Source organism: Guyparkeria sp. WRN-7 (genome assembly GCF_001641825.1).
GTDB lineage: Bacteria > Pseudomonadota > Gammaproteobacteria > Halothiobacillales > Halothiobacillaceae > Guyparkeria.
On sequence record NZ_LRFH01000003.1, the window covers coordinates 228,543 to 273,881 of the forward strand.

A 45,339-nucleotide genomic window follows, 5' to 3' on the forward strand; every position below is an offset into this window, starting at 1 on the left:
CGGCGGCCTCGACCCAGGTGCCGGTGGGGTTATTCGGATTGGCCAGAAACAACACCCGGGTGCGCTCGTCGACCGCCGCGGCCATCGCCTCGAGATCGGCCCCGAAGGGCATCTCGGGATCATCGGCGGGTCGGGCCGGCACCACCTTCGCCTCGGCACCGGCCGCCTGGGTGGCGAGCGCGTAGACGGCGAAGGCGTGCTGGGAGAACACCGCGTTGACGCCCGGCTCTAGGTAGGCGCGCGCGACCAGCTCGAGGACATCGTTCGAGCCGTTGCCCAGCGTGATCTGCTCGGGCTGCACGTCATAGTGCTCGCCGATGGCCCGCTTGAGGTGGAAACCGCTGCCGTCGGGGTAGACGTGCAGGTCGGCGATGCCTTCGTGCAACGCCTCGATCGCGCGCGGAGACGGACCCAGCGGGTTCTCGTTCGATGCGAGCTTGATCACCTCGCTGATGCCGTACTCGCGGGCGACCTCCTCGGCCGGCTTGCCCGGCACGTAGGGGCTGATCGCCTCGACGCACTCGCGGGCGCGCCCGGCGGCCGGCCCGTTCGGAGCCTCTGCCATCACTCGCCTCCCGGGTGGCCGATCACCGGCACCGGGTAGGAACCCAGCACTCGCAACTGGCCACAGTGCGGACGCAGTTGCTCGAGCGCCGCGGCGACCTTGGGGTCGTCGCGGTGGCCGGCGATGTCGATGAAGAACACGTAGTCCCAGACCCGGTCGCGCGCCGGGCGCGACTCGATCCGCATCACGTCGATGCCCGCCTCCGACAGCGGCACCAGCAGCCGTGACAGCGCGCCCGGCTCGTTGGTCACCGAGAGCAGCAACGCGGTCTTGTCATTGCCCGAAGCGGCGATCGGCTCGCGGCCGAGCACGGCGAAGCGGGTGGTGTTCTGGACGTTGTCCTGGATGTTCGACGCCCGCACCACCAGGCCGTGACGCTCGGCGGCGAAGGCCGGCCCCACGGCGAAGACCTCGGGGTCGCGCGCTGCCTGCTGCGCCGCGGCACTGTTGCTGGCGACGGCCATTCGTTCGACACCGGGGAAGTGCGCATCCAGCCATTCGCGGCACTGCGCGAGCGACTGGGCGTGCGACACGATCACGCGCGGCGTGTCTGCCGCCTCCGGGTGCGCCATCAGCTGCTGGTCGATCCGCAGCGCGACTTCACCGCAGAGCAGCAGGTCGCTGCCGGCGAGCGAATCGAGCGTCACCGAGACACTGCCCTCGGTCGAGTTCTCCAGCGGCACCACGCCGTAGTCGACGCTGCCGGCGGCAACCGCGCGGAACACCTCCGGGATGCCCGGCTCGAACCGCAGCTGTCCGCCGTGGCCGAAGGCCTCGACCGCGGCCAGCTCGGAGAACGTCCCTGACGGGCCGAGAGTAGCGATCGCCAGCGGCCGCTCGTGGGCGAGACAGGCCGACATGATCTCGCGGAACAGCCAGGCAACGGTGTCGTCGTCCAGCGGGCCGGGGTTGAGTTCGCGGATGCGCGACAGCACCTGCGCCTCGCGCTCCGGCCGGTAGAAGGACTGCCCGGGCCGATGGTCGGGGTCGCGCTCCTTAATCAACGCGACCTGCTCGGCCAGGCGCGCACGCTGGCTGAGCAGGTCGAGTATCTGCCGATCGATCGAGTCGATCAGCCCGCGGACCTCGTCCAGGCTCTCGGGCAGTGCCGCCTTCGCGGCGTTGGCATCAGTGCCGCCCATGGCCTCGAACGATGATCAGAGCAGACGCAGGCGCAAAACGCCGTCGATCGCCGCGAGCTCGTCGCGGGTCTCGGCCGGCACTTCGCGGTCGACGTCCAGCAGCGTGTAGGCGACCTGGTCGCGCGACTCGTTGACCAGGTGCTCGATGTTCACGCCGGCCTTGCCGAGGATGTGCGAGATCTGGCCGACCATGTCCGGACGGTTGAGGTTGGCGATCGCGATGCGCTGCGCACCGGAACGGGCCATCTGGACGTGCGGCATGTTCACCGAGTTCTTGATGTTGCCGTTCTCGATGTAGTCGCGCACCTGGTCGGCGACCATGATCGCGCAGTTGTCCTCGGCCTCGTCGGTGGACGCACCCAGGTGCGGCAGGGTCAGGCACTTCGGATGGTTCTTGGTCGCGTTGCTCGGGAAGTCGCAGACGTAGGACAGCGCCTTGCCGTTGTCGAGCGCATCGATCATGTCCTGCTCGTTGACGATGCCGTCACGGGCGAAGTTGAGGACCACGCAGTTGTCCTTCATGAACGCCAGACGCTCGGCGTTGATCAGGTCCTTGGTCTGCTCCATCAGCGGCACGTGCAGGGAAACGAAGTCGGCCTTGGCCAGCACTTCGTCGACGCTGCCCGCCTGGTGGACGTCCGGGGACAGCTCCCAGGCGCGCTCGACGCTGATGCCCGGGTCGAAGCCGATCACGCGCATGCCGAGCGCCTTGGCCGAGTTGGCCACGCGCACGCCGATCGCGCCCAGGCCGATGATGCCCAGGGTGCGGCCCGGCAGCTCGAAGCCCTTGAAGTTCTTCTTGCCGGCTTCCGTCGCCTTGTGGATCTCCTCGTCGGAGCCCTCGAGATTACGGGCGAAGTCCCAGGCCGGGCCGATGTTGCGGATCGACATCAGCATGCCGGCGATGACCAGCTCCTTGACCGCGTTGGCGTTTGCGCCCGGGGCGTTGAAGACCACCACACCCTTGTCGGTCATGCGGTCGACCGGGACGTTGTTCACGCCGGCGCCGGCACGGCCGATGGCCAGCAGCGACTCCGGCAGGTCCATGTCGTGCATCTTGGCCGAGCGGACCAGGATGGCATCGGCGTCGTTCAGCTCGGCGCCGATGTCGTACTGGTCGTTCGGCAGGCGCTCGAGGCCCTTGTTGGAGATGGCATTGAGAGTGTGAATCTTGTACATGACGGATTCCTTGAAAACGGGTGTCTTGCGGTCAGGCGAGCGGGGCTCAGCCGTGACGCTTGGCAAAGTCGTTCATGAAGTGGATCAGCGCGTCGACGCCGGCTTCCGGCATCGCGTTGTAGATGCTCGCGCGCATGCCGCCGACCGAACGGTGACCGTTGAGCGTGACCAGACCCTGGCGACCGGCCTCGTCGAGGAAGGTCTTGTCCAGCGAATCGTCGGCGAGCATGAACGGCACGTTCATCCACGAGCGGTAGGCCGGCTCGACCGGGTTGCGGTAGAAGTCGTTGCCGTCGATAGCGGCGTAGAGCTTCTCGGCCTTGCGCTGGTTGATCTTGCCCATCTCCTCGAGACCGCCCTTGGCGAGCAGGTGCTCGAACACCAGACCGGCCATGTACCAGGCGTAGGTCGGCGGCGTGTTGAACATGGAGTCGGCCTCGGCCTGGGTGGCCCAGTCGATCATCGCCGGGGTGTTCTCGCGCGCCTTGCCCAGCAGGTCCTCGCGGACGATGACGATGGTCAGGCCGGCCGGACCGATGTTCTTCTGCGCACCGGCGTATATGACGCCGAACTTGGAGACGTCGATCGGGCGCGACAGGATGGTCGAGGACATGTCCGCGACCAGCGGCACGTCACCGGTATCCGGGATGTAGGGGAACTCGACGCCGGCGATGGTCTCGTTCGGCGTGTAGTGCACGTAGTCGGCATCCGGGGAGAACTGGATCTCGCCCTCGGCCGGCAGCGTGGTGAAGTTGTCTGGCTTGGTGTCGGCGACGACGTTGACGTCGACGAAACGCTTGGCTTCCTTGATCGCCTTGACAGACCAGTGACCGGTGTTGAGGTAGTCGGCCTTGCCCGAACCGTTGCCCAGGTTCAGCGGGATCGCGCCGAACTGGGTCGAGGCGCCGCCCTGCAGGAACAGCACCTTGTAGTTGTCCGGGATGTTCATCAGCTTGCGCAGGTTGGCTTCGGCCTGCTCGGCGATGCCGACGAAATGCTTGCCGCGATGGCTCATTTCCATGACCGACATGCCGGTCCCCTGGTAATCGACCATCTCGTCCCGTGCGCGGGTGAGAACCTCGGTGGGCAACATCGCCGGACCGGCGCTGAAGTTGTAAACGCGAGCCATGACTACTCCTGAACAGAAACGGAAAACAAGCGACCGGGCGATGTCTCGCCCGGCCATTAATTCAGTCGAAAACAGCCCGCTATGGGCGGGCTGATTGGGGTGGCGTTTCCCTCGCCACGGCGGGGATCACTCCTCCGCGTCGTGTCCTTCGGACTCTTCCTCCTCATCACCGTCGTCGTCCATGGCCGTGACCGGCTCGATCTGGACCAGATGCTCGTCCTTGCCCAGACGGATGAGGGTCACGCCCTGGGTATTGCGTGACAGGGAGGAAATCTCGGACACCTCGGTGCGCACGAGTGTACCGCGGTTCGAGATCAGAATCACCTCGTCGGCCTCGCGCACGAGCACCGCGCCGACCAGCTGGCCGTTGCGCTCGCTGGTGTTGATCGCGATCACGCCCTGCCCGCCGCGTTTGTAGGCCGGGAACTCGTCGATGGGCGTGCGCTTGCCGAAACCGTTCTCGGTGGCGGTCAGTACCTCGCCCTCGTCGACCACGATCAGCGAGACGACGTACTGCTCGTCCTGCAGGCGGATGCCGCGCACGCCGGCGGCGGTCCGCCCCATGGAGCGCACGTCTTCCTCGACGAAGCGCGTCGCCTTGCCGGCATTGGAGAACAGCATGATCTCGCGGCTGCCGTCGGTCAGTGCCGCTCCCACCAGGCGATCGCCCTCGCGCAGGTCGATCGCGATGATGCCGGCCTGGCGCGGACGGGAGAAGTCGACCAGCGGGGTCTTCTTCACCTGGCCGTTCTGGGTGGCGAAGAAGATGTAGTGATCGTCGACGAACTCGCGCACCGGCAGCATGGTGTTGATGCACTCGCCGTCCTGCAGCGGCAGGACGTTCACCACCGGACGACCGCGCGCGCCGCGCGCACCCTGCGGCAGCTGGTAGACCTTGCGCCAGTAGACCCGGCCGTAGTTGGTGAACATCAGCACCCAGGCGTGGGTGCTCGCCACCAGCAGCTGTTCGATGACGTCCTCGTCCTTCATGCGGGTCGAGGACTTGCCGCGGCCGCCGCGGCGCTGGCTGCGGTAGTCGGCCAGCGACTGGGTCTTGATGTAGCCCTCGCGCGAGAGCGTGACCACCCGGTCCTCCTCGGCGATGAGGTCCTCCATGGAGAGGTCCTCGTAGTCGACGATGATCTCGGTGCGGCGCGGGTCGGCGTACTCGTCCTTGATGCGCAGCAACTCCTCGCGGATCACCTGCATCAGGCGCTCGTCGGAGCGCAGGATGTCGAGGAGGTCGATGATGCGCTCGAGCAGCTTGGCGTACTCCTCGACGATCTTGTCCTGCTCGAGGCCGGTCAGGCGGTTGAGGCGCATGTCGAGGATCGCCTGCGCCTGCTCGGGCGAGAGGCGGTAGCGACCGTCGTCCTGCAGACCGAACTCCTCGCCCAGGGACTCGGGACGCGAGGCGGCCGCATCGGCCTTCTCCAGCATGGTGCGGACCACGCCCGACTCCCAGGTGCCGTCGAGCAGCTTGGTCTTGGCCTCGGCCGGGGTGGGCGCGGACTTGATCACGGCGATCATCGGGTCGATGTTCGCCAGCGCCACCGCCAGACCCTCGAGGATGTGGGCCCGCTCGCGCGCCTTCCTCAGGTCGAAGATGGTGCGGCGGGTGACCACCTCGCGGCGGTGGCGCAGGAAGACGTTGAGGACCTCGCGCAGGCCCACGGTGCGCGGCTGGCCGTCGACCAGCGCCACCATGTTGATGCCGAAGACGCTCTGCAGCTGGGTCTGCTGGTAGAGGTTGTTCAGGAGCACGTCGGGCATTTCGCCGCGCTTGCACTCGATCACGACCCGCATGCCTTCCTTGTCGGACTCGTCGCGCAGCTCGGCGATGCCCTCGATCTTCTTGTCCCGCACCAGTTCGGCGATGCGCTCGATCAGGCGTGCCTTGTTGACCTGGTAGGGCAGCTCGGTGATGACGATCGAGGTACGGTCGGTCTTCTCGCTGTCCTCGAACTCGGCCCGGGCGCGCATGACGCAGCGGCCGCGGCCGGTGAGGTAGGCATCACGCAGACCCGCCGCGCCGTTGATGATGCCGGCAGTGGGGAAGTCCGGCGCCGGCACGTAGGCGAGCAAATCGTCGTCATTGATTTCCGGCTCGTCGATCAGGGCGACCGTGGCGTCGAGCACCTCGCCGAGGTTGTGCGGCGGGATGTTGGTCGCCATGCCGACGGCAATGCCCGAGGAGCCGTTGACCAGCAGGTTCGGGAACTGGGCCGGCAGCACCTGCGGCTCGGATTCCGAACCGTCGTAGTTGTCGATGAAGTCGACGGTTTCCTTGTCGATGTCGGCCAGGAGTTCGTGGGCGATCTTGGCCATGCGCACCTCGGTGTAACGCATGGCCGCCGGCGCGTCGCCGTCGACCGAACCGAAGTTGCCCTGGCCGTCGATGAGCATGTTGCGCATGGAGAAGTCCTGCGCCATGCGCACCAGCGCGTCATAGACCGCCGAGTCGCCGTGCGGGTGGTATTTACCGATGACGTCACCGACGACACGTGCCGACTTCTTGTAGGGGCGGTTCCAATCGTTGGACAGCTCGCGCATGGCGTAGAGCACGCGCCGGTGGACCGGCTTCAAGCCGTCGCGGGCATCCGGCAGCGCCCGCCCCACGATCACGCTCATGGCGTAATCGAGATAGGACTGCCGCATCTCGTCTTCGAGATTGACCGGGAAGATTTCTGAAGCGAACTGAGTCATTCGAGTGTCCTGGTACCCACGAGTGTCCTGATCGATCGGCGCCATCGCGTCAGGCGGGCGGCCGCGTCGCCGCGAAACCGCCCGCCGACAGGGGCGCCGATTAACCGGAGCATGTTATCACAGAGGCCCTGCCCGGGCGCGGGTCGGGCCGGCTCAGTCGAACAGCCGCGCGATGCCGCCTCGGTCGGGGCGGCGCACCACCCCGGCCTCGGTGACCAGCGCGTCGATCAGCGATGCCGGCGTGACGTCGAAGGCCGGGTTCTCGACCGGGGCATCCGCCGGGGCCACCGGCCGTCCGCCGAGACTGCGCACCTCGTCGGCCGGACGCTGCTCGATCTCGATCGAGCGCCCGTCGGCGCAGTCGCGATCGATGGTCGACCGGGGCGCGACCACCATGAACTTCACTCCATGGTGTCGCGCCAGCACCGCCAGCGAGTAGGTGCCGATCTTGTTCGCCGTGTCACCGTTGGCCGCGATGCGATCGGCGCCGACGATCACCCAGCCCACGCGACCGGTCGCGAGGATACTCGCCGCGGCGCCGTCGCAGATCAGGCGGTAGGGGATGCCCTCCCGGGAAAGCTCCCAGGCGGTCAGGCGCGCGCCCTGCAGCCAGGGGCGCGTCTCGTCGACATAGACACCCTCGAGACGGCCGGCAGACCAGGCATCGCGCACCACGCCTAGCGCCGTCCCCTGCCCCGCCGTCGCCAGTGCGCCGGTATTGCAATGCGTCAGCACCCAACGACCCGGCTCGATCAGTGCCGCACCGTGCTGCCCCATGGCGAGGTTCGACTCGACATCTTCCCGCTCGATCTCGGCGGCTTCGTCGGCCAGCCGCTGCAGGCGTGTCTCGCTGTCGAGACCCGCTGCGGCGGCGAGGCAGGCGGCCATTCGATCGAGTGCCCAGACAAGATTCACCGCCGTAGGACGGGCGGCCGCCAGCTCGTCGTAGACCGACCGGAGATCGTCGGGGGACAACGCCCCGCCGCGATCATGGGCGCGCCGCGCCCCGAGCAGATAGCCATAGGCGGCAGCCACACCGATGGCCGGTGCACCACGCACGGCCATGTCACGTATCACTTTCGCCACGCACGTTGCGCACGAGCAACACAGCCACTCCTCGACATGCGGCAGCTGCCGCTGATCGAGAACCCACAGCTCGTTTTTCTTGAATATCAGTGCTTTAACCAATCCCCAACCCCGGAATGAAACTAATTGAACCGACTTCGATCACAGCCCCCGCCCGGGCACTGGCGACCCAGTGAACCGGTTTTCAGCCCGGCCAACGGAGCGGAATACGGCTATTTTTGCACTTTGGCGGAATGGACGACTACTATTTCCGTCAGATTCAACCGTTGCCGGAATTGAATCAGGGCTTTCCCAGCAACAGCCAAAAAGTCATCTCTGACCTCAAAAGAAACAAGGAGATTTCACAGATGAAGAAAATGACCGTGATCGCTGCCTCCATCGCAGCCACGTTTGCCTTCTCTGGCCAGGCCTTCGCCGGGGGTCAGTCCCCCTACGTGTTCAACAGCAGCGGCGACCCGGTCAAGACCGGCCACGGCCCCTGCCTGTACAACGCCCACGGCGACCTGAACAGCGAGACCGCCATCGAGGAGTGCAACCCGGAGCTGGTGCAGAAGGAAGAAGCCAAGCCGGCGCCGAAGCCGCTGGTCGAGCCGCCCCCGGAGCCGCAGATGAAGACCGTCACCCTCGAGGCGGACACCTACTTCGACTTCGACAAGTCGTTCCTGCGTCCGGAAGGCAAGGAAACCCTCGACGCGCTGGTGCGCGACATGGGCGACCTGAACTCGGTAGCCGAGATCACCGCGGTCGGCCACACCGACAGCATCGGCACCGACGAGTACAACCAGGGCCTCTCCGAGCGCCGCGCCGCTTCGGTCCGCGAGTACCTGGTCGACCAGGGCGTTCCGGCAGACCGGATCGAGACCATGGGCATGGGCGAGTCCCAGCCGGTCGCGACCAACGAGACGCCGGAAGGCCGTCAGCAGAACCGTCGCGTCGAGGTGACCATCAAGGGCACCGATCAGTAATCACTGATCAAAACGACCGACAGAACGAAAAACACCGCCTTCGGGCGGTGTTTTTGTTTGTGCGCGACATAAATCGAAAAGCGTGAACCGGTATCAAGACGATTCCCGGCCTACACTCCACTCGATTCCGAAAAACGACATCCGCAACTCGCAACAGGAGTGAACAACATGGAAGCGAGCTTTTTCTCCATTTACGTACTGCCGTGGATCATCAAGATCATCTTCGCCGCCGCCATCGCCGTGGGCGGCTGGTATATCGCCAAGCTCGCCACCCCCTGGCTGACCCGACTGCTGCAGCGCACCGGCCTCGACAACATGCTGGTGGGCTTCACGGTCGCGATCGCCCGGGCGGCCTTCCTGCTGTTCGTCGCCATCGCCGCGCTGTCGAAACTCGGGCTGGACACGACCTCGCTGGTCGCCCTGGTTGCCGGCGCCGGCCTTGCCATCGGCCTGGCGCTCAAGGACTCGCTCAACAACTTCGCGGCCGGCGTGATGATCCTGACTTTCCGCCCCTTCCGCAGCGGCGACTTCATCATCACCGGCGGACTGATGGGCACGGTGAACGAGATCGGCATCTTCCACACCCGGATGAACACGCCTGACAATGTCGAGATGATCGTGCCCAACGGCAATCTCTACAGCGCAGCGATCACCAACTACAGCGTGCGCGATACCCGCCGCCTGGAACTTGCGATCGGCATCGACTACGCCGACGACATCGCCAAGGCCAAAGAGCTGGTCATGCAGGTGTTCGAGAAGGACGACCGCGTGCTCAAGGACCCGGCCCCGGTAATCCTGGTCAACCAGTTCGGCGCCTCCAGCGTCGATCTGCTGATCCGCCCCTGGGTCCGCTCGGCCGACATGCCGACGATCAAGTCCGACCTGCAGCAGCAGATCAAGGAGACGTTCGACGCCAACGGCATCACCATCCCCTTCCCGCAGATGGTGATCACCTCGGCCGCGACCGACGAGAAAACGCCGAAGACCTGACTAACCGGCAACCCCGAACGCACGAAGAAAGCCCCGCAAAGCGGGGCTTTTTAGTAGGTGTCGGAGCATCTGTTCCCCGCAACTGACAAGCGGTTTATCGACCACGAGCAAAAAAGGCCATTGCAACGTCTACGCTGGGACAGACGCCCATGCCGGGAGCCCGAATGTTCCGTCGTTTGACGAGCCAGAGTGTCAACACCCCCAGCTGCCCGGCCGGAAACCGCTGGCTGTTGGCAGCGACCCTAAGCGTAATGCTCCTCGGGGGTGCGGGAGGCTATCTGTGGGGCGCTAACAAGGTGATGCAGCAGGCCGACGAGCGAGCCGCCGAGCTGGCCCAGCAGTGGGACCCGGCCGTCAGCGCCTTCTTCTCCCGCTACACGCTGCTCCCCCGCGCACTCGAACTGCTCCCCCGCATCCGGAACATCCCGACCTCCGACACACCGGCATCCGCCAACCCGTTCCTGAACGACCTGGCCGGACGATTCGAACTGGACGCCCTATACGTGATTCGCCCCTCGGGCACGACGGCAGCCTCCAGCAACGAGAGTTTTGTCGGCGAGAACTACGCATTCCGACCGTATTTCCAGAACGCCATGAACGGCCAGGTTTCCACTTACGTGGCCCTGGGGAGCACCTCGGGGAAGGCCGGCTACTACGTTGCCGGCCCCATCCGCAAGGACGGGCAGATCGTCGGCGTGATCGCGATCAAGATCCGTTCGTCCTCCATCGGCGAGCTTCTCCGTCAGCTCGGCGAGGATGAAGCCCATGGGGTTGACTGGGCCCTTTCCGACGAGCACGGCGTCATCTTCGCCGCCTCACGCGATGACTGGCTCCATCGCAGCCGACACCCGCTGTCGGCTGCCACGCTGGCCCAGCTTAGGAACGAACGCCGCTACCCGAACACCCGGCCCACCGTCATGCCCGCGGCCTACCGCAGCGATCGCGAGGACGGCGCCCATTCGCTGTTCATGCACTTGAACGACCACATCGGCATGAGCTCAGCGCCAATCTCGGGCACCGACTGGCGAATCACCTTCTACACCTCCATCCGCAACCCGACACTCGCCTGGGCCTATGCGGCGATAGGCGGCCTGATCGCTCTAGCGATCGCGCTGATCGGCGCCATGTTCGTATTCCGCGAGATGGCCCGTTCGCAGATGCTGCGCACCGCGGTTCGCGACCCGCTGACCGACCTATTCACCCGGCTGTACATGAAAGAAGCCATTCCACCGCTTGTCGCGATGCACGACCGGCATCCCGACCAGGGATTCACGCTGGTCATGCTCGACATCGATCACTTCAAGCGGGTCAACGACGGGTACGGTCACATTGCGGGCGACCGGGTGCTTGCCCATGTCGGCGCAATCATTCGCGAACAAATCCGCGCAGGCGACATCCCGGTTCGTTACGGAGGGGAAGAGCTGGCCGTATTCCTGCCGGGCGAGGGGCTCGCGGAAGCGCAGCAGTGTGCCGAGCGAATCCGCCAGGCAGTGGAAAAGGCCACCATCCGGTCCGGCCATTCGGTGCTGAACGTCACCATCAGCGGCGGGATCGCGGCTCACCGGAAGGGAGAATCCCTGTCGGCACTCGTCGAACGGGCCGACCACGAACTGTACTGCGCGAAAGAGGCCGGTCGAAACCGTGTCTGCGCCGAAGGCATGACAGGTCAAGAACCGATCTGACCCGCCCACGAAGCCAAAAAAAAAACGCCTGCGGCACAAGGCCAGCAGGCGTGATGGTTCAGTTCATCGAACCAGTGGTGTGGCGGAGAGGCAGGGATTCGAACCCTGGGACCCCGCGAGGGGGTCAACGGTTTTCGAGACCGCCCCGTTCGACCGCTCCGGCACCTCTCCAAACGGGGACGACACGGCGGACCGTGTCGACATGCAAACTGGCGGAGAGAGAGGGATTCGAACCCTCGGTACGGGGTTACCGTACACACGCTTTCCAGGCGTGCTCCTTCGACCGCTCGGACATCTCTCCGTTTTCCGGTCAGCGGGGAACCCGTGACTCGGGAAGGGTGCGGATTCTAACCAAACCACCGCCCCGTGACAATGGCCCACACGCCATGAACCGGCTGCGATACGCTCGTCAGTCGGAGAATCCGCCCCGAGACCGCCGAGACCATGCCCCGAGAACCCGATCGCGCCACTCTGGCCAGCCATCCGTTTCGCCGCCAGTTGCTCGCAACCCGTCCGGCATTCGTTCTCCTCGCCCTGGTCGCGGCAGGGATCGGCCTGGCGACCAGCCTGGCAAGCGGCGTATCGATCGCCCCTCTCTGGGCTGGCCTGACACTGCTCGGCGCGGCAACGTTTCATGCCGCGGTCAACGTCCACAACGACTACTTCGACGATCTCAACGGCACCGACCCGGGCAATTGCGAGCGCCAGTTCCCCTTCACCGGCGGCAGTCGCATGATCCAGAACGGCGTGATGAGCCGCGCGGCGACCCAGCGGCTGGCCTGGGCGCTCTACGCCATCACCATCGGCATCGGCCTGTGCCTGCTGGTACCGGGTGGCCTCCCGTTGCTGGCACTCGGCCTCGCCGGGATGGTACTCGGCTGGGCATACTCCGCCCCGCCACTCGCGCTCAACCGGCGCGGACTGGGCGAGGCGACGGTCGCAGCGGGCTTTGGCCTGCTGATGCCGGTCGGCGCGGACCTGGTGCAACGCGGCGAGTGGCATACCCTGCCGGTATGGGCCGGGCTGGGTTTTGCACTGATGACGGCCAACCTGCTCTTGATCAACCAGTTCCCCGACCTGCTTGCCGATAGCCAGGCGGGCAAGCGCCACTGGGTGGTCCGCCTCGGTCGAGGTCGGGCACGCTACCTGTACCTCGCCATTGCCGCGGCCGCCTATCTGACACCCACCACACTGGTTGCGACCAACCGCCTGCCCGGCACGACGCTGATCATCTGGGCTGCCCTGCCGCTCTCGGTGCTTTCCGGCATCAGGCTGTGGCGGCACCATCACCAACCAACATCCCTGCGGGGCGCCCTGGCGGGCACCGCTGCCGCGACGCTCCTCTATGGCGGCCTGCTGATCGTGGGGTTGATCGCCGCCGGCTGATTCAGCGATCCGGTTCGAGAACAGCCATCGACTCGACATGCGCGGTGTGCGGGAACATGTCCATCACACCCGCGGCCACCAATCGCCAGCCATGCTCGTGCACCAGCCGACCGACGTCCCGGGCCAGCGAACCCGGATGGCAGGAAACGTAAACCACCCGCCGCGGCTTCATGCGCGCGATCACCGGGATCATCGCCTCGGCCCCGGCACGGGGCGGGTCGAGCAGAACGCGGTCGAACGACTCGCGCATCCAGCCGTGCGCGGCATCCGGCTCGAACAGGTTGCCCACGACATGGCGGGTGTTGTCGATGCCGTTGGCGGCCGCCGACTCCGCGCCACGCGCGACCATGGCCTCGTCGGCCTCCACGGCCGTGACGCTGCCAGTCGCCCCGGCGCGGCGTGCCAGCGGCAGGCTGAAGTTGCCCAGCCCGGCGAACAGGTCGAGCACCCGGTCGCCCGGCTCGACGGCCAGCCAGTCGAGTGCCTGACGCACCATGCGCCGGTTGATCTCGGCGTTGACCTGGGCGAAGTCGAGCGGCGAGAAGCGGATCTCGACGTCGAAATCCTCGAGGCGGTAACTCGGGTAGACGTCGCGCTCGCCGGCCACCAGTGGAGCCAACGTATCCGGGCCGCCGGGCTGGAGGAAGATGGCGAAACCGTGCTCGTCGGCGAACGCATCCAGGCGCGCACGATCATTCTCGTCCAGCGGAACCATGTGCCGGAAGGCCAGCGCACAGTGATCGTCACCGCAACCGATCTCGATCTGCGGGATGTCGCGATATGCCTTCAGGCCGGCGATCAGCTCCGAAATCACCGGCAATTTTTCGCCCACCCGGGGGTCGAGTACCGGGCAGGTATCGATGTCGGCGATCATCGGACTGCCGGGTTCACGAAAGCCGACCAGCACGCGTCCCTTCTTTCGCACCCAGCGCACGCCTAGGCGGGCCATGCGCCGATAGCCCCAGATCGGGCCCGTGAGCGGTTCGAGCCGCTGATCGGGTGCGACCCGACCGATGCGCGAGAGCTGATCGAGCAGTGCCTGCTGCTTGTGGTCCACCTGGGCATCGGGATCCAGGTGCTGCATGGCGCATCCGCCGCAGAGATGGAAATGCGGGCAGCCGGGCTCGACCCGCTCGGGGCTGGCTTGCTCGACGGCCACCGCATCGCCCAGGTCGAAATGACGACGCTGATCGCGGTAGACGAAACGCACCTCCTCGCCCGGCAGGGCCCGGCCGATAAAGGTGGCCTTGCCGTCGACATGCGCCACGCCGCGCCCCTCGAGGGTCAGCGATTCGACGTGAGCGGGAAACTCGCCTCGCGGAAGCGCCTTCTTTTTCTTGATGCGCTTGTTGCTGTGTGTCTTACGGGCCATGACTCTCCGGGTAGAAGGCAAACGACCCCGCAACGCGTCGCGCTGCAGGGCCGTGTCGAGTGCAATGTTAGTGAAGGGCGATCAGCCGGCCGGGAACACCCCGGTGGACAGGTAGCGATCGCCGCGGTCGCAGACGATGGTGACGATCACGGCGTTTTCCACCTCCGCGGACACCTTGAGCGCGGCGGCCATCGCCCCGCCCGAGGAGATGCCGGCCATGACGCCTTCCTCGCGGGCCAGCCGACGGGTCATTTCCTCGGCCTCGTCCTGGGAGATATCGAGGGTGCGATCGACACGAGCCGGCTCGAAGATCGACGGCAGGTATTCCTTCGGCCAGCGGCGGATGCCCGGGATCTGCGCCCCCTCACCCGGCTGCACGCCGACGATCTCGATCTCCGGGTTCTGTTCCTTGAGGTAGTGCGACGTACCCATGATGGTGCCGGTGGTGCCCATCGCCGAAACGAAGTGCGTCAGCCGCCCCTCCGTGGCCTGCCAGATCTCCGGGCCGGTGGTCAGGTAGTGGGCCCGGGGGTTATCCGGGTTGGCGAACTGGTCGAGCACCACGCCCTCGCCGCGCTCGGCCATGGCGGCGGCCAGATCACGCGCCCCTTCCATGCCCTCCTCCTGCGAGACCAGCTTGAGCTCGGCCCCGTAGGCGGCCATCGACTGGCGACGCTCGATCGACATGTGCTCGGGCATGATCAGCGTCAGGCGCAGGCCGAGGGTGGCCGCGACCATGGCCAGCGCGATACCGGTATTGCCCGAGGTCGCCTCGATCAGGCGGTCGCCCGGTTTGAGCTCGCCGCGCTCGATCGCCCGCGAGATCATCGAATGGGCGGCACGGTCCTTGACCGAACCGGCCGGGTTGTTGCCCTCGAGCTTGCCGAGGATCACGTTGCCGCGCTCGGCACCGACGGGATCGAGCCGCTGGATACGCACCAACGGGGTGTGGCCGATCAATTGATCAAGACGGTGACCTAACATACGCTTGTTGGCTCGCTCTGACTTACCTGATGAAAATCCGGGGAAAGCGGGTCCGCCCGCGCCCCGAGTATGCCACAAAGGCCCTCGGTGAACGCTTCCAACCGCAGACAACAGCACGCCGATAAACAGGGGCCCTCCGGCCACCTGCCGTGGCTCGTCGCGGCACTGATCGCACCGCCCGTCCTGCTCGCCATCGAGGCCCTGCTGGCCGGTCGCCCCCCGCTCTCCCCGAGCGTCATCCAGTCCAGTATCGGCTGGGCGGTGGCATGGATGGTCGGTGCCGGCTGGTTACTGATCCGAAGCCGGCGAGAGCCCCAGACGAGCGCAGCCGAGACACCACCGCCCGAGCCGCCGGCCGAACACGATCCGGCGGACAGCCAGCTCTCGCCGGCATCGGTGCTCGAACTGGTCAATCAGCAATGGGTGACGCCGCTCGGGCATATCCGCTCGGCGGTCGACACGCTCGCGGGCATGGAACGCCGACTGGCCCGCTGCGCCCCGACCAGCCCCGACGGCGAGCCCGAACCGGCCCGCTCGCTGCAATTGATGCGACATGCTAGTCACCGTCTGCGCATATCGATCGAGAACATCATCGATTACCACGAGATCACCGCCGGACGGATGACGCGCACCGACAGCCGCGTCAACCTGCGCACCACCGGCGAGGACCTGGTGACCGACTGGCAGACCACCGCCCAGCGCGACGGCCAGGTCCTGCAGTTCATCGGCTACCAGGACCTGCCGCGCGAAATCGCGTTCGACCCGCAGATGCTGCGCCGGCTGCTCGAACGGCTGCTCAACGAGGCCCTCTGCGTCGCCCACCTGCGCGAGCCCGCCGTCACGCTGGAACTCGAGGACGAACAGGAAAACGAGGGTGGCGACCTCATCGGTCGGTTCCGCCTTACCGTCGATGGCCAGCGGGCCGGCCCCGACTCGCTCGACGCCGCCCGGCTGGCCGAGCGACTCGAGCAGCCGCTGCCGGATTCGCTCGAAGGACTGCTCGTCGACGACCTGATCGACATCTGGATCATCCGCTGCATTTCCAAGCACCTCGACTCGGCCCTCGAGGTGGTGCCAACCGGGCAGCAGCGCTTCGGCCTGACCGCCACCTTCAGCGCCCCGATCCTCCTGGGCGAGGCCGACAGCGGTGACCGGCTGGCCGGCCAGCTGTGCGGGGTACTGTGCGCCTCGCCCCAGCACCGCCGGGCCTGGCAGGGCAATCTCGCGGCGCTCGGGGCCGACATCCAGCTGGAGCCGGACTTCGGCCAACCGGTGGACCTGCTGTTCCTCGACGAGCGGATCGTGGCGGAAAACCAGGGCGACCCGGCCTTCGATCAGTGGATCTCGCTTGCCGGCCGTGTCATCGGCCTTTCCAGCCACCTGACGATTCGCGGCCGCCCCAGCGCCCCGCTCCACTGGGCCGACTTCACGCTACCGCTGTTCATCCGTGCCCGCGCCCTGTCCGCCTCGCTCGAGCGCGTGCTCGGGACACCGGCACCGGGGCCGCGGCGGCAACCGTCGCGTGCCGCTCCCGCCGCGACCGAAGCCAAGCCCGCCCCGGCACCCGCCGACCGACCTGCCGTAAGAAAAACCGCGCCGCCGCGACACGCCCTGTACTCGTTCGCCGGTCGCGCGGCCCTGGTGATCGACGACGACCCGGTCTACCTCGCCCACCTGGGACAGACCCTGGGCGAACTCGGCTTCGAGGTGCTCTCTGCGACCAACGGCAAGGAGGCACTGGCACTGGCCGATCACGAGGACATCGATATCGTCTTCACCGACATGCACATGCCGGATATCACCGGTGCCGGCGTGGCCCGCATCCTCAAGAAACGGCCGCGCCATCTGGAAACCCCCATTATCGCGATCACCGCCAACCGGCAGGGCAACGTGCACCAGGACCTGCTGCACAGCGGCATCGAACGCGTACTGACCAAGCCGGTAACCGCCGGCGACCTGCTCAGCGCGATCGGCGAATTCTTCCCGCTGCAGCCGCAGAATCAGACCGACACGCCGTCGCGGACGAATGGCAGCGGCAAGGGCAAGGCGGAAAACGGCCGCGACCCGTTCCTCACCCGCCTGCTTTGCGACGAGCTGCCCGGTTATCGGCGCCTGCTGGCACAGGAGTCCGATGATCGTGACGCGCTACGTCACGCGGCGCACAAGTTGCGCGGGGCGGCCGCCTGCTGCCAGGAAGCCGAATTGCAGCAACTGGCCGGGGAACTGGAGACAAACCTCGACCACGCCGCCCCCGCGGGCGAGATCCAGCCACTGATCGAGGCCCTGATCGAACGAATCGATCAGATCAATGCCACCCCCGCCTGCCGGACGGGCGACGAATGAGCCGCGGGCTGCATTTCATTCATCAGGCATTACTGATTCTTCCAGGCCAGATTCATTGCTAGGATCGGCCTATAGTTATATCCACACGCTGGTGGAGAGCCCAGGGCCGGGCAAGAACAACCAAGGAAAAGGTCGGGCACCATGGAATTCGACAATGCTGCACTCAAGGGAGGGGCTGATCAGGGCATGATCGTCTTCCTGTGCAATTCATCCGGGCGCGTGACCAATACCAGCCCGCGCGCCGAGGAACTGTTCCCGCCACAGGGAGAGGAAACCCTGCGCGGGCGCCTTGAAGGGCGCATCAGTCTCAATGCCGGCCAGTCGCTGATGGGCGCCCTGATCGATGGCGAGCAGACCGCCCTGCGCGGCCTGATGGACAACCGGGAAATCACCCTCGGCGTCACGCCATTGGACGAGAACCAGCGACTGGTCGTGCTCATGGAGAGCCTGTGCTCGCCGGCCACCCTCGACTCGCTGACCAGCCTGCCCGACCGCAGCGCCATGCTCGAGCGCGTCCGCGAAGTCCAGTCGGGGGGCGAAGGCGGACATCGACTGCTACTGGTCGACATCGACCGCCTCAAGACCGTCAATGACTACCTCGGCTACCACGTCGGCGACCGCGTGATCCGCGACCTTGCCCGCGCCATGCAGGAGACGGTACCCGATGACGTATTGATCGCCCGTTGGAGCGGCCACGAATTCATGCTGCTGGTCCCGCCCCGGCAGGCAGAACGCACGCCCCAGATTGCCGAACAGATCCGCACGGCAGCCTCCAGCATTCATTTCGTTCCCGCCGACGACGCGCCACACCTGGGCACGGTCACCGTCAGCATCGGCCACGGCACCCTCGGTCCGGGCGAGACCAGTCGCACCCAGCCACGCGACCAGCTCAGCGCGATCAATGCCGCGGTCTACGAAGCCAAGCGCACCGGCCGCGACCGCGTGGTCGATGCCGACCAGCTGAAGCAACCGTCGGTCTACACCACCGGTGGCGCACTCGACCGCGCCATTCACGAGGGGCGGATCGTCGGGGCAAGTCAGCCGATCGTCGATCTCAAGACCGGCGAAGTGGTGGCAGACGAAACCCTCGCCCGCATGATCACGCCGGAAGGTGACGTGATTCCCGCCGGGATGTTCATCGAGGCGGCCTCGCGCCTGCAGATGGCCCACCGGATCGACTTCGAGATCATCAACCAGACCATTACCAACTGCGTCGCCTCACTGGACCATCGGCCGATGGCGCATTTCGTCAATATTTCCGGCGATTTCCTGCAGCATCCCGAGCTGATGGAACAGGTGATCGAAACCGCCCAGAACGCCTGCGCATGCGTCGGTGGGAAACAGGAGGTCAAGCCGCTGGTGCTGGAAATGACCGAGCGGGAGGTGCTCGAAGACACCGCCGACGCCTACAGCGCCCTGCAGCCACTGATCGATTTCGGCCTGCGCCTGGCACTGGATGACTTCGGTTCCGGCTACTCGTCCTACCGCTACCTGCTGGACATGCCCTTCACCTTTCTGAAGATCGAGGGCGCCCTGGTGCAGAACATGAGCCAGAGCCTGCGCGCGCAGAAGATCGTCCAACACATCCAGGCGATGGCCAGCGACATGGGCCTGATCACGGTGGCCGAGTTCATCGGCGACCAGCGCACCGCCGACATGCTTCGGGATATGGGCATCGACTGGGGCCAGGGCTTCCACTTCGGCCGCCCCGAAATCGTGCGCCCGACGTCAGCGGATATCCGGGAGTTCGTCCACGAGATCTGACCCCGACCGGGCGGCGCCGTCGCCGAGGCGCGGGCCCCGCCGGCCTTCCTCCGTCGCGGAAAATGCGCTATCCTGCGCGCCCTGTTTCGGAGTGTAGCGCAGCCTGGTAGCGCACCTGCATGGGGTGCAGGTGGTCGGGGGTTCAAATCCCTCCACTCCGACCAACAATTTGAAGGGGTTGTCCCAACGGGGCAGCCCCTTCATCGCGTCTGGGTCAGACCCAACGCACGCGAACGGCCCGACATGGGGCAAACGCACGATGACCACGACCGCCAGCTCGCCGATCGACTTCTTCGCCTCGCACCCATCACTCGTGGTGCGAGATGCCCTGAACCTCGCCATCGCCGCCCACGAGGGGCAGGTGCGACGTTACACCGGCGAACCGTTCGTCCTGCACCCCGTCGCTGTCGCCCACCTCGTTGCGGCATACGAGCGCGATCCGCTCGTCCTGGCCGCCGCCCTGCTCCACGATGTGGTCGAGGACACCGAGGTGACGGCAGCAGACCTCGCGTCTCGATTCCCTGCCTCGGTCGTCCGCATGGTGTTGTCCCTGACCAACCCGTCACGCCCCGACGACGGCGACCGAACCGCCCGCAAGGCCATCGACCACGCTCATGTGGCTCAGGCCGACCCGAGGGCTCAGACGATCAAGTACGCGGACGTGTACCTGAACGTCCAGTCAATCGCCCGGCACGATCCCGACTTCGCAAAGCGTGTGTACCTGCCGCAGAAGGCATCGCTGATCCGCCGTCTGAGTCGAGGGCATCCGGTGCTGCGGCGTCGGGTCCGTGAGTCCATCGATGCGCTGATGGACCAGCTGCTCGCCGACTGACCAGCCGCACCGACCGATCAGGGCATCAACTCCACCCCGAAGTAGCGGGCGACGAAGGTAAACAGCCAGAACGACGTCACCGTGATGGCGGCACTGGCAATCATGGTGGGCCAGAACCCGATGCGCCCGAGCAGAAGCGGGAAGGCCAGGAACATCGGCAGGGTGGGCACGACATACCAGAACGTGTACCAGGCATGGCTGGCCACTTTCTCCTGCGAGCCGGTCTCGATGTGAAGCCAGATCAGCGCCAGGATCGTGACCAGCGGCAAGGCGGCAATCAGCGCACCGAGCTTGTCGCTGCGCTTGGCCACCTCGGAAACCAGCACCACGATCCCGGCGGTACTCAGGTACTTGACCAGCAGCCACCCCATGTCGCCCTCCTTCTTGCACCGGAGTACCCGGCATCGTCATCGCCCGATCATGACATCAGCAGGCCGGTCGGCGGCATTCCCACCCGCCAAGAGAGCAGGCGCCGATGGCCACGATCATCCTCGGCGGGCCGGCCACCTCGACCTTCCTCAACATCGTGGTCCTGCCGGCACTCTACCGGCCGGTGGCCCAGCGCACCGACGAGGCCACCGCCAGCTGATGCGCTGACCCGCCCCGCAGCGGGTCGACTTTCCTTCCACTGCCCACCGGAGGCATCGCCGGTGGGCATTTTTTTGTTCGGCATCACATCATGCGGTGACAGGGAGAATCATCAAGCGCGGGGCACGCCCGAATGCTGCGCGGGTTCCCTGGGCAGAGTGACAAGAAAACGGGTGACCCCTGCCTCCGAGCTCGCCGTGATGTCGCCGCCATGCGCGCGGACGATCGCCCGGGTAATCGCCAGCCCGAGCCCCAGCCCGCCGGTGGCACCCCGCGGACGGGTTCTTGCCCCTTCGGCGCGGTAAAAGCGCTCGAAGATCCGCGACAACTCCTCCGGGGCGAGCGGCTCACCGGTATTTTCGACCGTTACCGTGGCCATCGACGGGTGCTCGATGATCCTCACCAGCACGTGGCCGCCCTCGTCGGCGTGGCGCAGCGCGTTGGAGAGCAGGTTGCTGAATGCCCGCCGCAGCATCAGGCGGTTGCCATGGATCACCGCGCTGCCCGCGGCAGACAGCGTCACCCCCTCCTCCTCGGCCAGTGCATCATAGAAATCGAACAGGTCGGCCACTTCCTCGTCCAGCACCAACTCCTCGACCGAGGGCAGCGACAGGCCGTTGTCCGCCTTCGCGAGGAACAGCATGTCGGCGATCATGCGGGAGAGCCGATCGAGCTCCTCGGCGCTCGAGGCGAGTGTCTCCTGATACTCCCGCTGGGTGCGCGCACGCGACAGGGCGACCTGGGTCTGCGTGAGCAGATTGCTCACGGGGGTGCGCATCTCGTGCGCCAGGTCCGAGGAAAAGTTCGACAGCCGCCGGAACGCCTCTTCCAGACGATCGAGCATGCAGTTGAGCTCGTGGGCCAGCCCGGTCAGCTCGCGCGGGACGGCTTCCTCCGGCAGGCGCTGACTGAGCTGGCTGGCCGTTACCGATGCCGCCCGCTCCTGGATCAGCCTCAAGGGCACGAGACCGCGCCGGGCCGCCCGCCAGCCGAGAAAGCCACTCAGGATGGCGGCAAAGGGGATGAATACCGACAGCGTGTGGCCGTAGCGCACCAGAAACCGCTCGTGGTGATCGATATTGATCGCGGCTGCCACGATCAGGGGATCAAGCCCCGGCAGCTCCGGCTGGACGCTCTTGACCAGGGCGCGATATCGGGAGCCGTCCTTCCACCATGACAGCAGGTTCGACTGCGCCCCGTCGGCCCGCTCGCGCAGCCGCTCCCGCGGGAACAGTGACTCCGATGGCGCAAGGATCGCCCTGCCGTCGGCCGTCTCGACCAAAATCTTGAGCTGCGGGTCGCTGCGGAACATTGCCTCCACCGCCTCCTCCAGGGCGACGATCTCGCCGGTCTGTGGCGGGCGCTTGACCAGGCGCTCGAGCACCTCGATCTTGCTCTCGAGCAGGCCCCGGTCCATCTCGAGAAAGTGCCGTTCCACCGCCGCGTGCAGGACCCACGCAAGCCCCAGCAGCACCGAGGACGAGACCAGGATGAACAACAGGGTCAGGCGGGTGGTCAGCGAAACCGGCCGGGTCATGCCTCTCCCTCGACCTCCATCACGTAGCCCATGCCGCGGATGGTCCGGATCAGCCGTGTATCGAAGGGCTCGTCGATCTTGCGGCGCAGGCGGCGCACGGCCACCTCGACCACGTTGGTGTCGCTGTCGAAGTTCATGTCCCAGACCTGGGAGGCAATCAGCGAGCGCGGCAATACCTCGCCGCGACGACGCATGAACAGCTCGAGCAGCGCGAATTCCTTGGCCGTCAGATCGATGCGCTGCCCCGCCCGGGTCGCGCGATGACCGAGCAGATCCAGCTCCAGGTCGGCGACCCGCAGCGTGGTCGGTTCGGGCTCGGCCCGGCCGCGCCGCAGCAGGGTGCGCACCCGCGCCAGCAGCTCGGAGAAGGCGAACGGCTTGACGAGATAATCGTCCGCGCCCAGCTCCAGCCCCCGGACCCGGTCCTCGATCTGGTCGCGGGCCGTGAGGAACAGTACCGGCATGTCCCGACCGCCACGCCGCAGGGTCTGGAGGATCTGCCAGCCATCCATGTTCGGCAGCATGACGTCGAGAACGACCAGGTCGTGATCCCCGGTCAGGGCCTGGTGCAGGCCCTCCACGCCATCATCCGCCAGGTCGACGGTATAACCGGCCTCCGTCAGCCCCTGCTGAAGGTAGCGGCCCGTCTTTTCTTCGTCCTCGACGATCAAGATCTTCATGCGCCCTCCCGTCCGAATCGAAACGCATTCTGCCACCCCGATACGACCTGATTCGCCACATTACAGCGTTGTAATGCCCGGGTCAGGTTCACGACAGAGCGCGCAGCTAGCGTGGGGGTGAAATCCGGGCATCGTCCGCGCACACGATGACTCGGCCGTCGCCTCACCCGATGCATTCTAGGCATTGCCGCACACCGGTTGTTGGAGGAACTGAAATGGATCGACGCCGCTTCTTGAAGGGCAGCCTGGCAACGGCAGCCGCCACCACGCTGGGCCCGGTCGCGACACGATCTGCCGGGGCCGCCACCATGGATCGACCGTCGCTGCCACTACCGAATCTGATCGACGTCGAAAAAAGCGGTCGACTCGACCTGGTCGCCCAGCGCGGCAACCAACGGTTTCTCTCCGGCAACCCCTCGGCCACGCTGGGCTACAACCAGGCCTACCTGGGGCCGGTCGTCCGCGCGCGGCGGGGGCAGGATGTGGCGGTTCGCCTGCTCAACGACCTCCCGGAGCCCATGGCCACGCACTGGCACGGCCTGCTCGTGCCGGGCGAGCACGATGGCGGCCCTCACCAGGCAATCCGACCGGGCGAGGTCTGGGAACCGGTTCTTTCCATCGATCAGCCGCCCTCGACTGCCTGGTTCCATGCCCACACCCACCCGCATACCGCGCGACAGGTATATGCCGGGCTTGCCGGCGTGTTCCAGATCGATGACGGGCGGGACGACGAGCGTGGTCTGCCCCACCAGCACGGTGTCGACGACTTCACCCTCGTCATCCAGGACCGCCGCTTCGATCAGCTCGGGCGACTGGACTACCGCCTCGGCATGTTCGACCGGATGCACGGTTTCCAGGGCGACCGGATTCTGGTCAATGGCGCCCATTTCCCGCGCGCCCGGATGCCGCGCTCGGTCGTCCGCCTGCGCCTGCTGAACGGATCGAACGCCCGCATCTATCACCTGCGCTTCGACGACGAACGCCCGATGCACGTCATTGCCAGCGACTCGGGCTACTGGCCGCAGCCGGTGGCCGCCGACGAGCTGCGCCTGGCGCCGGGTGAACGGATCGAGGTACTGGTCGATTTCCGTGATGGCCACGATGCCCGCCTGGTGACCGGTCCCGACCGGAACCAGGGCGGACCGGGGATGATGGGCATGATGAGCGGTCTTCGCTCCTTCACCAACTCGATGCTGGAAGGCGACACGCCGGTACTCACGTTCCACCCCGGTGGCAACGAGGGGCAAGTCGACCGGCTGCCGGAGACCATCGACGACGAACTGCCGGCGCCACCGACCGTATTCGCCCGGCGCCGACACCTCACACTCGACATGATGCTCGGCGGCATGCCCATGATGCGCGGCATGATGGGCGGGAACGGTGGCCCCACGATGGGCATCAACGGTCAACCGTTCGACATGCAGCGCATCAACGCCGAGGTGGGTCTCGGCACCACCGAGCACTGGACCATCGAGAGCGACATGCTGATGCACCCGTTCCACATCCATGGGGTGCGTTTCCGGGTGCTCGCCGACGAGAGCGGCCGGTCACCGCGACTGGAGAACCGGGGCTACAAGGACACGGTGCTCGTGGATGGCCGCGCCGAGATCGCGGTGGAGTTCACGCAACCGGCCGGCCGGGAGACACCCTTCATGTACCACTGCCACATCCTCGAACACGAGGATGCCGGGATGATGGGCCACTTCAGCGTCTCCTGACCGGCAGGCGGCAATGCCGCTGACATTCACCATGCGTCCCGACGGGAGGAACGATCATGGACTACGCACATTTCATGGGATTCGGAGGGGGCTTCATGTGGATCATCTGGGTGCTCTTTATCGGGCTCGTCGTCTGGCTGCTTTTCGCCATCTCGCGGCAGGACCGCTCCCTGGAATCCCCCAGCCCCAGGGAAATCCTCGACCGGCGATATGCCCGGGGCGAGATCGACGACGAAACCTACGAGCGCATGAAAAAGGAGCTCGAATGAGCATCCGCCGACTTCCCTTACCTTCGAACGACAGCGAGCAGTCACGAGAAACGCGAACTGACTGACCTACTCGCTCGCCACCGAAGACGGCCTGGCCGGCACCCCGCCCGTATCGCGTTGTTTTGGTGGACAACTCGCCACTCGTCCACCCGACCGCATCGTCATCCCTTCCGAAGGTTTCGGCCCCGAAACGCAGCTGACAAAAACGTAATCGGCGCGTCAGGACGATGACAGAACAACGCACTAAAGTCCTTGGCAACGCATCGGGAGGCCCCTCCCCCACGCACCGCCACTGAGAGGACGACACGCATGATTCGACGACAGACCCTGCTTGCACTCGCCCTGATGCCGTTGATGGCACAGGCAGGCGGCAACCACGGTGGCGGCCACGAGGCCATGACCGGTTCGCCGGGCAACCCCGCCGAGGTCGACCGGACCATCGAGGTCACGATGAACGACCAGATGCGCTTCGACCCGGAGAGCATCCAGGTCGAGGCTGGCCAGACGGTCCGTTTCGCCGTGACGAACACCGGCCAGCAGCCCCACGAGATGGTCATCGGCACGCTCGACGAGCTCAAGGCGCACGCCGAGGAAATGCGCCGCAACCCCGGCATGAAGCACGAGGAGCCCAACATGGTTCGGCTGGATGGTGGCGAAACCGGGGAGATCGTCTGGCACTTCGCCTCGCCGGGCGAGGTGGATTTCGCCTGCCTGATACCCGGACACCTCGAAGCCGGCATGAAGGGGACGGTCGACGTCCAGGCCACGCCCTGATCACCGCCCCTGCGAGACGACCGGCAACCGAACAAACCACGCTTTCCGCACGACGGAGGGAAACGACAATGGACCAATACGAAACCCTGACCGGGAAGGGCCACTCCCGCCGCCGCTTCCTGCGCAATGTCACTTCCATGAGCGTCCTGGCCGCGCTATACGGCTATGGTGGCGTGAGCCCGGCCCTCGCCTGGCCGCAGGTCGGCAACCATGAAGCCGAGCGCCTGGAGGACGGCGATACCGACGTCTTCAACCTGGTGATCGATCGCACACCGATGAAGATCGACGGCAAGCCGGCCAACCCGATCACCGTCAACGGCACCGTGCCGGGGCCGGCCATCCGCATGCGCGAGGGTCGCAACGTCCGCATCCGCATCCAGAACAACCTCGACGAGTGGACCTCGATCCACTGGCACGGGATCCTGCTGCCGTTCCAGATGGACGGCGTGCCCGGCGTGACCTTCGAGGGCATCCCGCCGAAGGACACCTTCGAGTACTACTACCCGCTCAAGCAGGCCGGCACCTACTGGTATCACAGCCATTCGGGCCTGCAGGAGCAGCTGGGGCACTACGGCCCGCTGATCGTCGAGCCGGCCGAGCCCGAACCGTTCAACTATGACCGCGACTACGCAATCGTGCTCTCGGACTGGACCTTCGAGGATCCGCACGACGTCTTCCGCAACCTCAAGGTGGCCGAGGGCTATTACAACTACCAGAAGCGGACCGTCGAGGACCTGCTCGAAGACATCCAGAAGAAGGGCTGGTCGCAGACCATGCGCGAACGTGCCATGTGGGGCGAGATGCGCATGAGCTCGCGCGACCTGCTCGATGTCACCGGCAGCACCTACACCTACCTGATCAACGGTCGCTCGCCCAACGACAACTGGACCGGCCTGTTCAAGCCGGGCGAGAAGATCCGCCTGCGCGTGATCAACGCCTCGGCGATGAGCTTCTTCGACGTGAGCGTTCCCGGCCTGAAGATGACCGTGGTCCAGGTCGACGGCCAGAACGTCGAGCCGGTACCGGTCGACGAGTTCCGCGTCGGCGTGGCCGAGACCTACGACGTGATCGTCGAGCCCACCGACCAGCAGGCCTACACCGTCTTCGCCGAAGCCATGGATCGCAGTGGCTTCGCGGCCGGCACCCTGGCCACCGAAGTCGGCCTGACCGCCGAGATCCCCGAGCCGCGCCCCATCGCGTCCCGCGGGATGGAAGCCATGGGCATGGACATGAGCGACATGGACATGAGCGACATGGACATGGGTGGCATGGACATGGGCAACGGCGACACGGAGATGGGCGGCCAGTCCGGTGGCATGGACATGGGCGGCCAGTCCGCCGGCATGCAAGGCGATCAGGGCATGACCGGTCAGTCGTCGCATGCCGGCATGGCGATGGACCATGGCGACGCCAAGGGCGGCATGGACATGGCCATGGACAAGTCGGGTGGCAAGGCGCCCTGGCCGCTGGCCGATCGCGAGATCTCGCACGGCCCGAACGACCATGGCCCCGGCGCGGCGATGGTGGCCCGCAGTCCCGGCAACCGGCTGAGCGACCCGGGCATCGGCCTGGAGAGCACGCCGGAACACAAGGTGCTCGTCTACGACGATCTCAAGGCACTCGCGCCTTGGCCCGACCCGCGTGAACCGGAACGGGAGATCGAGCTTCACCTCACCGGCAACATGGAACGCTACATGTGGTCGTTCGACGGCGAGAAGTTCTCCGAGGTGGACGGCCCGATCCAGTTCCATCACGGCGAACGGCTGCGCCTGATCCTGGTGAACGACACCATGATGGATCACCCCATCCACCTGCATGGCATGTGGATGGAGCTGGAGAACCAGCACGGCGATCTGCGGCCCCGCAAGCACACCATTTCCGTGAAGCCCGGCGAAATGGTCTCCGCGCGGATCACCGCCGACGCGCCGGGGCACTGGGCGTTCCACTGCCACCTGCTCTATCACATGAAGGCCGGCATGTTCCGCGTCGTATCCGTCGCCTAACGTTTCAGAGGAGCACGATTGATGAACACCAACCGACACCTTTCCAAGACCGTCGGCGGCCTGCTGAGCGCGACCCTGCTGGCCGTCATGCCCCTCGCCGCCACGGCCGACGGCCAGGCGCCGTTCGCCGTGGAGAAAGGCTGGGCGCCCCCCGTGGGTGACGAGCCGCACGGATTCTTCCTGTTCGATCGACTGGAATATGCCGCCGGCGACGACGAAGACAGCGTCAACGTCGAGTTCAAGGGCTGGTACGGCGGCGACTACAACCGCGTCTGGGTCGAAGGCGAGGCCGAGGACGTCGTGTCCGGCGGCAGCGGCGGCGCCATCGAAAATCTCGACCTGCTCTACGGCCGGCTGATCTCGCCCTACTGGTCCGTGCAGGCCGGCGTGGGCTACCAGCTCGAATACGGCCCGGGCCCGGATCCGGACCGCGGCTATGCCGTGCTCGGCCTGCAGGGTCTCGCGCACTACTGGTTCGAGGTCGATACCAACCTGCGCCTCAGCGAGGACGGCGATGCCTGGGCGGACTTCGAGGCCGAATACGACTTCCTGCTTACCCAGAAGCTCGTGCTGCAGCCACGTTTCGGCACCATGGTCGCCTTCGACGAGGTCGAGGAATTCGGCGTCGGCGAGGGCATCAACAACGTCAAGCTGGGGCTGCGCCTGCGTTACGAGATCAAGCGCGAGTTCGCCCCCTATATCGGCGTGAGCTGGAACAAGAAGCTCGGCGACACGGCCGACATGGCCGAGGACGAAGGCGAGGACACGGGTGACTTCCGGGTACTTGCCGGCGTGCGGATGTGGTTCTAGGACCGCATCTGACGATCGACCGCAAAGCCACCGGCCCGGTGCCGGTGTGAAAAGCGCGCCCCCGGCCTTCCGGGGGCGCGCCGTTTCGGGCACCAGGCGGGCAAGATCGACGCCAATGTGCTTGAGTTGCCCCACCACCATTGAATGACGACCGAGGAGACCGCGATACATGAACCAGGACTCTGCGTCTGTCCATTCCCGGCACCACGAGCCGGATCATCACGACGAGCATGAGCATCACGCCGGTCACGACCATTCCGGGCATCACGGCCATGGTCATGACCACGGCCACGGCGGGCATGATCACGGCGCGATGATCGCCGACTTCCGGCGCCGCTTCTGGATCTCGCTGGCCCTGACGGTGCCGATCCTGCTGCTCTCGCCGATGATCCAGGGTTTCCTGGGCCTGGAGGCCGCCCTCGACTTCCCCGGCGATCGCTACCTGCTGTTCGTCCTGTCGATCGCCGTGTTCTTCTACGGCGGCTGGCCATTCCTGACGGGCCTGGTCTCTGAGCTCCGCCAGGGCGCCCCGGGCATGATGACGCTGATCGCCCTGGCCATCAGCGTGGCGTTCCTCTACTCGTCGGCCGTGGTCCTCGGCCTGTCCGGGCGCGTGTTCTTCTGGGAACTGGCGACCCTGGTCGACGTGATGCTGCTGGGGCACTGGATCGAGATGCGGTCGATCATGGGCGCCTCGGGCGCGCTGGAGGCACTGGTCAAGCTGATGCCGGCCACCGCCCATCGCCTCCGTGACGACGGCGAGATCGAGGATGTACGTGTCGATGCCCTGGAGCCCGGCGACCGCGTACGCGTCAAGCCGGGCGAGAAGATCCCCACCGACGGCGTGATCGTCGAGGGCCGCTCGAACATCAACGAATCACTGCTGACCGGCGAGTCCAAGCCGGTGAGCAAGGGCGAGGACGACAAGGTGATCGGCGGGGCCATCAACGGCGAGGGCTCGCTCACGGTCGAGATCCAGCGCACCGGCGAGGCCACCTATCTGTCCCAGGTGATCGACATGGTGAAACAGGCCCAGGCCTCGCGTTCGCGCACCCAGGATCTCGCCAACCGCGCCGCCGCCTGGCTGACCTACATCGCCCTGACCGTGGGCGTGATCACGCTCATCTCCTGGCTGATCGCCGGTTACGCCTTCGACTTCTCGCTCGAGCGCATGGTCACGGTGATGGTGATCACCTGCCCGCACGCGCTGGGGCTGGCCGTACCGCTGGTAGTGGCCGTCTCGACCAGCAAGTCGGCGCGCAATGGCCTGCTGATCCGTGACCGGGCCGCGTTCGAACGGGCACGCAAGACCGACGTGTTCGTGTTCGACAAGACCGGCACGCTTACCGAGGGCCGCTTCGGCGTCAGCGACGTGGTCGCCCTGAGCGACCGCGAGGAGAACGACGTGCTGGGCCTGGCCGCCGCCCTGGAAGCCGACTCGGAGCACCCGATCGCGGTCGGCATCGTCGACGAAAGCCGCAAGCGTGAGCTGCCCCTGCCCGAGGCGAGCGATTTCCAGAGCCTGCCCGGCGAAGGCGTCGAGGCCCGCGTCGATGGCAAGACCGTGCGCATCGTCAGCCCGGGCTACCTCGAACGGCAGGACATCGCCATCGACGACGACCGGGTCAAACGACTCGAAAAGCAAGGCAAGACGGTGGTCTTCGTGCTGGTCGACGACCAGCCGGCCGGCGCGATCGCCCTGTCGGACATCGTCCGCGAGGTCTCGCGCGAGGCGGTCGACCGGCTCCGGGCGATGGGCATGCAGTGCATGATGCTCACCGGCGACTCGAAGCCCGTCGCCCAGGCCGTGGCCGACGAGCTGGGGCTGGATGACTTCTTCGCCGAGGTGATGCCCGACCAGAAGGCCTCGCGCATCCGCGAGCTCAGGGAGAAGGGGCTGTCGGTGGCCATGGTTGGCGACGGCGTCAACGACGCGCCGGCACTGACCGAGGCGGATCTCGGTATCGCGATCGGTGCCGGCACCGACGTGGCGGTCGAATCGGCCGACATCGTGCTGGTGAACTCCGACCCGCGCGACGTCGCCACCGTCACCGAGCTCTCGGCGGCCACCTACCGCAAGATGATCCAGAACCTCTGGTGGGCCGCCGGCTACAACATCGTCGCCATCCCGTTGGCAGCCGGCGTGCTCTACGGCGTGGGCTTCCTGATGCCGCCGGCGATCGGTGCCGCGGTGATGTCGGTTTCCACCATCGTCGTCGCGATCAACGCCAAGCTCCTGGAACGCTTCAAGCCGGCCTCCGAGCAGCACGGCGAGGGCGAAGCGACCGCCACCGCCTGACGACCACCCGGCGGACGATCGCTGCAATGACGACACTGGGATGGCTTGGCTGGGCGGGTGCGAGCGTGGCCGGACTCGGCTTGCTGCTCCACCTGTTTCATCGTCGTTTACGCATCAGCCTGGCGGCACCGCGGGAGGCCATCGGCCGCTCGCTCACGGCGCATGGACTGACGGGTCGGGAGGTGTCCTTTCCAACAGTGCGCAATCGGACCCTGCGCGGCTGGTGGCTCGACGGAGAGCCAGACGAAGGCGTGGCCATTATCACCCATGGGTGGGGCGCCAATCGCGAGATGATGCTGCCGCTGGCCCGCAGCATCCGGGACGCCGGCTGGTCGGTGCTGCTGTTCGATGCGCGCAACCACGGCGAGAGCGATGAAGACGACTTCTCCTCCATGCCCCGTTTTGCGGAGGACACAGAGGCCGCCATCGACTGGGTCCAGCGGAGCGGCACAGCACCGATCGTGCTGATCGGCCATTCGGTCGGTGCGGCCGCCGTCCTGCTGGTGGCCTCTCGGCGCCGCGACATCGGCGGGGTGATCAGCCTGTCGGCCTTCGCCCACCCGGAAGGCATGATGCGCCGCTGGCTTGCCTGGAAACGCCTGCCCTTCCTGCCGATCGGCTGGTACGTGCTGCGTCACGTCGAGCGGGTCATCGGCCATCGCTTTGACGACATCGCCCCGGTCAACACCTTGCCCCGAGTCGACTGCCCGGTACTGCTGGCCCATGGCCGCTCCGACCCGGTCATTCCATTCGAGGACGCACAAGCCCTGTACGCCTGCCGCGGCGAGGCGTCGGTCGCGCTCCACCCCCTGCCGGGCGGACACGACCTCAGCGACCAGTTGGCCGATCATCGCACCATACTGGCCGACTTTCTGCGGCAATGCCGACAGGGCTGGCCCACCAAGAAGACACCGGATCCCGCTGGAGACCGGCGCTGAGAGCCACCCGCGATCACCGCGGCATGAATTTCACGCTGTCGAGCTGCTCCAGGGGTTTTGGCCGATCGATGTAGTAGCCCTGCACGTAGTCGACGCCGATGCCCGCCAAGCGCTCGACCGTCTCGGCGTCCTCGACGAATTCCGCGATCGTCTGCAATCCCATGGCCTGACCGATGGAGTGGATGGAGCGCACCATGGCCTCGTCGAGGGGATTCGCCGCGATGTCGCGAACGAAGGTGCCGTCGATCTTGAGGAAATGCACCGGCAGGTTGCGCAGGTAGCCGAACGAAGACAGCCCGGAACCGAAGTCGTCCAGCGAGAAGCGACAGCCCTCTTCGGTCAGCACCTCGATGAAGTGGCGCGCGGCATCGATATTGGCAATCGCACTGGTCTCGGTGATCTCGAAGCATACCGCGGCACCAGGTACACGGTGGCGGGCCAGCAGGGTCCGAATCTCCTCGAGGAAGGCCTCGTCACCGAGGCTGCCGCCCGAGAGGTTGATCGCACAGACCAGCGGCGTCTCGTTAGCCGTCCGATGGATGTCGCCGAGCCAGGCGAGCGCGTTGCGCACCACCCATTGATCGACTTCCGCCATCAGTCCGAAACGCTCGGCGGCCGGAATGAAGGCGCTTGGCGGGACGAGGTTGTCCTCGTCGTCGAGCATGCGGACGAAGATCTCGTGGTGATGTGCCTGCCCCTGCGGGTCGCGGGTCGACACGATCGGCTGGTAGTAGAGCCGGAAGCGGTCACGATCGAGCGCCGCGCGAATACGCGAGGCCCACTGCATCTCGCCGCGGCGCGCGGCCAGTTCGCGGTCATCGCGCTCGAACAGGTGGATGCGGTTGCGCCCCCGGTCCTTGGAGGCGTAGCAGGCGGTATCCGCCTGACCCAGCACCTCGGCCAGGTCACCGCAGCCGGCATCCAGCACCACGACACCGACGCTTGTGCCCAGCGAAAAGTGGCGACCCTTCCACGGAAAGCGGAACTTGTGTACCCGTTCGCGCAGCGCATCGGCCATCGCCATCCCCTCGTCCACGGAACAGTCCTTGATGATGACGCCGAACTCGTCACCACCGAGACGGGCGAACACATCCTGCTCGCGCAGACCCTCGCCGATCACTCGACTGATCTGTCGCAGCAACTCGTCGCCGGCCAGGTGGCCGCAGGTGTCGTTGACGATCTTGAACTGATCCAGGTCGATGTAGCAGAGCAGATGCTCGCGGCCACGCTCGCGGGCGGTGGTGATCGCCTCGCCCAGCCGGGCCTCGAATTCGCGCCGGTTGGGCAGGCCGGTAAGCGCGTCGTGGGTGGCCTGATAGGACAGTTGCTGCTCCATCGCCCGGGCCTCGGTGACGTCGTGCAGCACCACGATGCCGCCGACCAGCCCACCCCCACGATCGAAGATCGGTGCAGCCGTGTACTGGACCACCCGAGATCGACCGTCGGCATCGATCAGGGTCCATGTCGATGTCCCGTTGAGCACCCGCTGGCGATCGAGCAGGAAACGGATCACCTCCTCGCAGTCCCGGCGCTCGGACTCGCGCTCGAAGCGGAACAGGGCACACAACGGGCAGCCGCGCGCCTCGCTGGCCGACTTGCCGCTCAGCGCGCCGGCGTTGACGTTGATAAAGCGCACCCGGCCGGTCTCGTCGGTCGCGATCACCGCATCGACGATCGACTCGAGGGTCACCTGCGCCAGTTCCTGCTCGCGGTGCAGCTGGTCCTGCACCAGCCTCCGCTCGGTGACGTCGCGCAGCACGGCGGTGTAGAACGGCTGATCGCCCTCGCCGGTCCGCGAGGCACGCAATTCCAGGTGACATGTCTCGGCACCGGAGCCGCCGGCCACTTCGTGCACCTCTCCGGAAAGCAGGCGGGCAGCCAAGCCGGTCGACGCCTGCTCTCCCAGCAGGGGGCGGAACAGCTCGTCGACATGCCGTCCCTCGACCTCGGCCCCCGTGACGGCAAGCAATTTCTCCGCGCCGGGATTGAGGCTGAGCACCCGGCAGGACGGGTCGAAGGTGAGAATGCCGTCGCGCATGTCGCGGAACATCGTCCGCGTGCGGGTCACTGCCTTCTCCAGTGCCGCCATGACGTCGTTGTAGCGCCGGGCGATCAGGCCGACCTCGGTGAACGGCTCGACCGGCACCCGCACCGACAGATCGGTGCTGCTGGTCTGTTTCTCCATGACCGCCAGCAGGTCGATCAGGTCGGTGCGCTCACCGTGCTCGCTGACGTTGAGCCCGACGGTCTCGTTCTCGGCGCTCACGCGTAGCGGGCGGATACGGTCGATGCCGCGCAGCAGCAGCCAGGCGAGCACGAAGGTGGTCGCACCGATGGCGACGATGCCGACGAGCTGTACTCCCAGCTGCTCGACTCGACCGAGGCCGGTGCCCAGTTGATCGGGATCACCGAACAGGCCGACGGCCAGCGTGCCCCAGACACCCGCCGCCAGATGCACCGGTACCGCGGCGATCGTGTCGTCGAGGCGACGCCGGATCATCCACAGATCGACGAGCGCCATGACCGCCGCACCAATCGCGCCGATCACCACCGCCGACAGGGTCGAGACCGCATGCGCCCCCGCGGTGATCGCCACCAGCCCCGCCAGCAGCCCGTTGAGCGGCATCATCAGGTTGTCGACATACTCGCCCTTCATGCGATGAGCGATGGCGTAGGCGGTTATCGCGCCGCTGGCTGCGGCCAACAGGGTATTACCGATGATGGCGGGGACCCGTTCGGTCAGGCCCAGCTCGCTGCCACCGTTGAAACCGATCCAGCCGATCAGGAAGAACAACCCGCCCAGCAGGGACAGCGACAGATTGCTCGCCGGAATCCGCTGCACGCCCTCGTCGGTAAACCGACCGAGACGCGGCCCGACCACCAGCACGGCGGCGAGCGCAACCCAGCCACCCACGCTGTGAACGACCGTCGAGCCGGCGAAGTCGACGAATCCCATCGCGGCGAGCCAGCCCTCGCCCGGCGAGAGCAGCCCACCCCAGGCCCAGTGTCCCGTGAGCGGATAGAGCAGGATCACGACCACCAGCGTCACCAGCCCGTAGCTGATGTACGACATGCGCTCGGAGACCGCACCGGAGACGATGGTGGCGGCGGTCGCCGCGAACATCGCCTGGAACAGAAACACGACCGCGTGATCCGCTGTCAGCGTCAACAGGTCGGGGAAGAATGGCCCCGTGCCGATCAGGCCTCCGAGACTCGGCCCGAACATCAGGCCGAATCCGACGCCCCAGAACACCAGCAGCGTGATCATCAGGTCCGCGGCATTCTTCATCGCCACGTTGATGGCATTCTTGCGCCGGGCCAGCCCGGTTTCGAGACAGAGGAATGCGGCCTGCATCAGCAGCACCAGCGTGGCACTCAGCAAGACCCAGACGACGTCGATCGAAGATAGTTGCATTGGTACCGAAGACTGTCGCCCCAGGAGCGGGATCACCCGTCGAACGGATGCACCACCAGGAGGCAGGGGAAGGTTGAAAACCGCTCCACGGCCGGCCGGGGAGCCCTCTCCGGGTTCCGGACTGCAAGTTCGACACCAAGTCACCCGTCACGCACCACGGCGGTGAACCGCCGACGCCTTGCACGAAGGCACCGACCGGATGAAACTCTGCCCCCAGCAGGGGGCCTTACAGTGGAAACCCCAGGGAACATCACCATGCGCATCACCCGAACCGCCCCCCTTCTTGCTTTCTGGCTCCTGCTGCTGGCTGCCGGGTCCGTTGTCGCCGGCACGCAGACCGTCGTGCTGGGCATGGGCTGCTTCTGGGGTGCGGAAATGCGCATGAGCAAGCTGACCGGAGTGGTCGATGTCGAGGCGGGCTACGCCGGCGGGGATGCCGAAACGGTCACCTATCGCGATGTCCTGTCCACCGCGAGGGCGATCCGGCGCGGCGAAACCGACCAGACCGGCCATGCCGAGGTGGTCAAGGTGACCTTCGACACCGACAAGACCAGCCTCGAGCGGGTGCTGGCCGGCTTCTGGGAAAACCACAATCCCACCCAGGGGAACCGCCAGGGCAACGACATCGGCAGCAACTACCGCAGCGCCGTCTTCTACGCCAACGACCGCCAGCGCCAGGTCGCCGAAGAGACCCGTGCGATCTACCAGCAGGCCCTGGCAGCAGAAGGCTTTGGGTCGATCACCACCGAGATTGCGCCGCTGCGCAACTACAACCGCGCCGAGACCTACCACCAGGACTACCTGGAAAAGAACCCGAACGGCTACTGCGGCATCGGCGGCACCGGCGTGGCCTATCCGGGCGGCATGACCGAGTCCGACAGGACCGAGTCACCCACCGCCGAGCGCCTCGATGCCGGCGACTTGCAGCGCGAACGGCAGCTGATCGTCTTCGAGGCAGTGGACTGCCCGTTCTGCGAGCGGTTCGAACAGGACATTCTCGAGAACTGGCAGTCCGTCGTGCCCATCACCACCACCCTGCACCCGCGTCCGCCGGAAGGCTGGACACTCGCCAAGCCTTTGTTCGGCACCCCAACGATCGTGCTGTTCGAGGACGGCCGCGAAACGGCTCGCTATACCGGCTACCAAGGCGACCCGGACCGGTTCCGCCAATGGCTGGCCCCGCACGAACCGACACCCTGACGATCACCCGCCTCGCCCGACGACCGACCGGCATCTGATTCCATTCAGGTCGCTCGTGCCGGGGGATCACACGGCGGCTTCTCGACCCGCGAAACACCGTCGCGACCGGCTATTCCAGGCCCCATACCCAGCGGACCACGCTGCACAGCAATCATTTGCTATTGCGCACGCGAACCATTCTCATGTAGATTCCCGTCAGCGACACAGGTCGCGATTGCATTCAAACCCAGAAATCACCGAGATCGTTCGCCTATGAAATCGTCACTCCCGGCTCGACGAACGCCGCTTAGCCAGGCGGTACGCCGTACATTGACCCTTTCGGTCCCCTGCCTGCTGGCATGCAACGCCGTGGCCTACGCCGAAGAGACGTCAACGGACGCGACCGTACTCGACTCCGTGGTAATCGAAGGCAGCGGCTTCGCCCTGCCCTCCGAGGAAACCGGTCAGTACCGTCCCGGCAGCAACAGCACGGCTACCGGCCTGAACCTCACGGCACGCGACACGCCGCAGTCCCTGTCGGTCGTCACCAACCAGCAGATCGAGGATTTCAATCTCGACAGCGCCAACAAGGCACTCGAATCCACTCCCGGCGTCACGGTGGAGAAGGTCGAGACCGACCGCACCTACTACACCTCGCGTGGTTTCGACATCCAGAACTTCCAGATCGATGGCCTCGGCGCGCCGTTCGCCTACGGCAACGTGCAGGGCGACATCGACACGGTCGTGTATGACCGCATCGAGGTCATTCGCGGCGCCAACGGCCTGATGTCCGGCAGCGGATCGCCCTCGGCCACCGTCAACTTCATCCGCAAGCGCCCCACGCCGCAGACCCGGGCGGAGGTGGAACTGAGCGCCGGTTCCTGGGATCAGCGCCGCGTGGAAGGCGACGTCTCGGGGGCGCTGACGGAGAATAAGCGCGTTCGCGGCCGGCTGGTCGTCGCCGGTGACCAGGGCGAGTCGTATCTCGATCGCTACGAGCGCGACCGTTACGTCGCCTATGGCGTCATCGAGGCCGACCTGACCGACAACACCCTGCTTACCGCGGGCCACACCTGGCAGCAGAACAATGCGGACAGTCCGTTGTGGGGCGCCCTGCCGCTGTACTACACCGACGGCACCCAGACCGACTACGATCGCTCCACCGCCACCTCGTCGGACTGGTCCTACTGGAACAACCAGGATCGACGCAGCTTCGTCGAGCTCGAGCACGCCTTTGCCAATGGCTGGGAGACCCGCGCCGCGATCAACCGCGTCGAGACCGAGGCGGACGCCAAGCTGTTCTACATGTACGGCACACCGGACCCGTCCACCGGACTGGGCCTGTACAGCTACCCGAGTCTTTACGACTACGACAACGAGCAGTGGATTGCCGACCTGCAGGCCAAGGGGCCCTTCGACCTGTTCGGCCGCACCCATGAACTGGTCGCCGGCGTGAACTGGACCCGCTCGCAGACCGATGACATCTCGCATTTTGGCGAGGACATCGGCACCGCCCTGCCGCCGCTGGAGCAGTGGGATGGCAACTACCCCGAGCCGAACTTCACCGGCGGCACCGGCGGCAGCGAGTTCACGGACAAGGAAACCGCGGTCTACTCGGCTGCTCGCCTGAACCTCACTGACCGCACCACGGCCATCCTCGGCACGCGGGCGACCTGGCTCGACAACACCGGCGAGAGCTACGGCACCACGCGCGAGACCTCCTACGATGCGGAGCTGACCCCCTACGCCGGCCTCGTCTACGACCTCAACGACCAGTGGTCCGCCTACGCGAGTTACACGGAGATCTTCGAGCCGCAGACCGAGGTGGACATCAACCGCCAGCGCCTCGATCCGATCGACGGCGTCAACTACGAGGTCGGCTTGAAGGCGGAACTGCTCGACAAGCGACTAAATACCTCGCTGTCGCTGTTCCACACCGAGCAGAACAACGTCGCCGAGGCCGCCGGCACCATTCCGGGGACAGCGGATACCTACTACCGCGGCGCCGAGGGGATCACCAGCCAGGGAATCGAGCTGACCGCGGCGGGCGAGATCCTCCCGGGCTGGCGCGCATCGGCCGGCTATACCTACGTGGACATCGAGGATGCCGACGGCGACCGGGCGCGCAGCTTCATCCCGAAGCAGATGCTCCGGGCCAGCACAACCTACCGGCTGCCGTTCCTGCCGAAGCTCACCGTCGGCGGCCAGCTGCGCTGGCAGAGCGACATCTCGCGTGAGCAGTACTTTGCCAACGGCACGACCCGCCAGGATGCCTACACGGTCGTCGACCTGATGGCCCGCTACGAGGTGAACAAGCAGGTGGACGTCACGCTCAACGTGAACAACGTCACCGACGAGAAATACCTCACCAGCCTGCAGTGGGACCAGGGCTACTACGGTGCACCGCGCAACGCCATGCTGAGCGTGAACTGGAAATACTGATCCGCGGCCTCGATGCCGACGGCATCACCCTGGACGAAACCCCGCCTCGGCGGGGTTTTTTGTGCCCATAGGAAGCAAAAGCGCAGCCATCGGGCCGATCCCGCCTCGGACCCTGCCGGGTTCCTTCGGCCCACGGCACTGCGGCCGGGGCGGCATCGATGTTGTTGCCTCCCCTGTGTTCGAAGTCTACTGAGGCACGCGATCTGCTCGAGCGCGATCGGCGCAGCCGTCGCTGGAACGGCCGACGGCTGTCCGTTCGTGGCGGAGAGCAGTACGACTCTGTCGAGACGCGCTGCCCAGTGGGCAGTGTCGTACTACAGGCGCCGCAATGCCCAAAGGAAGTAGGTGCCCCCGATCAGGGATGCCACCAGGCCGGCGGGAATCTCGTGGGGAAACTGGATCTGCCGACCGATCCAGTCGGCCAGGATCATCAGCACCGCACCGATCAGGGCTGCGCCCAGCAGGTGATCACGAGCGCGCGACAGGCCCAGCAGGCGTGCCATGTGCGGGGCGAGCAGACCGACGAACGACAGCGGCCCGATCACCAGTGTCGCCGCGGCCGTCAGTACGGCCGAGACGCCCAGCACCGCCAGCCGACCGCCGCCGACAGGCACCCCCAGCGCCCGACTGACGGGCGCGCCCAACGGCAGCAGATCGAGCCAGCGGGACAGCACCAGCACCGCAAGGGCGGCCAGCACACCGAAACCAAGCACCACGAATGCCTCCGCGGTGCCGACGAAATACGTCGATCCCGACAGCCAGGCCACGATCTGCTGGCCCCGCGGATCACTGCCCGCCAGCACCAGGGCCCGCACCGCTTCGGCAAGCGCGGTGATCGCGACCCCCGTCAGCAGCAGACGTTCGGGCAGGAAACCGCTTCGCGCGTTGAGCGTGATCAGGACGACCAGGGCCACCAGTGCCCCGGCCACGCCCAGCAAGACGAGCAGCGGCAGGCTCACGGCCGGCAGCAGGACAATCCCCAGCAACAGGAAGATGGCCACCCCGCCACTGATACCCAGCACCTCGGGGCTCGCCATCGGGTTGCCGGTCAGGCGTTGCAGCAGGGTGCCGGCGACGGCCAGCAGGATCCCGGCACCGGCCGCTGCCAGCATGCGCGGCAAACGCCACTCCCAGACCGGGCTCGCCCCGCTCCACCAGGTCCACTGTCCGGCGACGTGACCACTGAAAAGGGCAAGCAGCGTGGCAGGGACGAGTGCCGCCGCGATCCACATTAGTCGTCGCTCGGGTCGCCCCGCTCTCGGCCAGCCGGTCTCGCCCAGGGTCGGCGGGGCGACCTCCAGACGCAGACGCGGAATCAGCCATAGCAGCAGCGGCGCCCCCAGTGCGGCGGTCATGGCGCCGGTGGGAATCAGGGTCGGCAGCCAGGCACTGGCCGATTGCAGCAACAGGTCGGTGACCGCCAGCAGCAGTGCCCCGATGATCGGCGCCCAGAAAAGCCGGGCGCCGAGCCGCTCGGCCCCCAGCAGGCGGGCGATATTGGGAGCGGCCAGGCCGATGAACCCGATCAGCCCGACCACGCTGACCACCGTACCGGTCAGGAACACGGCCGCCCCGAGCGCAGCCAGACGCAGCCCGGCGAGATTGACCCCCAGGCTTCGCCCGCTGGCATCGTCCAACTCAAGCACCCGCAACGGGCGCAACAGCAACCAGGCGGCAACCAGGCCGACCGCCAGTCGCGGCAGCAGAAAAGCGGCATCGTGCCAGCCGTCCTGGGCCAGCGAACCGGCGCCCCAGATCAGCAAGCCCTGCAGGGTCTCCTGATTGAACAGGAGCAGCACCATCGCCAACGCCCCGAGGTACAGGTTCACTACCAGCCCGGCGAGCACGACCACCAGCGGCGACAGCGCCTGGCGCCACGAGAGCAGGAACACCAGCCCCATGGCGGCCGCGCCGCCGGCCAGTGCCACCCATTCCGACCCGACGAGCATCAGGCCAGGGGCGAACAGGCTCGCCGCCATCAGGGCCAGATTCGCCCCGCCGGCCACCCCGAGCGTCGTGGGCGAGGCCAGCGGATTGCGCAATACCTGCTGCATCAGAACCCCGGCGATCGCGAGTCCCGCCCCGGCAATCAGGGCGGTCACCAGGCGCGGCCACCAAGTCAGCGCCAGCAACCACTCGCCCGTTCCCGTCGGGCCAGCGAGCGGCCTCAACCACTCGCCCAGGGCGAAGCCCCCGGTCGCAGCGTGCAGCTCCACCCCCATCAGGCCGAGCAGGACGACCAGCAGCAGGCCACTCGCGCCCGCCGGGGACATGGCGGTTCGCTCACTCGGCATCAATCGCCTCCACCAGCTGCTCGGCAAAGCGGGTCGCCGAGGGCAATGCACCGAAGCTCCAGACCGGGTCGAGCTCGAGCACCTCGCCCTGCGACTGCTCTACCAACCGTTTCCAGAGCGCGCTCTCCCCCAGCGCGCGGGGCACGCCGACCGGGTACGGCCGCACGACCACGAGTCGCCCCTCCAGTCCTGCCAGCGACTCCAGTCCGACGAGCGAAAAGCCCCAGCGGTTGGTCTCTCCGGTCCAGCCATTCTCAAGCCCGAGCCGACCCAGCACGGCGTGATACAGCCCGTTCTCGCCAAACACGCGCACGTGACGCGCATCCATGAACTGCACCACGATCAGCGGCGGCGTATCGGCCGGCAGAAGCTGGGCAAGGTGCGCCAGTCGTGCCTCCGAGTCATTGATCAGTGCCTCGGCTTGCCGCTCACGACCGGCGAAGGCACCCAACTCACGGGTCACACGACGTATGGCGGGCCAGGTTTCGACGTCCGGACCATAGAGATCAAACGTGGTGACGGGCGCGACTGTCTTCAGCCGAGGCACCAGGCTCGCGAACATGGGAGAGAGCGCGATCCGGTCGGGGGACAGGCCGACCAGCTGCTCGAGATTGGGCTGCGCGCGCAAGCCGAGATCGAGGACCGTCTCCGGGACCGATGGCTCGGCCACCCAGGACTGGTAGCCATCGACCTGCGCAAGGCCGACAAGACGGGCATCGAGGGCGATCAGTGTCTCGGCGACCGTCCAGTCGAGCGTGGCGACCCTGGGCGCCTCGCCCGGCGCTGCATGGACGGGCACGAACAGGCAAAGGCACGCGGCGAGCATGACCACCCACTGTCGGATAGCGTGTCGGAAGATTGGGAGGCGCATGAACTCAGTCGACGATGGCAACCGGCCGTAACTGCCCTGGCGGCGTGATCACCTGCATCGACACCCCGTAGATCGAACGCAGCGTGGCACTGTCCATCAGCTCCTCGGGGGTGCCGCGCACGAGCAGACGACCGCTGTGCATGGCGACCAGCTCGTCGCAGTAGCGCGCGGCCATGTTGATGTCGTGCAGGACGATCACCACGCTCAGGTCGAGCTCGTGCGACAGGCGCCGGATCAACGCCAGCATCTCCACCTGGTGGGCGATATCGAGCGCGGACAAGGGTTCGTCGAGCAGCAGGAAATCGCTTTCCTGCGCCAGCAGCATGGCAAGCCAGACCCGCTGACGCTCGCCGCCGGAGAGAGTCTCGACACGGCGATCGGCAAACACGGCCGTCTGCGTCATGGCCATGGCATGCTCCACCTGCCGGCGATCGGCCGCAGCAAACCGCCCCAGCAACCCGTGCCAGGGATAGCGGCCGAAACCGACCAGCTCACGTCCGGTGAGATGCCCCGCCGCCGGTGGATGCTGCGGCAGATAGGCCACGCGTCGGGCAAACCCGCGCGACGACCAGTCGTCCAGCGGACGCCCCTCGAATTGCAGACTGCCCCCGGACGGGGTGGTCTGCCGGGCCAGCAGATTGACCAGCGTCGACTTGCCCGAGCCGTTGTGCCCGACCAGACCATAGACACGCCCGGGCTCCAGGCAGAGGTCGACCGGCTCGAGCAGGGTCTTTCGGTTGATCGAGAACGTCACGCCGTCCAGTTCGAACATCAGGCCACCCCCTGATGCGGCGCCCGCCGCCTGTCTCGACGCACCACGGCCTTATCGGCAGCCGCGCCGGCCTGGTCACGGCAGGCAAGCGGACAGTTGGCACAGTACGACGTCCCCGGCAGCAGGTAGCGGATGCAACACACGCGACGGCGACGCTCGACCGCCCCGTCCCCGTCGGGCGAATGGTAACGGACCGGGCGAAACAACGGATTGCGCTGGCCGTCGGCAAAACGCCGGGTTTCGAAGAAGGCGTAGGCCTGCTGGAGGGTGGCCGGCGTAATGGCCGGGTGACGCGCCATCTCGCCCACCAGATACTCGACCGAGTTGCCGGCGTTGCTCCAGAAAACGTTTCGCGACGCGCCGGACACGCTCGCCAGTGCCTCGATCACTGGCGCGAGCCGGTCGCGTAGCAGCGCCTCGAAGCCCGAAGCCATCGACACGGGCGCGGTGATATCGCCCTGATCACGAATCCAGAACCGTTCGGGATAACCCGCCTCATCCAGGACCACGCCAAGTGAAGAATCATCGGCGGCGCAGGCTCGCCCGTCGGCCAGCAGCAAACCAACGAGGCTCGGCAGCACGGCGTTGAACAGCCACTTCGACCACATCGAGGCCACCGCACGTCGATCGCCGCCGGGGTAAACCGTCGCGAATCGCTCCTGGATCATCGCCATGACGGCCGGGTCGCCGAGCTCGGGAAACGTGACCCGCGGTCCCTCGCAGGACGTATCACCCCGCCGCGGACGCGGCAGGGATTCGAGCGGGCCGGCAAACACGTCACGGAAGGGATCGTCACCGCGGCAATCGACAGGCGATCCGGTCACGCGTTTCGATGCGGCAGGTATGGCCTTCATGGCAGCGCCGACCTCCGCGCTCATTCGGGACGGGAAACGAAGCCGAGCCGCTCCACGCCGGCCTGGCGGGCGTCGGCCATGGTCTCGGCCACGCGACCGTAGGGCGTCGACTCGTCGGCACGCAGGTACACGACGAGCTCCGGATCCTCGCTCAACGCGACCCGCAACCGGGATTCGAGACGGCCAGACTCCACCGGCTGGTCCGCCAAATACAGCTGCCCGGTTTCGTCCAGCGCAATGGTCAGGCTGTCGGGTGACTCGGCTTGCGGTGCGGAACTGGCCGTCGGCAGCTTGATGTTGACCGAATGGGTGATCACCGGCGCGGTGACGATGAACACCACCAGCAGCACCAGCATCACGTCCACCAGCGGGATGATGTTCATCTCCGCCATCGGCTCGCGCTGGTCTCCGAGACGACCGAAGGCCACGGCGTCAGGCCTCCACTGCCGAGAGCGTGGGCGTGCCGCTGGCTTCGCGCTCTCTGCCCTGGGCCCAGGCACCGAGATGCGGGTCGTGCATCAACAGCGCATGGACATCGTGCGCACTGGCCTCAAGAGACTGCGAATAGAGCCGGTGACTGCGGTTGTACAGGTTGAAGAACAGCACGGCCGGAATCGCGGCGGCCAGGCCGGCCGCAGTGGCAACAAGGGCCTCACCGAGTGGGCCGGCGACGAGATTCATGGTGACGTTCCGGGCCTCGGACAGCCCGATCAATGCACCGTGGATCCCCCATACCGTGCCGAACAGGCCGACGAACGGCGCAAGCGACCCCACACTGGCGAACAGCGTCTGCCCGGCCTGCACGCGCGCCTCCTGACGGTCCAGCTCCTGACGAATGCCTCGTATCAGGGTCTCGTCGAGGCGCTGGTTGTCCGCTTGGCTACCGTCCCAACGACCACGGAACGATCGCGCCGAGCTCAGCCCCGCCCGGGCGATCGCCGCGAGCGGATCGGAACGCCCGGCAATCCGCTGCGACAACTGCGCGGCCGAGCGGGACCGAGCGATCTCCTGCAGCGACTGGCGGCTCGAACGGGCACGTTCGAACCAGGCGACGAGCTTCGCCACCGCCACTGCCCAGGTCGCTACCGACATCCCGGCAAGAATCAGGAATACCGCCACCAGGACGGCATCACCATGTTTGAAAACGCTGAAGAGATCCACGGGCCGCGCCCTCCGCTCAAGTGACCAGAACGAATCCTATTTGAGCACACATCACAATGCAAACCGTTCGCATTTCCCTTACGGGTCGCAAGTGCGCCTATCGCTCAACGGAGATGGAACCGCAACGGCACGATTACCTCACCCGACACGGCACGCTGGCCCTGCTTCGCCGGGACGAACCGCCAATGCTCGATGGCCTCGAGGGCGGCGTTATCAAGCCGTTCATGGCCGCTGGACCGTTCGATCGACCAGTCGACCGGCTGGCCGTCGGCATCGACAGTGACACGTACTCGAACGGTGCCCTCTTCCCGCAGCCGCAATGACACGCGCGGATAGGTCGGCGCCGGGTTGTCGAGATAACCCGCGGAGAAGCTCGGCGGTGAAACGGGCTCGGGCGTGGGAACCGGTTCGGTATCGGGAGTCGAATCCGACGGTCGCACCGAAGAAGGGGCTACGGGCTCAGATTGCGACTGGGGCTCCGATTGAGACTCGGGCTCGGGCTTCGGCTCGGGTTCCGGTTTCGGCTCCGGCTTCGGCTCGGGTTCCGGTTCCGGCTCGGGTTCCGGTTCCGGCTCGGGTTCCGGCTTTGGCTCGGGTTCCGGCTTCGGTT

35 protein-coding genes and 3 tRNA genes (1 of these 38 cut by a window edge) are annotated in these 45,339 nt (G+C 66.4%); 17 read left to right on the top strand and 21 right to left on the bottom strand.

Going from position 1 to position 45,339, the window contains the following annotated elements; translation table 11 throughout:
- The 6 genes from hisC to mtnA form a co-directional block, all read right to left on the bottom strand.
- On the bottom strand, window positions 1–565 hold the beginning of the coding sequence (gene hisC, locus AWR35_RS02470; RefSeq protein WP_058574372.1) for a histidinol-phosphate transaminase. Its footprint begins 608 nt before the window's first position; the window shows 565 of its 1,173 coding nt (coding positions 1–565); the start codon lies at window positions 563–565; its stop codon lies off the left edge, out of view.
- On the bottom strand, window positions 565–1,707 hold the full coding sequence (gene pheA / locus AWR35_RS02475; protein ID WP_058574373.1) for a prephenate dehydratase: 1,143 nt from the start codon (window positions 1,705–1,707) through the stop codon (window positions 565–567). The genes hisC and pheA overlap by 1 nt, the downstream gene beginning before the upstream one ends.
- 15 nt (window positions 1,708–1,722) lie before the next feature.
- Complete coding sequence (locus tag AWR35_RS02480) at window positions 1,723–2,886, bottom strand: 3-phosphoglycerate dehydrogenase family protein (RefSeq protein ID WP_058574374.1); 1,164 nt, start codon at window positions 2,884–2,886, stop codon at window positions 1,723–1,725.
- Window positions 2,887–2,932: 46 nt separating this feature from the next.
- Window positions 2,933–4,015, bottom strand: a complete 1,083-nt coding sequence (gene serC / locus AWR35_RS02485) for a 3-phosphoserine/phosphohydroxythreonine transaminase (protein WP_058574375.1) — start codon at window positions 4,013–4,015, stop codon at window positions 2,933–2,935.
- A gap of 126 nt (window positions 4,016–4,141) precedes the next feature.
- A complete protein-coding gene (gene gyrA / locus AWR35_RS02490) occupies window positions 4,142–6,721 on the bottom strand; it encodes a DNA gyrase subunit A (RefSeq protein WP_058574376.1) in 2,580 nt (859 codons plus the stop codon).
- 153 nt (window positions 6,722–6,874) lie between these two features.
- The gene (gene mtnA, locus AWR35_RS02495; protein ID WP_058574377.1) at window positions 6,875–7,909 is read right to left on the bottom strand and encodes an S-methyl-5-thioribose-1-phosphate isomerase; all 1,035 of its coding nucleotides are present in this window, start codon (window positions 7,907–7,909) and stop codon (window positions 6,875–6,877) included.
- 245 nt (window positions 7,910–8,154) lie between these two features.
- On the opposite strand from mtnA, the gene AWR35_RS02500 reads away from it, so the two are divergent.
- The 3 genes from AWR35_RS02500 to AWR35_RS02510 all read left to right on the top strand — a co-directional run bounded on the left by AWR35_RS02500 (window position 8,155) and on the right by AWR35_RS02510 (window position 11,444).
- On the top strand, window positions 8,155–8,772 hold the full coding sequence (locus AWR35_RS02500) for an OmpA family protein (protein ID WP_058574378.1): 618 nt from the start codon (window positions 8,155–8,157) through the stop codon (window positions 8,770–8,772).
- Between the two features lie 168 nt (window positions 8,773–8,940).
- Window positions 8,941–9,762 carry a mechanosensitive ion channel domain-containing protein gene (locus AWR35_RS02505; RefSeq protein WP_058574379.1) on the top strand — a complete coding sequence of 274 codons (822 nt, stop codon included), beginning with the start codon at window positions 8,941–8,943 and terminating at the stop codon, window positions 9,760–9,762.
- A 164-nt stretch (window positions 9,763–9,926) separates the two neighbouring features.
- Window positions 9,927–11,444 (top strand): sensor domain-containing diguanylate cyclase, encoded by a 1,518-nt coding sequence (locus tag AWR35_RS02510; RefSeq protein ID WP_231723544.1) that lies wholly within the window; start codon window positions 9,927–9,929, stop codon window positions 11,442–11,444.
- An 80-nt stretch (window positions 11,445–11,524) separates the two neighbouring features.
- Here AWR35_RS02510 and AWR35_RS02515 read toward each other — a convergent pair.
- A tRNA-Ser gene (locus tag AWR35_RS02515) sits at window positions 11,525–11,615 on the bottom strand.
- Between the two features lie 39 nt (window positions 11,616–11,654).
- Window positions 11,655–11,745: transfer RNA gene (locus AWR35_RS02520), tRNA-Ser, on the bottom strand.
- A gap of 143 nt (window positions 11,746–11,888) precedes the next feature.
- Between AWR35_RS02520 and AWR35_RS02525 the strand changes: the two genes are divergently transcribed.
- Window positions 11,889–12,830, top strand: a complete 942-nt coding sequence (locus AWR35_RS02525) for a prenyltransferase (RefSeq protein ID WP_058574381.1) — start codon at window positions 11,889–11,891, stop codon at window positions 12,828–12,830.
- Between the two features lies 1 nt (window position 12,831).
- On the opposite strand, the gene rlmD is transcribed toward AWR35_RS02525, so the two are convergent.
- Both rlmD and cysM read right to left on the bottom strand, forming a co-directional pair.
- The gene (rlmD, locus tag AWR35_RS02530) at window positions 12,832–14,202 is read right to left on the bottom strand and encodes a 23S rRNA (uracil(1939)-C(5))-methyltransferase RlmD (RefSeq protein ID WP_058574382.1); all 1,371 of its coding nucleotides are present in this window, start codon (window positions 14,200–14,202) and stop codon (window positions 12,832–12,834) included.
- Window positions 14,203–14,283: 81 nt separating this feature from the next.
- Complete coding sequence (cysM, locus tag AWR35_RS02535) at window positions 14,284–15,186, bottom strand: cysteine synthase CysM (RefSeq protein WP_058574383.1); 903 nt, start codon at window positions 15,184–15,186, stop codon at window positions 14,284–14,286.
- An 87-nt stretch (window positions 15,187–15,273) separates the two neighbouring features.
- Here cysM and AWR35_RS02540 point away from each other — a divergent pair, with 87 nt between their 5' ends.
- The 4 genes from AWR35_RS02540 (at window position 15,274) to AWR35_RS02555 (ending at window position 20,125) form a co-directional block, all read left to right on the top strand.
- Window positions 15,274–17,529 carry a response regulator gene (locus tag AWR35_RS02540; RefSeq protein ID WP_058574384.1) on the top strand — a complete coding sequence of 752 codons (2,256 nt, stop codon included), beginning with the start codon at window positions 15,274–15,276 and terminating at the stop codon, window positions 17,527–17,529.
- Between the two features lie 141 nt (window positions 17,530–17,670).
- On the top strand, window positions 17,671–19,293 hold the full coding sequence (locus AWR35_RS02545; RefSeq protein ID WP_058574385.1) for a bifunctional diguanylate cyclase/phosphodiesterase: 1,623 nt from the start codon (window positions 17,671–17,673) through the stop codon (window positions 19,291–19,293).
- An 87-nt stretch (window positions 19,294–19,380) separates the two neighbouring features.
- Window positions 19,381–19,457, top strand: a tRNA-Pro gene (locus tag AWR35_RS02550).
- 95 nt (window positions 19,458–19,552) lie between these two features.
- Window positions 19,553–20,125, top strand: a complete 573-nt coding sequence (locus AWR35_RS02555; RefSeq protein ID WP_058574386.1) for an HD domain-containing protein — start codon at window positions 19,553–19,555, stop codon at window positions 20,123–20,125.
- A 17-nt stretch (window positions 20,126–20,142) separates the two neighbouring features.
- On the opposite strand, the gene AWR35_RS02560 is transcribed toward AWR35_RS02555, so the two are convergent.
- From AWR35_RS02560 to AWR35_RS02570, 3 genes are all read right to left on the bottom strand, one after another.
- The gene (locus AWR35_RS02560; protein WP_058574387.1) at window positions 20,143–20,496 is read right to left on the bottom strand and encodes a DUF3147 family protein; all 354 of its coding nucleotides are present in this window, start codon (window positions 20,494–20,496) and stop codon (window positions 20,143–20,145) included.
- A 329-nt stretch (window positions 20,497–20,825) separates the two neighbouring features.
- Window positions 20,826–22,250: a heavy metal sensor histidine kinase gene (locus AWR35_RS02565; RefSeq protein WP_058574388.1), complete on the bottom strand. Its 1,425-nt coding sequence runs from the start codon at window positions 22,248–22,250 to the stop codon at window positions 20,826–20,828.
- On the bottom strand, window positions 22,247–22,930 hold the full coding sequence (locus AWR35_RS02570; RefSeq protein ID WP_058574389.1) for a heavy metal response regulator transcription factor: 684 nt from the start codon (window positions 22,928–22,930) through the stop codon (window positions 22,247–22,249). Before AWR35_RS02570 ends, AWR35_RS02565 begins: the two co-directional genes overlap by 4 nt.
- 215 nt (window positions 22,931–23,145) lie before the next feature.
- Here AWR35_RS02570 and AWR35_RS02575 point away from each other — a divergent pair, with 215 nt between their 5' ends.
- The 7 genes from AWR35_RS02575 (at window position 23,146) to AWR35_RS02605 (ending at window position 31,741) form a co-directional block, all read left to right on the top strand.
- Window positions 23,146–24,648, top strand: a complete 1,503-nt coding sequence (locus tag AWR35_RS02575) for a multicopper oxidase domain-containing protein (protein WP_058574390.1) — start codon at window positions 23,146–23,148, stop codon at window positions 24,646–24,648.
- A gap of 56 nt (window positions 24,649–24,704) precedes the next feature.
- A complete protein-coding gene (locus tag AWR35_RS02580; RefSeq protein ID WP_058574391.1) occupies window positions 24,705–24,917 on the top strand; it encodes an SHOCT domain-containing protein in 213 nt (70 codons plus the stop codon).
- A gap of 309 nt (window positions 24,918–25,226) precedes the next feature.
- On the top strand, window positions 25,227–25,691 hold the full coding sequence (locus tag AWR35_RS02585) for a cupredoxin family protein (protein WP_058574392.1): 465 nt from the start codon (window positions 25,227–25,229) through the stop codon (window positions 25,689–25,691).
- Between the two features lie 68 nt (window positions 25,692–25,759).
- Window positions 25,760–27,694, top strand: a complete 1,935-nt coding sequence (locus tag AWR35_RS02590; protein ID WP_058574393.1) for a copper resistance system multicopper oxidase — start codon at window positions 25,760–25,762, stop codon at window positions 27,692–27,694.
- Window positions 27,695–27,715: 21 nt separating this feature from the next.
- Window positions 27,716–28,504 (top strand): copper resistance protein B, encoded by a 789-nt coding sequence (locus tag AWR35_RS02595; protein WP_066185031.1) that lies wholly within the window; start codon window positions 27,716–27,718, stop codon window positions 28,502–28,504.
- Window positions 28,505–28,673: 169 nt separating this feature from the next.
- Window positions 28,674–30,803 (top strand): heavy metal translocating P-type ATPase, encoded by a 2,130-nt coding sequence (locus AWR35_RS02600; RefSeq protein ID WP_082663858.1) that lies wholly within the window; start codon window positions 28,674–28,676, stop codon window positions 30,801–30,803.
- 26 nt (window positions 30,804–30,829) lie between these two features.
- Window positions 30,830–31,741 (top strand): alpha/beta fold hydrolase, encoded by a 912-nt coding sequence (locus AWR35_RS02605; RefSeq protein ID WP_066185032.1) that lies wholly within the window; start codon window positions 30,830–30,832, stop codon window positions 31,739–31,741.
- A 13-nt stretch (window positions 31,742–31,754) separates the two neighbouring features.
- Here the strand turns inward: AWR35_RS02605 and amt are convergent, their stop codons facing one another.
- Entirely contained in the window at window positions 31,755–35,156 is a 3,402-nt protein-coding gene (gene amt, locus AWR35_RS02610) for an ammonium transporter (RefSeq protein WP_058574395.1), read from the bottom strand.
- 255 nt (window positions 35,157–35,411) lie between these two features.
- On the opposite strand from amt, the gene msrA reads away from it, so the two are divergent.
- Both msrA and AWR35_RS02620 read left to right on the top strand, forming a co-directional pair.
- Window positions 35,412–36,356 (top strand): peptide-methionine (S)-S-oxide reductase MsrA, encoded by a 945-nt coding sequence (gene msrA, locus AWR35_RS02615; RefSeq protein WP_058574396.1) that lies wholly within the window; start codon window positions 35,412–35,414, stop codon window positions 36,354–36,356.
- A 309-nt stretch (window positions 36,357–36,665) separates the two neighbouring features.
- Window positions 36,666–38,777 carry a TonB-dependent siderophore receptor gene (locus tag AWR35_RS02620; RefSeq protein WP_197408109.1) on the top strand — a complete coding sequence of 704 codons (2,112 nt, stop codon included), beginning with the start codon at window positions 36,666–36,668 and terminating at the stop codon, window positions 38,775–38,777.
- Between the two features lie 314 nt (window positions 38,778–39,091).
- Here the strand turns inward: AWR35_RS02620 and fhuB are convergent, their stop codons facing one another.
- The 7 genes from fhuB to AWR35_RS10570 all read right to left on the bottom strand — a co-directional run.
- On the bottom strand, window positions 39,092–41,071 hold the full coding sequence (fhuB, locus tag AWR35_RS02625) for a Fe(3+)-hydroxamate ABC transporter permease FhuB (protein WP_058574398.1): 1,980 nt from the start codon (window positions 41,069–41,071) through the stop codon (window positions 39,092–39,094).
- Window positions 41,061–41,942, bottom strand: coding sequence for an iron-siderophore ABC transporter substrate-binding protein (locus AWR35_RS02630; protein WP_058574399.1), 882 nt, complete (start codon window positions 41,940–41,942; stop codon window positions 41,061–41,063). Before AWR35_RS02630 ends, fhuB begins: the two co-directional genes overlap by 11 nt.
- 4 nt (window positions 41,943–41,946) lie before the next feature.
- A complete protein-coding gene (locus AWR35_RS02635) occupies window positions 41,947–42,714 on the bottom strand; it encodes an ATP-binding cassette domain-containing protein (protein ID WP_058574400.1) in 768 nt (255 codons plus the stop codon).
- A complete protein-coding gene (fhuF, locus tag AWR35_RS02640; protein ID WP_197408110.1) occupies window positions 42,714–43,538 on the bottom strand; it encodes a siderophore-iron reductase FhuF in 825 nt (274 codons plus the stop codon). Before fhuF ends, AWR35_RS02635 begins: the two co-directional genes overlap by 1 nt.
- A gap of 50 nt (window positions 43,539–43,588) precedes the next feature.
- Entirely contained in the window at window positions 43,589–43,996 is a 408-nt protein-coding gene (locus AWR35_RS02645; protein WP_058574402.1) for a biopolymer transporter ExbD, read from the bottom strand.
- 4 nt (window positions 43,997–44,000) lie between these two features.
- Window positions 44,001–44,729: a MotA/TolQ/ExbB proton channel family protein gene (locus AWR35_RS02650; protein ID WP_058574403.1), complete on the bottom strand. Its 729-nt coding sequence runs from the start codon at window positions 44,727–44,729 to the stop codon at window positions 44,001–44,003.
- 104 nt (window positions 44,730–44,833) lie between these two features.
- Window positions 44,834–45,339, bottom strand: a 506-nt coding sequence (locus AWR35_RS10570; protein ID WP_156413908.1) for an energy transducer TonB, incomplete at its 5' end; no start/stop codon positions are given.

Bases quoted from the DNA above. Each gene is read 5' to 3' on its own strand.
- AWR35_RS02565 (WP_058574388.1), bottom strand. From the start codon at position 22,250: ATGACCCGGCCGGTTTCGCTGACCACCCGCCTGACCCTGTTGTTCATC.
- AWR35_RS02555 (WP_058574386.1), top strand. From the start codon at position 19,553: ATGACCACGACCGCCAGCTCGCCGATCGACTTCTTCGCCTCGCACCCA.
- serC (WP_058574375.1), bottom strand. From the start codon at position 4,015: ATGGCTCGCGTTTACAACTTCAGCGCCGGTCCGGCGATGTTGCCCACC.
- AWR35_RS02480 (WP_058574374.1), bottom strand. From the start codon at position 2,886: ATGTACAAGATTCACACTCTCAATGCCATCTCCAACAAGGGCCTCGAG.
- AWR35_RS02570 (WP_058574389.1), bottom strand. From the start codon at position 22,930: ATGAAGATCTTGATCGTCGAGGACGAAGAAAAGACGGGCCGCTACCTT.
- AWR35_RS02500 (WP_058574378.1), top strand. From the start codon at position 8,155: ATGAAGAAAATGACCGTGATCGCTGCCTCCATCGCAGCCACGTTTGCC.
- rlmD (WP_058574382.1), bottom strand. From the start codon at position 14,202: ATGGCCCGTAAGACACACAGCAACAAGCGCATCAAGAAAAAGAAGGCG.
- pheA (WP_058574373.1), bottom strand. From the start codon at position 1,707: ATGGGCGGCACTGATGCCAACGCCGCGAAGGCGGCACTGCCCGAGAGC.
- amt (WP_058574395.1), bottom strand. From the start codon at position 35,156: ATGCAACTATCTTCGATCGACGTCGTCTGGGTCTTGCTGAGTGCCACG.
- msrA (WP_058574396.1), top strand. From the start codon at position 35,412: ATGCGCATCACCCGAACCGCCCCCCTTCTTGCTTTCTGGCTCCTGCTG.
- cysM (WP_058574383.1), bottom strand. From the start codon at position 15,186: ATGTTAGGTCACCGTCTTGATCAATTGATCGGCCACACCCCGTTGGTG.
- AWR35_RS02630 (WP_058574399.1), bottom strand. From the start codon at position 41,942: ATGCGCCTCCCAATCTTCCGACACGCTATCCGACAGTGGGTGGTCATG.
- AWR35_RS02605 (WP_066185032.1), top strand. From the start codon at position 30,830: ATGACGACACTGGGATGGCTTGGCTGGGCGGGTGCGAGCGTGGCCGGA.
- AWR35_RS02560 (WP_058574387.1), bottom strand. From the start codon at position 20,496: ATGGGGTGGCTGCTGGTCAAGTACCTGAGTACCGCCGGGATCGTGGTG.
- AWR35_RS02545 (WP_058574385.1), top strand. From the start codon at position 17,671: ATGGAATTCGACAATGCTGCACTCAAGGGAGGGGCTGATCAGGGCATG.
- fhuB (WP_058574398.1), bottom strand. From the start codon at position 41,071: ATGCCGAGTGAGCGAACCGCCATGTCCCCGGCGGGCGCGAGTGGCCTG.
- AWR35_RS02510 (WP_231723544.1), top strand. From the start codon at position 9,927: ATGTTCCGTCGTTTGACGAGCCAGAGTGTCAACACCCCCAGCTGCCCG.
- AWR35_RS02585 (WP_058574392.1), top strand. From the start codon at position 25,227: ATGATTCGACGACAGACCCTGCTTGCACTCGCCCTGATGCCGTTGATG.
- AWR35_RS02575 (WP_058574390.1), top strand. From the start codon at position 23,146: ATGGATCGACGCCGCTTCTTGAAGGGCAGCCTGGCAACGGCAGCCGCC.
- AWR35_RS02590 (WP_058574393.1), top strand. From the start codon at position 25,760: ATGGACCAATACGAAACCCTGACCGGGAAGGGCCACTCCCGCCGCCGC.
- gyrA (WP_058574376.1), bottom strand. From the start codon at position 6,721: ATGACTCAGTTCGCTTCAGAAATCTTCCCGGTCAATCTCGAAGACGAG.
- AWR35_RS02595 (WP_066185031.1), top strand. From the start codon at position 27,716: ATGAACACCAACCGACACCTTTCCAAGACCGTCGGCGGCCTGCTGAGC.
- AWR35_RS02580 (WP_058574391.1), top strand. From the start codon at position 24,705: ATGGACTACGCACATTTCATGGGATTCGGAGGGGGCTTCATGTGGATC.
- AWR35_RS02635 (WP_058574400.1), bottom strand. From the start codon at position 42,714: ATGTTCGAACTGGACGGCGTGACGTTCTCGATCAACCGAAAGACCCTG.
- AWR35_RS02525 (WP_058574381.1), top strand. From the start codon at position 11,889: ATGCCCCGAGAACCCGATCGCGCCACTCTGGCCAGCCATCCGTTTCGC.
- AWR35_RS02600 (WP_082663858.1), top strand. From the start codon at position 28,674: ATGAACCAGGACTCTGCGTCTGTCCATTCCCGGCACCACGAGCCGGAT.
- AWR35_RS02505 (WP_058574379.1), top strand. From the start codon at position 8,941: ATGGAAGCGAGCTTTTTCTCCATTTACGTACTGCCGTGGATCATCAAG.